Annotated in this window: 51 protein-coding genes; 22 read left to right on the forward strand and 29 right to left on the reverse strand. The window is 40.6% G+C overall.

The features are described 5' to 3' along the window. Positions 1 to 119 precede the first annotated feature (119 nt). From floA to proS, 3 genes are all read right to left on the reverse strand, one after another. Positions 120 to 1139: a flotillin-like protein FloA gene (gene floA, locus SYJ56_RS21915; protein WP_323837941.1), complete on the reverse strand. Its 1020-nt coding sequence runs from the start codon at positions 1137 to 1139 to the stop codon at positions 120 to 122. Between the two features lies 1 nt (position 1140). Then, on the reverse strand, positions 1141 to 1599 hold the full coding sequence (locus SYJ56_RS21920; protein ID WP_323837943.1) for an NfeD family protein: 459 nt from the start codon (positions 1597 to 1599) through the stop codon (positions 1141 to 1143). Positions 1600 to 1697: 98 nt separating this feature from the next. Continuing rightward, positions 1698 to 3179, reverse strand: coding sequence for a proline--tRNA ligase (gene proS, locus SYJ56_RS21925; protein ID WP_323837945.1), 1482 nt, complete (start codon positions 3177 to 3179; stop codon positions 1698 to 1700). Between the two features lie 122 nt (positions 3180 to 3301). Here proS and SYJ56_RS21930 point away from each other — a divergent pair, with 122 nt between their 5' ends. Together SYJ56_RS21930 and SYJ56_RS21935 are read left to right on the forward strand one after the other, a co-directional pair. Further along, complete coding sequence (locus SYJ56_RS21930) at positions 3302 to 4636, forward strand: DUF5320 domain-containing protein (RefSeq protein ID WP_323837947.1); 1335 nt, start codon at positions 3302 to 3304, stop codon at positions 4634 to 4636. 182 nt (positions 4637 to 4818) lie between these two features. Further along, a complete protein-coding gene (locus SYJ56_RS21935) occupies positions 4819 to 6348 on the forward strand; it encodes an OmpP1/FadL family transporter (RefSeq protein ID WP_323837949.1) in 1530 nt (509 codons plus the stop codon). On the opposite strand, the gene SYJ56_RS21940 is transcribed toward SYJ56_RS21935, so the two are convergent. Genes SYJ56_RS21940 through SYJ56_RS21950 form a run of 3 tightly spaced genes read right to left on the reverse strand, consistent with a single transcriptional unit; the run spans position 6338 to position 8510 of the window. Next, positions 6338 to 6868, reverse strand: a complete 531-nt coding sequence (locus SYJ56_RS21940; RefSeq protein ID WP_323837951.1) for a shikimate kinase — start codon at positions 6866 to 6868, stop codon at positions 6338 to 6340. The two genes, SYJ56_RS21935 and SYJ56_RS21940, sit on opposite strands and share 11 nt — an antisense overlap. Before the next feature lie 3 nt (positions 6869 to 6871). Beyond that, positions 6872 to 7972: a BT_3928 family protein gene (locus SYJ56_RS21945; RefSeq protein ID WP_323837953.1), complete on the reverse strand. Its 1101-nt coding sequence runs from the start codon at positions 7970 to 7972 to the stop codon at positions 6872 to 6874. Further along, entirely contained in the window at positions 7965 to 8510 is a 546-nt protein-coding gene (locus SYJ56_RS21950; RefSeq protein ID WP_323837955.1) for a DUF1599 domain-containing protein, read from the reverse strand. Before SYJ56_RS21950 ends, SYJ56_RS21945 begins: the two co-directional genes overlap by 8 nt. A gap of 14 nt (positions 8511 to 8524) precedes the next feature. On the opposite strand from SYJ56_RS21950, the gene folP reads away from it, so the two are divergent. From folP to SYJ56_RS21965, 3 genes are all read left to right on the forward strand, one after another. After that, positions 8525 to 9409, forward strand: coding sequence for a dihydropteroate synthase (gene folP / locus SYJ56_RS21955; protein WP_323837956.1), 885 nt, complete (start codon positions 8525 to 8527; stop codon positions 9407 to 9409). Next, positions 9406 to 10284 (forward strand): diadenylate cyclase CdaA, encoded by an 879-nt coding sequence (gene cdaA, locus SYJ56_RS21960; RefSeq protein ID WP_323837958.1) that lies wholly within the window; start codon positions 9406 to 9408, stop codon positions 10282 to 10284. Before folP ends, cdaA begins: the two co-directional genes overlap by 4 nt. Before the next feature lie 345 nt (positions 10285 to 10629). Beyond that, on the forward strand, positions 10630 to 11352 hold the full coding sequence (locus SYJ56_RS21965) for a DUF5715 family protein (protein ID WP_323837960.1): 723 nt from the start codon (positions 10630 to 10632) through the stop codon (positions 11350 to 11352). Positions 11353 to 11932: 580 nt separating this feature from the next. Here the strand turns inward: SYJ56_RS21965 and kbl are convergent. Then, the gene (gene kbl / locus SYJ56_RS21970; protein ID WP_323837962.1) at positions 11933 to 13129 is read right to left on the reverse strand and encodes a glycine C-acetyltransferase; all 1197 of its coding nucleotides are present in this window, start codon (positions 13127 to 13129) and stop codon (positions 11933 to 11935) included. Between the two features lie 154 nt (positions 13130 to 13283). Here kbl and SYJ56_RS21975 point away from each other — a divergent pair, with 154 nt between their 5' ends. The 4 genes from SYJ56_RS21975 to SYJ56_RS21990 all read left to right on the forward strand — a co-directional run bounded on the left by SYJ56_RS21975 (position 13284) and on the right by SYJ56_RS21990 (position 20098). After that, positions 13284 to 14231 (forward strand): NAD-dependent epimerase/dehydratase family protein, encoded by a 948-nt coding sequence (locus SYJ56_RS21975; protein WP_323837964.1) that lies wholly within the window; start codon positions 13284 to 13286, stop codon positions 14229 to 14231. A gap of 188 nt (positions 14232 to 14419) precedes the next feature. Then, complete coding sequence (locus SYJ56_RS21980; protein WP_323837966.1) at positions 14420 to 17161, forward strand: DUF1553 domain-containing protein; 2742 nt, start codon at positions 14420 to 14422, stop codon at positions 17159 to 17161. Between the two features lies 1 nt (position 17162). Continuing rightward, a complete protein-coding gene (locus SYJ56_RS21985) occupies positions 17163 to 18668 on the forward strand; it encodes a DUF1501 domain-containing protein (protein ID WP_323837968.1) in 1506 nt (501 codons plus the stop codon). A gap of 50 nt (positions 18669 to 18718) precedes the next feature. Continuing rightward, a complete protein-coding gene (locus SYJ56_RS21990; RefSeq protein ID WP_323837970.1) occupies positions 18719 to 20098 on the forward strand; it encodes a c-type cytochrome domain-containing protein in 1380 nt (459 codons plus the stop codon). Positions 20099 to 20252: 154 nt separating this feature from the next. Here SYJ56_RS21990 and SYJ56_RS21995 read toward each other — a convergent pair whose 3' ends face one another. From SYJ56_RS21995 to guaA, 4 genes are all read right to left on the reverse strand, one after another. Next, a complete protein-coding gene (locus tag SYJ56_RS21995; protein WP_323837972.1) occupies positions 20253 to 20606 on the reverse strand; it encodes a Spx/MgsR family RNA polymerase-binding regulatory protein in 354 nt (117 codons plus the stop codon). Between the two features lie 9 nt (positions 20607 to 20615). After that, complete coding sequence (hemL, locus tag SYJ56_RS22000; RefSeq protein ID WP_323837974.1) at positions 20616 to 21920, reverse strand: glutamate-1-semialdehyde 2,1-aminomutase; 1305 nt, start codon at positions 21918 to 21920, stop codon at positions 20616 to 20618. Positions 21921 to 21923: 3 nt separating this feature from the next. Continuing rightward, a complete protein-coding gene (locus SYJ56_RS22005) occupies positions 21924 to 23573 on the reverse strand; it encodes an amino acid ABC transporter substrate-binding protein (protein ID WP_323837976.1) in 1650 nt (549 codons plus the stop codon). Between the two features lie 144 nt (positions 23574 to 23717). Continuing rightward, positions 23718 to 25247 carry a glutamine-hydrolyzing GMP synthase gene (gene guaA / locus SYJ56_RS22010; protein ID WP_323837978.1) on the reverse strand — a complete coding sequence of 510 codons (1530 nt, stop codon included), beginning with the start codon at positions 25245 to 25247 and terminating at the stop codon, positions 23718 to 23720. A gap of 215 nt (positions 25248 to 25462) precedes the next feature. Here guaA and SYJ56_RS22015 point away from each other — a divergent pair, with 215 nt between their 5' ends. Together SYJ56_RS22015 and SYJ56_RS22020 are read left to right on the forward strand one after the other, a co-directional pair. Then, a complete protein-coding gene (locus SYJ56_RS22015; protein WP_323837980.1) occupies positions 25463 to 26065 on the forward strand; it encodes a hypothetical protein in 603 nt (200 codons plus the stop codon). 51 nt (positions 26066 to 26116) lie between these two features. Continuing rightward, complete coding sequence (locus SYJ56_RS22020; RefSeq protein ID WP_323837982.1) at positions 26117 to 27826, forward strand: M28 family peptidase; 1710 nt, start codon at positions 26117 to 26119, stop codon at positions 27824 to 27826. Positions 27827 to 27910: 84 nt separating this feature from the next. On the opposite strand, the gene SYJ56_RS22025 is transcribed toward SYJ56_RS22020, so the two are convergent. From SYJ56_RS22025 to SYJ56_RS22040, 4 genes are all read right to left on the reverse strand, one after another. Next, complete coding sequence (locus SYJ56_RS22025) at positions 27911 to 28906, reverse strand: phosphotriesterase family protein (RefSeq protein WP_323837984.1); 996 nt, start codon at positions 28904 to 28906, stop codon at positions 27911 to 27913. Between the two features lie 73 nt (positions 28907 to 28979). Next, on the reverse strand, positions 28980 to 30113 hold the full coding sequence (locus SYJ56_RS22030; RefSeq protein WP_323837986.1) for a hypothetical protein: 1134 nt from the start codon (positions 30111 to 30113) through the stop codon (positions 28980 to 28982). A gap of 87 nt (positions 30114 to 30200) precedes the next feature. Continuing rightward, a complete protein-coding gene (locus tag SYJ56_RS22035) occupies positions 30201 to 30557 on the reverse strand; it encodes a helix-turn-helix domain-containing protein (protein ID WP_323837988.1) in 357 nt (118 codons plus the stop codon). A gap of 14 nt (positions 30558 to 30571) precedes the next feature. Further along, positions 30572 to 30889: a type II toxin-antitoxin system HigB family toxin gene (locus SYJ56_RS22040; RefSeq protein ID WP_323837990.1), complete on the reverse strand. Its 318-nt coding sequence runs from the start codon at positions 30887 to 30889 to the stop codon at positions 30572 to 30574. A gap of 238 nt (positions 30890 to 31127) precedes the next feature. Between SYJ56_RS22040 and SYJ56_RS22045 the strand changes: the two genes are divergently transcribed. Then, complete coding sequence (locus SYJ56_RS22045; RefSeq protein WP_323837992.1) at positions 31128 to 31847, forward strand: CPBP family intramembrane glutamic endopeptidase; 720 nt, start codon at positions 31128 to 31130, stop codon at positions 31845 to 31847. Between the two features lie 106 nt (positions 31848 to 31953). Here the strand turns inward: SYJ56_RS22045 and folE are convergent, their stop codons facing one another. Next, a complete protein-coding gene (folE, locus tag SYJ56_RS22050; RefSeq protein ID WP_323837994.1) occupies positions 31954 to 32658 on the reverse strand; it encodes a GTP cyclohydrolase I FolE in 705 nt (234 codons plus the stop codon). Further along, on the reverse strand, positions 32618 to 33028 hold the full coding sequence (locus SYJ56_RS22055; RefSeq protein WP_323837995.1) for a 6-pyruvoyl trahydropterin synthase family protein: 411 nt from the start codon (positions 33026 to 33028) through the stop codon (positions 32618 to 32620). The genes folE and SYJ56_RS22055 overlap by 41 nt, the downstream gene beginning before the upstream one ends. Before the next feature lie 295 nt (positions 33029 to 33323). On the opposite strand from SYJ56_RS22055, the gene SYJ56_RS22060 reads away from it, so the two are divergent. Beyond that, positions 33324 to 34013 (forward strand): murein L,D-transpeptidase catalytic domain family protein, encoded by a 690-nt coding sequence (locus tag SYJ56_RS22060; protein ID WP_323837997.1) that lies wholly within the window; start codon positions 33324 to 33326, stop codon positions 34011 to 34013. Here SYJ56_RS22060 and SYJ56_RS22065 read toward each other — a convergent pair. The 5 genes from SYJ56_RS22065 to SYJ56_RS22085 all read right to left on the reverse strand — a co-directional run bounded on the left by SYJ56_RS22065 (position 33993) and on the right by SYJ56_RS22085 (position 40454). Beyond that, entirely contained in the window at positions 33993 to 35657 is a 1665-nt protein-coding gene (locus SYJ56_RS22065; protein WP_323837999.1) for a L,D-transpeptidase family protein, read from the reverse strand. The two genes, SYJ56_RS22060 and SYJ56_RS22065, sit on opposite strands and share 21 nt — an antisense overlap. A gap of 200 nt (positions 35658 to 35857) precedes the next feature. Beyond that, complete coding sequence (locus tag SYJ56_RS22070; protein ID WP_323838001.1) at positions 35858 to 37498, reverse strand: L,D-transpeptidase family protein; 1641 nt, start codon at positions 37496 to 37498, stop codon at positions 35858 to 35860. A 13-nt stretch (positions 37499 to 37511) separates the two neighbouring features. After that, positions 37512 to 38360 carry a 3-deoxy-8-phosphooctulonate synthase gene (gene kdsA, locus SYJ56_RS22075; protein ID WP_323838003.1) on the reverse strand — a complete coding sequence of 283 codons (849 nt, stop codon included), beginning with the start codon at positions 38358 to 38360 and terminating at the stop codon, positions 37512 to 37514. Continuing rightward, positions 38347 to 38931 carry a KdsC family phosphatase gene (locus SYJ56_RS22080; protein WP_323838005.1) on the reverse strand — a complete coding sequence of 195 codons (585 nt, stop codon included), beginning with the start codon at positions 38929 to 38931 and terminating at the stop codon, positions 38347 to 38349. Before SYJ56_RS22080 ends, kdsA begins: the two co-directional genes overlap by 14 nt. Continuing rightward, positions 38913 to 40454, reverse strand: coding sequence for a carbon-nitrogen hydrolase family protein (locus tag SYJ56_RS22085; RefSeq protein ID WP_323838007.1), 1542 nt, complete (start codon positions 40452 to 40454; stop codon positions 38913 to 38915). Before SYJ56_RS22085 ends, SYJ56_RS22080 begins: the two co-directional genes overlap by 19 nt. Before the next feature lie 163 nt (positions 40455 to 40617). On the opposite strand from SYJ56_RS22085, the gene SYJ56_RS22090 reads away from it, so the two are divergent. Both SYJ56_RS22090 and SYJ56_RS22095 read left to right on the forward strand, forming a co-directional pair. Then, the gene (locus SYJ56_RS22090) at positions 40618 to 41520 is read left to right on the forward strand and encodes a mechanosensitive ion channel family protein (RefSeq protein ID WP_323838008.1); all 903 of its coding nucleotides are present in this window, start codon (positions 40618 to 40620) and stop codon (positions 41518 to 41520) included. 50 nt (positions 41521 to 41570) lie between these two features. Continuing rightward, complete coding sequence (locus SYJ56_RS22095; protein ID WP_323838010.1) at positions 41571 to 42494, forward strand: hypothetical protein; 924 nt, start codon at positions 41571 to 41573, stop codon at positions 42492 to 42494. A 32-nt stretch (positions 42495 to 42526) separates the two neighbouring features. On the opposite strand, the gene SYJ56_RS22100 is transcribed toward SYJ56_RS22095, so the two are convergent. Next, entirely contained in the window at positions 42527 to 42988 is a 462-nt protein-coding gene (locus SYJ56_RS22100; protein WP_323838011.1) for a GNAT family N-acetyltransferase, read from the reverse strand. Between the two features lie 169 nt (positions 42989 to 43157). On the opposite strand from SYJ56_RS22100, the gene SYJ56_RS22105 reads away from it, so the two are divergent. Both SYJ56_RS22105 and SYJ56_RS22110 read left to right on the forward strand, forming a co-directional pair. Further along, positions 43158 to 43664, forward strand: coding sequence for a RidA family protein (locus SYJ56_RS22105; protein WP_323838013.1), 507 nt, complete (start codon positions 43158 to 43160; stop codon positions 43662 to 43664). A 223-nt stretch (positions 43665 to 43887) separates the two neighbouring features. After that, positions 43888 to 44478 (forward strand): HPP family protein, encoded by a 591-nt coding sequence (locus SYJ56_RS22110; RefSeq protein WP_323838014.1) that lies wholly within the window; start codon positions 43888 to 43890, stop codon positions 44476 to 44478. Positions 44479 to 44513: 35 nt separating this feature from the next. On the opposite strand, the gene SYJ56_RS22115 is transcribed toward SYJ56_RS22110, so the two are convergent. The 4 genes from SYJ56_RS22115 to SYJ56_RS22130 are packed head-to-tail and all read right to left on the reverse strand — an operon-like array spanning position 44514 to position 47205. Continuing rightward, on the reverse strand, positions 44514 to 45203 hold the full coding sequence (locus tag SYJ56_RS22115) for a hypothetical protein (RefSeq protein WP_323838015.1): 690 nt from the start codon (positions 45201 to 45203) through the stop codon (positions 44514 to 44516). Beyond that, positions 45190 to 45567, reverse strand: a complete 378-nt coding sequence (locus tag SYJ56_RS22120; RefSeq protein ID WP_323838017.1) for a GntR family transcriptional regulator — start codon at positions 45565 to 45567, stop codon at positions 45190 to 45192. Before SYJ56_RS22120 ends, SYJ56_RS22115 begins: the two co-directional genes overlap by 14 nt. 1 nt (position 45568) lies before the next feature. Continuing rightward, positions 45569 to 46399, reverse strand: a complete 831-nt coding sequence (locus tag SYJ56_RS22125) for a hypothetical protein (protein WP_323838019.1) — start codon at positions 46397 to 46399, stop codon at positions 45569 to 45571. Beyond that, complete coding sequence (locus SYJ56_RS22130; RefSeq protein WP_323838021.1) at positions 46396 to 47205, reverse strand: ABC transporter ATP-binding protein; 810 nt, start codon at positions 47203 to 47205, stop codon at positions 46396 to 46398. The genes SYJ56_RS22125 and SYJ56_RS22130 overlap by 4 nt, the downstream gene beginning before the upstream one ends. Positions 47206 to 47352: 147 nt before the next feature. On the opposite strand from SYJ56_RS22130, the gene SYJ56_RS22135 reads away from it, so the two are divergent. Then, positions 47353 to 47889: a GNAT family N-acetyltransferase gene (locus tag SYJ56_RS22135; RefSeq protein ID WP_323838023.1), complete on the forward strand. Its 537-nt coding sequence runs from the start codon at positions 47353 to 47355 to the stop codon at positions 47887 to 47889. A gap of 186 nt (positions 47890 to 48075) precedes the next feature. Here SYJ56_RS22135 and SYJ56_RS22140 read toward each other — a convergent pair whose 3' ends face one another. After that, the gene (locus SYJ56_RS22140; protein ID WP_323838025.1) at positions 48076 to 49581 is read right to left on the reverse strand and encodes a hypothetical protein; all 1506 of its coding nucleotides are present in this window, start codon (positions 49579 to 49581) and stop codon (positions 48076 to 48078) included. 265 nt (positions 49582 to 49846) lie between these two features. Then, positions 49847 to 51115 carry a fumarylacetoacetase gene (gene fahA, locus SYJ56_RS22145; protein ID WP_323838027.1) on the reverse strand — a complete coding sequence of 423 codons (1269 nt, stop codon included), beginning with the start codon at positions 51113 to 51115 and terminating at the stop codon, positions 49847 to 49849. Between the two features lie 486 nt (positions 51116 to 51601). Between fahA and SYJ56_RS26085 the strand changes: the two genes are divergently transcribed. The 4 genes from SYJ56_RS26085 to SYJ56_RS22165 all read left to right on the forward strand — a co-directional run bounded on the left by SYJ56_RS26085 (position 51602) and on the right by SYJ56_RS22165 (position 57492). Beyond that, a complete protein-coding gene (locus SYJ56_RS26085; protein ID WP_465038400.1) occupies positions 51602 to 51784 on the forward strand; it encodes a CocE/NonD family hydrolase in 183 nt (60 codons plus the stop codon). Continuing rightward, positions 51736 to 53466: a CocE/NonD family hydrolase gene (locus SYJ56_RS22155; RefSeq protein WP_323838031.1), complete on the forward strand. Its 1731-nt coding sequence runs from the start codon at positions 51736 to 51738 to the stop codon at positions 53464 to 53466. Before SYJ56_RS26085 ends, SYJ56_RS22155 begins: the two co-directional genes overlap by 49 nt. Positions 53467 to 54066: 600 nt before the next feature. After that, positions 54067 to 54567, forward strand: a complete 501-nt coding sequence (locus SYJ56_RS22160; RefSeq protein WP_323838033.1) for a GreA/GreB family elongation factor — start codon at positions 54067 to 54069, stop codon at positions 54565 to 54567. A gap of 291 nt (positions 54568 to 54858) precedes the next feature. Then, complete coding sequence (locus SYJ56_RS22165) at positions 54859 to 57492, forward strand: valine--tRNA ligase (RefSeq protein WP_323838035.1); 2634 nt, start codon at positions 54859 to 54861, stop codon at positions 57490 to 57492. Positions 57493 to 57671 lie beyond the last annotated feature (179 nt).

Consider the following 57671-nt stretch of genomic DNA (forward strand, 5'->3'; position numbering starts at 1 on the left):
ACTGGTCTAATACTTTCTTCTTGAATGTCGATTCTTGTTCTTTCATACTGCTCTATCTTATAAACTTTAACTTAAATTCAAAGTCTTAGACAGAGTTTAGATTACAGTCTCCCCTTTTCCTATTTTTTCTCGTTTTTCCCCTTTGAGGAATCTTTGGAGTCTGTATCGGAATTAGCAATTGATTCCCGCATTGAAGTATCCGATTGGATATTTTCCATTCTGTAGTAATCCATCACACCAAGTTTTCCACTACGAAAAGCTTCAGCCAATGCTTTTGGAACTTCCGCCTCAGCTTCAATTACTTTGGCTCTCATTTCTACATTTCTAGCTTTCATCTCTTGCTCTAGAGCTACCGCCATCGCACGTCTCTCTTCCGCTCTTGCCTCAGCTACTTTCAAATCTGCTGATGCCTGATCGATTTGTAATTTCGCTCCAATGTTAGTTCCCACATCGATATCAGCAATATCAATTGAGAGAATCTCGAAAGCTGTTCCTGCATCCAATCCTCTTTGAAGAACTAGTTTGGAAATCTTGTCAGGATTTTCCAGCACACTCTTATGTGTAGCTGCCGAACCTATAGAAGTTACGATTCCCTCACCTACTCTAGCCAGAATAGTTTCTTCGCCAGCACCACCGACCAACTGTGCTATATTCGCTCGTACGGTAACTCTCGCTTTTGCGATCAACTGAATACCATCCGCTGCTACAGCGGCTACATTTGGAGTATTGATCACCTTTGGATTCACCGAAATTTGAACTGCCTCAAACACGTCTCTCCCTGCCAGATCAATTGCAGTCGCTTGCTTGAATGTCAGGTTAATATTCGCCTTATCAGCAGAAATCAATGCCCTGATTACATTGGGAATATTTCCTCCGGCCATGTAGTGCGTTTCCAAGTCATTTGTCGTCAATTCAAGCCCTGCTTTGGTAGCTGTAATCAGTGAATTTACGATGATACTTGGTGGCACTTTTCTAATTCTCATTCCAATAAGTTCTCCTATTCCAACTTTCACATTTGAAAATTGGGCAGTGATCCAGAGATTAACCGGAACAAAGTACAAGAAGATGAAAAGTAGTACAATTCCTGCGACCGCAGCCACTAGGATAAACATTGAACTGCTCGGATCTAGATTCTCCATATTATTTTACTAAAATTTTATTGTTTTCAATTTTGATAATCGTGATGTCAGTTTCTACTGGAATAAAGCCATTCTCTGATTTCACCTCATATATCACATCACCAAAGCTAGCCTTTCCAATTGGCTTAAGATCTGAAATTGTTTTTCCTGGCATCCCTATTTGCAATGCATCAGTACGGCCATCAAAAGCGCCTCCCTGCATGGCTGATTTAAGAGAAAAGCGATCCCATACTCCAGAATTGAAACCATAAACTATGGCTACAAGATTAAGAATTACTGCAACTGAAGTTATCCACCAAGCTATTTCTGGTTCAAAGCTAAGAAATGCATAGGCTACTCCAGCCAAACTTACGGCAAGTCCAAAGATACCAACGACCGTAGTCCCAGGGACAAACAGCACCTCGGCAAGCAAAAGGACAAGACCAATAATTAGAAGACTGGATAGGACTAGGATCGTCATTGGCTTTCAGAAAAAGAATAGATGTCTAAAATACAGGTTTCCTCGTTACCCCTCGTCAATAAGAACAAAAAAAACCCGGATATTTCCGGGCTTGTTGATTAATAGGCTTTTGCAAATAGAACTCTGCCAGTGGAAGGTTTGCCTGAAAAGACACAAACCCCACTTTCTTCTTTCCGATCTAAAGGAATACATCGTATCGTTGCTTTTGTGAGATCCTTGATCTTTTCTTCAGTCTCTGCAGTTCCATCCCAATGAGCTGACAAAAATCCGCCTTTCTCTTCCAAAACTTCTTTAAACTCATCCCATGAATTTACTTCAGTGGTCATTTTACCTCTGAAATCGAATGCCTTAGAGTAAATACTAGACTGGATTTCATCTAACATAGAGGTGATTTTCTCAGAAATAGGCTGAGAATTCAATTCAAATTGCTCTTTAGTCAAAGTATCTCTTCTGGCAATCTCGACTGTACCATTTTCAAGATCTCTTGGACCAATGGCAATTCTCAGTGGCACACCCTTCAATTCATGCTCTGCGAATTTCCATCCTGGTTTGTGGGTATCACGATTGTCGTATTTAACTGAAACTCCAGCTTTGCGAAGCTCAGCAATGATTTCATTTGCTTTTTCGGTAATGGCATCCAGTTCTTCGTCTTTTCTATAAATCGGGATAATGACAACTTGAATCGGAGCCAGTTTTGGAGGTAATACCAATCCATTATCATCTGAGTGAGCCATAATCAGAGCACCCATCAAACGTGTGCTGACTCCCCAAGAAGTACCCCAAACGTATTCAAGTCCTCCTTCTTTAGTAGCGAATTTTACATCGAATGCTTTGGCAAAATTCTGTCCTAAAAAGTGGGATGTACCAGCTTGAAGAGCTTTTCCATCTTGCATCATAGCCTCTATACATAAAGTATCATCAGCTCCTGCAAAGCGCTCACTTTCAGTTTTTCTTCCTCTGACAACCGGCAAAGCCATAAAATCTTCAGCAAACTGTGCATATACATTCATCATTTGCAATGTCTCTGCTTCAGCTTCCCTTTGTGTAGCGTGCGCTGTATGTCCTTCCTGCCAAAGGAATTCTGTAGTACGAAGGAATAGTCTGGTTCTCATTTCCCAGCGAACTACATTTGCCCATTGATTGACTAAAAGAGGGAGGTCACGATAGGATTGAATCCAATTTTTATAAGTGCTCCAAATCACAGTTTCTGAAGTGGGACGAACAATCAACTCCTCATCCAACTTTGCTTCAGGGTCTACGATCACCCCACTCCCATCTTCTGCATTTTTAAGTCTATAATGAGTAACTACTGCGCATTCTTTGGCGAATCCTTCCACATGACTGGCTTCCTTGCTTAAGTAAGATTTTGGGATAAAAAGTGGAAAATATGCGTTAGAATGACCAGTCTCTTTAAACATTCGGTCCAGTTCGGCTTGCATTTTCTCCCAAATAGAATAGCCATAAGGCTTGATGACCATGCAGCCACGAACTGCTGAATTCTCTGCCAGATCGGCTTTTTTAACTAATTCATTATACCAAAGCGAATAATCCTCGCTTCTCTTAGGTAGTCCTTTACTCATTGTGGTTGTTTGAGATACAGATTAAAGTTATTTTTGCTAACTTATGCGTGGCAAATATAAACCAAAAAGTATAACCCTTCACCTATGCTCTCGTATAAGAAAGTAACTATTAAACTTCACCTATGAAGAACTCTGCAATCATAACATCATCATTTATCCTTGGATCTCTCGTCTTAGTATCATGTAGCACGAACAAATTAGCAACTACGGATACTAGGGATAATCTGTATTTCATGGCGTCAGATGCTAAAGTAGCAACTGAATATGCGGTGCAAAACAATAATCCGGAGCAGTTCCAAACACTCTCATCCCCAGCTACAGAGGCTATTCCTCAGGAAAGTTTTAGCTCAAGGAATGTGAATCCAGACTACATCGCCAGGTATCAGTCTGATCAGGATAGCTCCGAAAGTGATATTGTTTATTTTGATGAAGGTGTAGCTGAAGAAAGCAATCCAGACATCAATGCTTACAATAATTATAGAGTAGGCAATTCAGGCAATAATTCCAACTTCAATTCTTCCATGGCTTTTAATATGGGCATGAACATGGGAATGGGAATGATGTATGGAATGAATCCTTGGGGAATGGGTAGATTTTATGATCCTTTCTGGGGCCCGGGCTTTGGGTATAGACCAGGTTTTAATTTTAATATAGGATTTGGTTTTGGCAGTCCATTCATGAGACCTGGCTTTGGTTATGGTGGATTTTATGATCCATGGGGCATGCCGATGTATGGTTGGGGAGGATATCCAGGCTATGGATATGGTTACCCTGGAATGGGATTTTTTCCAAGGAATCCTATCTACGTACTTCCTGGAGGAGAATATGGAGACCGTAGAGTTGTAAGAGGAGCGAGAAGTTCAAGAGGTTCTACTTTAGCTGGTACAAGAGGAGGAAGTGTTTCTAATGCAGCACTTCAACCTTCGACAGCGAGAGCTCAAGCAAGAAGAGATGTTTTGAATAATGGTAATAGTGCTACATCTAGAAGGCTAACATCTAATTCTGATAACTCAAGAATTTCCGCGAGAGACTTTAGTTCTTCCCAAAATGATTATTATAATTCAAGAGTAAGGGAAGGAAGCAGTAGGAATGTGAGTTCTGCAGCCATGGACCGACCTGTTTCTAGAACAAGAAGTGCAATGCCTTCTGCTAGGCCAAGTGTTAATCCTTCAAATACTAGGACAATCAATTCAGGAAGACAGGGAACAGTAAGATCTTCATACCCAACAAATACTAGATCGTCTAGTCCATCTTATAATAGAAGTAATGTTCCTAGCAGAACAGCATCACCTTCATACAATAGAGGTGGTACTAATACTAGAACAGTTACTCCATCAAGAACTACCACACCTACTAGGAGTACTCCAACTTACAGCACGCCAAGTAGAAGCAGTGGATCTACCGGAGGAGCTACAAGAAGCAGCTCAGGTACATCTAGAGGAGGTCGAGGAAATTAACTTTTGATTACAACATATACTTACATAAGGCAGTGGAATCACTGCCTTATTTATTGCTGTCTATTAGCCCATTAAGCCCTTTTGCTCTAAATTATTAACTGTTTTTGGCGAAAGTTTTATGAGAATAAGTAACAATACTCCCCAATCTTTACGTTTATCTATAACACCCAAATCAAATCTAAATGAGAATACCCATTCTGGTTTTATCACTTTGTTTTATTTCATCTTCATTCAGCTTAGCCCAAAGTGGTTATTATGAAGATGCCTTCCGCTTCAGTCAAGTAAAACCTGCTGGCTCAGCCCGAATAATGGGTGTAGGCGGGACACAATGGTCACTTGGTGGTGATGTGTCTAATATAGCTGGAAATCCAGCTGGCCTAGGTTTCTTCAGGTCCTCAGAAGCAAGTGCTACTTTAGGTTATACTGACTGGGGAGTGGAAACAAACTACTTAGGGCAAATCGATAGTTACAATACGACAAATTTTTCCTTGCCAAACCTGGGTTTTGTGATGGCTAATCCTAAAGGCGAATTTGACAGAGGAACTTTTAAAGGTGGTTCATTTGGGATTAGTATTCAAAGAATTGCCAATTTTAATACTGAATATGGAAATACTTCCGACCAGCCAGGAAGCACCTCAATTATTGATTTTTATCTTCAGAGTGCAAATGAAGCAAACAATGGAAGCGGTATTCCTGAAAGTCAAATCGAGTCCTATGGACTTACAGGTCTGGCATACCTTACTTATCAAATTAATCCTATTAGTTTTGATGAAAACGGAGCTCCTATTTCAGATCCTAGATATTATGATTCTTTCGTTTTGGGAAATCCTGCTCAGCGAGAAAATATCACTCAAGAAGGAAGTTCAAGCCAAATAACTTTTGCTTATGGAGCCAATTTTAACCATAAATTATTTGTAGGTGGATCCGTTGGTATTAGAACACTTAATTTCACTTCCAGAAAGATTTTGATTGAAGAGTTTCTAGAAGGCCCACTAATTGATTCTAACCTTCAAGAAAATTTATTTATCAATGGAGGGGGTGTAAATCTTAATCTGGGATTGATTTATAAGCCCGTAGATTACTTGAATTTAGGTTTCACACTTCAAACTCCTACTTGGTATGCTTTGAATGACGAATACACCGCGAGTATGATCGCTAATTACGATAAATACGATTATGAACCAGAAGGTATCATATTGGGTCAGGTTGAGGATCTTACAGATATTATAATTAGCTCTTATAACTTAAATACTCCTTTTAAAATTGGTGGAGGCGCCACAGTATTTTTAGGGAAAAATGGATTTATTTCTGCAGATGTAGATTGGGTGGATTACAGTGCTGCCAGAATCAACTCAAGAGACTTCGACGAAGGACCGGATAATTTGGAAATCCAAAATCTTTACACCAGCACCATAAATTTTAGATTCGGAGCAGAATACAAGCTAAGCAACTTTAGAATTAGAGGAGGATACGGCTATTACGGTGATCCAATTGCAGATTCAGATTTTGATAGAAGTACTCAACAAATCAGTGGTGGCCTAGGTATGAAAATCAATAAATTCTCAGTGGACTTTGCGCTAGTGAATCAAAAATTCAATACACTTTACAGCAGCTATCAGGTGTTGGATAATCAAGGGAGAAATATTGGACCAGTTACTGAAATTAAAAACAATCAGATCAATGGAGTATTAACGCTTGGTCTTAGTTTTTAAGCAAACGGATTAATTCTGATACTAATAACTCAGCGGAAAAGTCTTCACCGCTGAGTTTTAATTTTGCCTGGCGATAAAAGTAATCTCTTTCGACCAGCAAACTTTTTAATTTTAAGGTGATTTCTCCCTGATCAAGCCCTGAAAACATGGGTCTATTTTGAGCTTTAGCCAAACCCAATCGGATAGAAATCTCTTCTAAAGGAACATCCAGGTATACAGAAACTGATTTTTCATTGATCAATTTCATGTTGTCATTAAAACAAGGACAGCCACCCCCAGAAGCAAGAACATAAGAATCATCCCTGTCCAACAAATCCCGAAGCACCTCAGTCTCCCAAGTACGAAATTTACCTTCTCCATATTGTGAGAATATATCGGAGATTTTCATTTGAAACCGTGATTCAATAAGGCTATCTAGGTCATAATATGGGAATTGTAAAACAGAAGCAAGCTGCTTTCCAAAAGTACTTTTTCCAGAACCGGGAAGTCCCACCAAAACAATTTTCAAGTCCTTTCCCATTTTCTACTTCATGTAAAGATCTAACACTTCACTTGCTTCAGGAGTGTTATTATTGTGGTATTTAGCCAATACCTCTCCATCCTTCAAAACCATTATTCCCGGATTAGCACGGATCATAGTTTTCACTACAGTGGCATCAGCTTGAAGAGAAAGCACGTCCCATCCTCTTGATTTGGTGAAATTCTGAATTTCTTCCTGAGTGGCAGCAGCGACAAAAACCGGTTGAACTGGTGAATCGGAAAGCGAGGTTACTAATTGGTCAATTAGATCAAGATTTGAATCACTCCTTTTAGCCATGTTGCTGACTAAAATCAACACTTTATTCCCAGTGAAAACCTCTTCTGAAAAATCCCCTTCATCATTCCAAACTGCGAAATCAGAAATTTTAGGTAAGGCCTCAGGATTCTTCAAATTCATTTCTACAAATTCAAGACTTTCATCGGAAGGATATTGATCAAAAGTCACCAGTTCACCATTCTTTTTCATCACATAGGAATACTGCAACGGAGAAGATGGCTGCATATTTTGAGGAATATTCACACCTACTTTGTATGCTCTAAAGTCAATAAATGGGAGGTTTCGAATAGCTACAATAGCCAATGTAAATGATAATATAAGTGAAGTACTTGCTACTATCTTTGCCCATCTAGGAGAGCTCTTTGGAAGATCTGCCTGAAATAAGAAAAGAATGGAAATCAATACCAGAAGGATAAGGTCTTTATAAAATGATTCCCAAGGTGTCAATTTGATAGCATCACCAAAACAACCACAATCGGTCACTTTATTAAAGTAGGCAGAGTAAAAAGTAAGGAAGGTGAAAAACAAGATCATTAGACTAAGTGCCCAAACCGTAAACTTGCTCCGAACTCCTAAAATCAACATAACTCCCAATACTACTTCAACGACCACAAGCACAATCCCTAATTCCAATGCAAAAGGCTTCAGGTAATAAAAGAACCCCGCGATGTCATTAGAAAAAACATCGAAATATTCCTCCAATTTAATTGCGGTTCCTACAGGATCATTAACCTTGATCAATCCAGAAAAAATAAACAGGCCACCGACAATAAATCGAATGACCCATAAAAAGCCTTGCTTAAACATGATATCTTAATTTAATTAAACAAAATACAGCATAATTGATCATATCCTGATAATTAGCCTCAATACCTTCAGAAACCAAAGTCTGACCTTGATTATCTTCTATTTGTTTGGTACGAAGTAATTTCATCAAAATAATATCGGTCATAGAACTAACCCGCATATCACGCCAAGCTTCTCCATAATCGTGGTTTTTATTTTCTAAAAGACCTCGTGTTTCATTTACCCAATGGTCATAAGCTGGCTCAAGCTCCTCAAAAGGAATTTCCATTCGCTCATCTTTCGAATAACTGATTTGCAGTAAAGCAATCAGGCAATAATTAATAATCCCTACGAAATCATCCTCAATGGGATCATTGACTTTTTGACTTCCCTTCTCCTGAATTGAGCGAATCCGCTGAGCTTTGATGAAAATCTGGTCTGTGATCGAAGAAAGTCGAAAAATTCTCCACGCTGTACCATAATCTATAGTCTTCTTACGAAATAGTTCTTTACAACGGCTGATAACTTCCTTATATTCGATACTCGTTTGTGTCTCCAAAGTCTCTTAATTTAATGTTTCCTCTTCCTGGCAAGTCTTCTAAAATCGAAGATAAATCATTTCCCCAAAAAAACACCCTCCAAATCGATGGGCGGCTAATCAACTGGGACAAACCTCAGCTGATGGGAATAGTTAATTTGACACCAGATTCATTTTTCGAAGGAAGTAGAGCGGAGAAATCAATGAACAAAGTTGCGGCATTAGTCACATCACACATTTCTAATGGTGCTAGTATTCTGGATCTTGGGGGGTACAGTTCCAGACCCGGTGCTGCTGAAGTAAGTTTACAAGAAGAAATAGACCGGGTAATTCCAGCTGTGAATTGGATCGCTTCCAACCATCCTGACATCTTAATTTCCGTTGATACTTTTCGTGCGAAAGTTGCTGAAGAAGCAATACGATCTGGCGCTCATATCGTAAATGATATTTCGGCTGGGGATCTAGATGATGAAATGATTCAAACAGTGGCAAAGCTCCAAGTTCCCTATATCGCCATGCATATGAGGGGAAATCCTCAAAACATGCAGAAAAAAACGAATTATTCAGATATTTTAGGAGAAATATTGTATTATTTCGCTGAAAAACTGGAACAATTCAGAAAGTTTGGCATCAAAGATGTAATAATTGATCCTGGGTTTGGATTTGCAAAAACCCTCGAACAGAATTATTTCTTACTCAAGAACCTTCACCAGTTTCAGATGCTTTCATCACCAGTACTAATTGGTATTTCGAGAAAATCTATGATATCAAAAGCATTGGAATTAGAGGCTGGAGATGCACTAAACGGCACTACAGCATTAAATATGTTTGCTTTATGTCAGGGAGCAAACATCCTTCGAGTTCATGACGTAAAAGAAGCTAACGAAACATTAAAATTATATAACACTATATACCCTTGACATTACTTTTCAGAATAGGATTTTTAGATATCTCCATAGTCAATATAATCGATATTGCTTTGGTTGCTGCCCTATTGTATCAAGTGTATAAACTGCTAAAAGGCAGTGTAGCAATAAAAATATTTCTTGGATTCCTATCCATCTACTTAATCTACTTAATGGTTAGGGCACTTAGAATGGAGCTCCTTACCGCCATTTTGGGTCAGTTTATGGGCGTAGGTGTGATAGCAGCTATCATTATTTTTGCCCCGGAAATCAGAAAATTTCTTCTTTTAATCGGACGATCTTCCTTGCTTTCAGATGATAATGTTTGGAGAGAAATGCTTTTCTTCTGGAGGAAAAAAGACAATGCTATTTTCAATATCAGTCCTATCATAGATGCATCAAAAACTCTTGCAGGGAGTAATACTGGTGCTTTGATGGTAATTTCGAAAAGCACAGAACTTAAATTTTATGCTGAAAGTGGAGATATTCTAGATGCAGAATTATCTAAAAGACTGCTTATCTCAATCTTCAATAAATATAGTCCGCTTCATGATGGAGCTGTAATCATCCATAACGGTAAAATAAAGGCTGCTCGCTGTATTTTACCAGTTACAGAGCGAGAAGTGCCTGCGCAATTTGGACTTCGCCACCGTGCCGCTATAGGCATGTCAGAGACGACAGATGCAATTGTGTTGATAGTTTCAGAGGAAACAGGCCAATTATCCATGTCCAAAAATGGTAAGATTCTCCATAATATGTCCTTCCAAGAAATCAGGGAAATGATCAATGATTACCTTAATAATCTTGACGTGGATACACGCTTCGAAGATCTCGAAGAATATGAGATGAAGAAGCGAAGGAAACTCGCAATGACTTCTAAAACATCATAAAAAACGGCAAGATCTAACTTGCCGTATTTTGTTATCCATTTTCTTGTTCTTTTGTAGAATTCAAAAATAGTTTGATAACACCATAATATTTGCGACCAGGATACGTCATTCTTACGACATCTTTGCCATCATGCCTTATCTCGGTCGAAAATGCCTTATATAAAAACATTTTACCCTAGGGGAAATTTGTGTTGGGATTTGAATCCAAAAAAAGACAGGTTGGTACTTTATCCAAATAAGGCAACTCACCCAGTCACCGAAAACTAGTTTACTGGAAGGTTATGGTTTAATCTTTGCTTCGCACCATCATCCTCACAAAAATTAAAAAAAAGCACTTATCCATCTATGAAAAAACTTCCTTTAATCCAACTTGCCGCTATTTTCATACTTTTTTCGGCAGGAGCTTGGGCAACACAGGCATACATACCTGATTTGAAAAAGCAATTAAAAGACACCTATTCTACCTTAACAAAGTCCTCCGAACCACCCATGCACTCTAAAGAAAATGAGCCTATTGCGGTAGAATTGCCTGTGCCTAGAGTTGTCCCTCCTGTTCCTGATGAACTGATTACTAAAGAATATGACAAGCACCTATTTGCAGCAGAACACAATGGATTTGGCTTGATTGAGAGTGAAAATCATTTTAAAAAACTAATTGATGAGCAAAAGTTAGTGCTGGTAAATGAGGGAACTGGATACGAAGTAATGCCCTTAACCCATAGCCACCCCTACATTACTCCCTATTCAAAAATCATTCTTGAGGAGCTAGGAATAGCCTTCCAAACACTTACAGATACAGATAGTTTCTTTACAATTACATCAGTCACCCGTACCCCCGAACAGCAAAAAAGTTTACGGAAGAGGAATAGAAATGCAACTTCTGGAATCAGCTCCCACTCCTATGGAGCCTCTTTTGATATCTCTTACATTAGATTTAATGGCAAGAGACGCTTCAGCAGGAGCACCCAGAAAAAGCTTGAAGAGATTCTGGATGAATTTCAGAAAGCCGACAAAATTTTCTATATCAAAGAAAGGAAACAGAGTTGCTATCACGTCACCGTCAGGTGATTGTTTTAGTGTCCCAAGAAGCTTTTAAAGTCTCAGGATCAATATTCCAACCTGATTTTCAAAAAGGAAACAACCGCGAACTTTGTGCTTTCTAAGTGTACTTTGTGGTTTAATAAACTATTTTTTTTGTCAAAATTCAGTGGTATAAACCTGCTAAGTCTTTCTTTTGGGATCGTAAATCTTTGTGATCAGGATTCTAGCGAGCTTTTAGTATCCCACTCTTTCATAGATTTTTGTGAGTTTCCCTCTTTGGGATTGCTTCGGTCGCCTCGGTCTTTGTCACGCAGACCACGGTGATAAGTCATTCCGTCATTGCGAGCGACGCAGGAGCGCGGCAATCTATTGGAGTTCATAATTACGAGCTACGAAGTACACATTTACAATAGCTGAGATTGCTTCGTCATTCTTCCTCGCAATGACGAGCTGCGATGGCTATTCTGTGTACTCCGCATAAATCTCTATGCTCTCTGCGGTTTAAAAAAAACCGGGAATCTAAATTAGAAACCCGGCTTTGAAGCATCGGACACCTAGCACACGACATCCAACCATTACATCGGAGTTAATAAGCTTAAATCTTGGGCTACTCTATCACTCCCAGCTCTTTGCCAACCTCAGTGAAAGCCGCAATCGCCTGATCCAGATGTACTCGATCATGACCGGCAGAGATCTGAACACGGATTCTAGCCTGGCCTTTTGGCACTACCGGATAATAAAAACCAATTACATAAACCCCTTTCTCCAGCACCTTTTCAGCCATTTGCTGCGAAAGAGCCGCATCATACAGCATAATCGGTACGATGGCGTGCTCGCCAGGCTTGATATCAAAACCGGCAGCAGTCATTTTCTCACGGAAGTACTTGGTATTTTCTTCAAGTTTGTCTCTCAACTCGGTCGTCTCAGAAAGCAAATCAAACACCGCTATCGAAGCACCCGTGATCGATGGTGCCAATGTATTGGAAAATAGATAAGGTCTAGAGCGCTGACGAAGCAATTCGACAATCTCCTTCCTCCCTGAAGTAAAACCGCCGGAAGCTCCGCCCAAAGCTTTTCCAAGCGTTCCTGTGATAATATCTATTTTGCCCATCACACCGCAATGCTCATGAACGCCCCGACCCGTCTTGCCCATGAATCCAGTTGAGTGACACTCGTCAGTCATCACCAAAGCTTCATATTTTTCTGCCAGTTCCACGATCTTATCCAACTGTGCAATTGTACCGTCCATAGAGAAAACTCCGTCGGTCACGATAATTTTTTGCTTCGCTCCTTTTGCAATAGCATCCTTCAGCTGAGCTTCCAGATCTTCCATATTATTGTGCTCGTATCTGAATCGCATGGCTTTACAAAGACGAACACCATCAATGATGGAAGCATGATTCAACGCATCCGAGATAATAGCATCTTCCGGACCTAAAATAGGTTCAAACACTCCCCCATTTGCATCGAAAGCCGCTGCGTAAAGAATAGTGTCCTCCGTACCCAGAAAGTCAGAAATCTTCTTTTCCAGCTCCTTGTGAATATCCTGCGTACCGCAAATAAAGCGAACAGAGGACATTCCAAAACCATGGGAGTCAATGGCATCTTTGGCTGCTTCGATTACTTTCGGATGGGAAGAAAGCCCCAAGTAATTGTTGGCGCAAAAATTCAAAACCTTTTGTCCGCCTGCAATGGTAATTTCTGCTGATTGTGGAGATGTGATAACGCGCTCTTTCTTGAAAAGGCCTGCTTCTTCTATTCCCTTAAGTTCTTCTTGTAATTTGGGTTTGAACTGATCGTACATGATAGCTAGTTGATTTTATGTTATTCAAAAACGTCTGATTCCTTTAGTTAAAATCCTACTCAGAAAGCAGTTTTTTCTTACTTTTGCAGTCGCAAACCCAAATATAAACAAAAACCAAGAGCTCGGCTTTAGGTAGATTTTGAAAGAAATATCAATGGAAAAAATCCTAGTAATAGGCGCTGCAGGGCAATTGGGTTCAGAACTCACAAAGTCACTGGCAGATCAGTTTGGAGCAGAGCAAGTAATTGCTACAGATCTCAACGAATCAGCACGGTCAAAATTTGAGTTTTGTCGCTTTCAAGTCCTAGATGTGATGGACAAGGAAGGTTTGAGAAACCTAGTCAAACAAGAAAAAATCACCCAAATCTATCATTTAGCAGCAGTGCTATCCGCAGTGGGCGAGAAAAAACCTCTTTTCGCTTGGGAGCTCAATATGGAAAGTCTGCTTCATGTATTGGAGCTAGCCAAAGAATTTAATCTTAACAAAATCTATTGGCCATCGTCCATCGCCGTTTTTGGACCAAATACACCAAAAATCAATACGCCTCAATATTGCGTGAAAGAGCCGAATACAATTTATGGCATTTCGAAGCAAGCTGGAGAAAGATGGTGTGAATACTATTTTCAGAAATACAATGTGGACGTTCGCAGTCTTCGCTACCCAGGTTTGATTGGCTATAAGTCTCTTCCAGGTGGCGGCACGACCGATTACGCCGTGGATATTTATCATAAAGCATTGGCAGGAGAAAAATTCGATTGTTTCCTCCGTGAGGATAGTTCTCTTCCCATGATGTACATGCCTGATGCGATCAAAGCTACCTTGGATCTAATGAATGCTCCTCGTGAATCGGTAAAAACCCGCTCCAGTTACAACCTAGCAGCGATGAATTTCACTCCAAAAGAAATTTATCAAAGCATATTAAAGCATATTCCTGACTTCAAAATCGAATACAATCCTGATTTTCGGCAAGCAATCGCAGACAGTTGGCCTGATAGTATTGATGATTCCTGTGCAAGGAAAGATTGGGGATGGACGCATGATTATGATCTAGATGCCATGACAAAAGACATTTTGGAAAATCTTCCAAACTTTAAATTCTAACACCACTACCTCGCTATATTAAGCGGGGTATTTTTTTATCTAACCGCAGTAACCACTAAACCGTTAATCCACGCTGGCCACATCAAAATTCCAGAATATTAGCATATCATATTCCAAAATTGCCCTAATGATATACAGGCTTTCGAAGTAGCGCAGAATTCTTTACTTTGAGGTTCATTCAATAACCCATGAATAATCTTAAAATAGCAGGCTTTCTTACCCTTGCCGTAATCATAGGCATTGCTGGCTTTATTATTTTTGGTCGGGAAAAAGAAGTAGACTTCAGCACACAGATCAAACCTATCTTGAATAAAAACTGCATTTCCTGCCATGGAGGTGTAAAAAAGAATGCTGGATTCTCTGTGCTTTTCGAGGATGAAGCTTTTGCAAATACAGAATCTGGCCACCCCGCAATTATTCCCGGTGACCCTAACGGCAGCGAATTAATCAAGCGTTTGACTGCTTCAGATCCTGAATTAAGAATGCCTTATGAGCGAACACCACTTTCCGAGGAAGAGATCAGTCTACTGAAAACTTGGATCAAACAAGGTGCTAAATGGGGTGAGCACTGGGCTTATCAGCCTGTAGAAGCTCCTGAAATTACAGAACAAAAAACTACCGCTGGATTTACTTCTGATCGTAATCCAACTGAAATAAATCCCATAGATTTTTATGTGGGCAGAAAACTCGAAGAGAATGAACTGACATTTTCACAAGAGGAAAATCCGCTTAAACTTCTTCGAAGAGCTGCGCTTGACATCACAGGCCTACCTCCTACTAGCGACCTTGTATCGCAATTATCCTCCAAAAAAATCAGCTATGAGCAAGCCGTAGATCAGCTACTATCCTCTCCTACCTATGGCGAAAAATGGGCAACTTGGTGGCTAGATCTTGCGCGATATGCTGACACCAAGGGCTACGAACGGGATGTCTCTCGTACCATGTGGCCTTATCGAGATTACGTGATCCGTGCGTTCAATGCTGACAAACCATTTGATGATTTTACCATAGAGCAATTAGCTGGAGACTTACTTCCAAATCCTACTGAAGAACAATTGGCTGCAACAGCTTTTCACCGCAATACCATGAACAATGATGAAGGTGGGACGAATGACGAGGAATTTCGAGTAGCCGCAGTTTTAGATAGAGTAGGTACAACTTATGAGGTTTGGCAAAGTACCACCATGGCTTGCGTGCAATGCCATAGTCATCCATACGATCCCATTCGTCATGAGGAGTTCTACCAATCAGCAGCATTTTTTAATAATTCAAGAGATGAGGACACTCATGATGAAGAGCCTAGATTGAGGTTTTATTCACCTGAAGAGAAAAATGAAATTGAGTCTGTTCTTGCCTGGGTCAAAGAAAATGAAAGTGCTAAAGCTGCAACTGATCGCAAAAACTTCCTGACTTACCTTGAACCAAAGTATCCTTCACACAATGCTGTTGACTTTAACAATGCAGAACTTATCGACACCAAATGGCTGGGAATCCAAGCAAACGGCTCTGCTTATTTGAGAAAAATAGACACACGAGGCTCTGATCAAATCCTGATTCAATATGGCTCAGGCTTAGATGGAAGCAAAATGACCATCCGACATGGTGGACCGGAAGGAGAAATCTTGGCCGCCTTTCCAATCAACAAAACCAATGGAGATATTATCCGAGCTATTACCCTAAAACCCACACAAGGTTTCGTAGACTTATTTTTAGAAGTTAAGAATCCAAGTGTAAAGTCAGAGCAAAACGCTGCCAAATTTGTATGGTTTGCCTTTGTTCCGACTCTAGCGGGAAAGGATAAACCGGGTTTCAAGGATATTCAAAATTCCTGGGAAACAGCCTTGAACTTTAGAGGAACAAAGCTTCCAATCATGATCGAAAATCCATACTATATGGCTCGGGAAACACATGTTTTTGATCGGGGAAACTGGATGAGTCTGGGAGAAAAGGTAAAGCCAGAAACACCAAAAACCCTTAATAACTGGAACCCAGAATGGCCTGATAACCGCTTGGGTTTCGCCTATTGGCTAACTGACAAGGAAAATCCACTTACTTCGAGAACATTGGTGAACAGAGTTTGGGATCAGCTTTTTGGCAGGGGAATCGTGAGTTCACTAGAAGATATGGGAACGCAATCTGACCCTCCTTCGCATCCAAAATTGCTCGATTATTTGGCTTGGAAAACTATGAATGAGTACGACTGGAGTATGAAAAACCTGATTCGGGAGATCGTTACCTCGGCTACTTACAAGCAATCTTCTGCCGTATCTGCAGAGCTTTATAAAAAAGATCCCCAAAATAAATGGTATGCCCGTGGCCCCAGATTCAGGCTAAGTGCAGAGCAAGTTCGGGATCAGGCTTTGGCAGTTGCTGGATTGCTTAGCGATAAAATGTATGGTCCGGGAGTCAAACCTCACCAGCCAGATGGCATTTGGCAGACAGTATATAACGGAGAATCATGGACAGAGAGCCAAGGAGAAGACGCACATAGAAGAGGGATTTACACTTTTCTGAAGCGAACCAGCCCCTACCCTTCCTTCATATCCTTTGATGCAGCCAGTGGAGAGGTTTGTCTGAGTAGAAGAATTGTCACAAACACACCATTGCAGGCTCTGGTCACACTGAATGATCCTGTCTACCTAGAAGCTGCTTATTATTTGGCAGAAGATATGATCAAGCAGGACGTGGTCCAACCGGAAAAAGGCATCGCCTACGGCTATCAAAAACTAGTCTTACATCCTATTTCAGAAACTAAGCTTGAGACTCTTTCATCGCTTTATAACGAAGCTCTAGCCGAATACAATAGCAATCCTGAATCACTGGAAGCATTCTTTACAGTGAAAGATAAATCAACAAACCCTGAGCAAGCGGCGATGTCAGTGGTGGCAAATGCACTGCTGAATATGGACGAATTCCTAACCAAACCTTGATATGCAAAGTCTCGATAAAATGCTCGTTGAGTTTGCCCAGCAAAAGCTGGAGAAACAAACAAGAAGACATTTCCTGATGGATTGTGTCTCTAAAGTTGGCGGTCTGGCGATGGCTCCACTCTTGTTTGGATGTGGTACAGATTCAACCATAGGATCCACGGGATTAAATCTAAGTCAGCGGGATCTAAATCCACTTTCTCCTCTGCCTCCACCTTTTGGAGCAAAAGCAAAATCAATCATTTACCTCCACATGGCTGGCGCACCTTCACAATTGGAGTTATTTGACTTTAAGCCTGAATTGGCAAAATATCATAATCAACCATGCCCTCAGTCATTATTGGAGGGCAAGAAATTTGCTTTCATCCGTGGAGTTCCCAATCTTCTTGGCCCTCAAGCAAATTTTTCCCAACACGGAGAGTCTGGTGCATGGATCTCCGATTACATGCCACATTTCCAAAAATTAGCTGATGAAGTTTCCTTTTTGAAAGCCGTGCATACTGATCAATTTAACCATGGCCCTGCTCAACTTTTGATGCAGACAGGAAGCGCAAGACTTGGTCGTCCTAGTTTAGGAAGTTGGGTGACTTATGGATTGGGCACAGAAAATCAAAATCTCCCGGGCTTTGTCGTACTAACTTCTGGAGGGAAAACTCCCGATGCAGGCAAAAGCGTTTGGGGAAGTGGCTTTTTGCCTTCCGTCTATCAAGGTGTGCAGTGTAGATCCAAAGGAGACCCGGTACTGTACCTGGATGATCCTGAAGGAATGTCCCGAAATCTGAAGAAAAACGTCATCGACGCGATTAACACTGCGAATAAAGAGGAGTTTGATGCTTATGGCGATCCTGAGATTCTCGCTAGAATCAACCAGTATGAAATGGCCTATCGCATGCAGATCGAAGTGCCGGAGGTCATGAATATCAATGATGAACCGGAATCGGTTCACCAGCTATATGGCACCAAACCAGGCACAGAATCCCTTGCAAACAATTGCCTACTCGCCAGGAAACTAGTGGAAAAAGGTGTCCGCTTTGTCCAGTTGTATGATTGGGGCTGGGATACTCATGGTACAGATCATGATGGTTCAATTGACATGGGTCTAAGAAATAAATGCCGTGAAATGGATCGGCCAGTTTCTGCGTTGCTTCTCGATTTGAAACAAAGAGGATTGCTAGAAGACACATTAGTGGTCTGGGGAGGAGAATTTGGCAGAACGCCTATGCAGGAAAACAGAGAAGGCAAAACACAAAGTTTCCTTGGCAGAGATCATCATGGGGATGCCTTTACCATGTGGATGGCAGGTGGTGGCATCAAACCTGGAGTGACCTATGGAAGGACAGATGACTTTGGGTTTTCCGGAATTGAGGATAAAGTTTCGGTTCATGATATTCATGCCACTATTCTTCACTTGATGGGCTTTGATCACGAGCAGTTCACTTATGATTTCCAAGGCCGTCCTTTCCGATTAACTGATGTGGAAGGTGAATTGATCAATAAAATATTAGCTTAATAACATGAAAATCTATGAGCGCAGGAATTTTAAAAAGACAATCAGACTAAATGATTGATTTTGTATTACCATTATTCGGTCGATTTCATCCGATTTTGGTTCACTTGCCGATTGGATTTTTAGTGTTTGGTGTGATATTGATTTTTTGGTCTGGAAAGAACTATTCAGTCTATTCACCTATTATCCAATTAGCCTTTCTACTAGGTGGAATTTCCGCACTTTTAGCGAGTATTAGCGGTCTTCTTCACTATCAGAATGAAGGGTACAGTTGGGATACGGTTAATTTTCACCTGATTCTTGGCATCTTCACCACCATTCTTTCGGTTGGATTATGGTATCACCTGAAAAAAGTGTCAAATCCTACATATGTAAAAATCAAAGGAGCTGGTTTATTGCTAGTTTTAACCTTGACAGGACATCTTGGAGGAAATATTACCCATGGTGATGATTACTTCACAGAAGTTTTACCGCCAGGGCTACAAGCATTTCTTGGGGGCGAAATAGGCATAGTCGAACCTCTTGAACTCCCCGCTGATAACTGGGAAGAAGTGGGATTCTACACAGGCGCGATACAGCCTATTTTGGATCAGAATTGTAAAAGCTGCCATAATCCCAAGAAGCTTAAAGGAGAATTAGATCTGAGTTCTTTCAAAGGTATCCAAAAAGGTGGTGAGGATGGATCGATTATGGAAACTGGAAATCCAGAAGAAAGCCCACTAGTTACTAGATTGGTTTTACCAGAAGATCATGACGACCATATGCCTCCCAAGGACAAGCGCCAGCCCAGAAAAGAAGAAATAGAATTAATCAAAGCCTGGATCGAATCAGGTTCTCCTGAAAAAGCAAAACTTGGTGAATCAGCAATAAGCGTGAGTTTGGTGGAGCCATTCTTCAAAAAGAATGAGAAACCATTTTATCCTGTCGTAGAGGTACCAAAGCTTTCACAGGATTCCATTTCCAAACTCAGAGATCAAGGTTTCTTTGCCGAAATAGTGAAGATGGACTCTCCTTTCTTGAAGATCAGTTGCATTAATTTCCCCACATTCTCTGATTCAGATTGGCATTTGCTACAGTCAGCAAAAGACCAGATTGTTTACTTAGATCTGACGGGGACGGCAATTTCTGATGAAGTTTTAACGCAAATTGCAACACTTCCAAACTTGACTGTTTTGAAACTCAATCAGACTTCTATCGAAGGTTCGAGTTTGGGAAAATTAAGTGAAAACAAAAACTTAAAGCTACTTTATATCAATAATACAGAGGTCGCTTTTGACAAATTAGCCTCTCTTGGAGCCCACCCCACACTGGAAAAAGTATTTGCTTTTGAAACACCCGTAGCTGATTCAGGTAGTTCCTCGCAATTTAGCTTTCACTTGGAAACCGGTAATCTTACACTGCCACCTTTGCCGACTGATACGATTGTGTATTAGAATATTTTCTCGCAACGGCGCGGCGGCGCAACGTATAAAATGCTTTCCTTTATTATAAAATTGTATGGTTGAAAACCATTGGATAAAACTTCAAAATTACAAACTCCGAAGAAATAAAATAAAACTTTGCGCTGCTGCGCCGTTGCGAGAATTTCTACTTCAAATGTTCCTCAATTTCCACCGGATCAAAACCCAAAGACATACTTCCATCTTTATAAACAATCACCGGTCGCTTGATCATGCTTGAGTTTTCTTCCAAAATCGGGATGGCCGTTTCTTCATTCTCAAGGGCTAATTTCTGATCACCCGTCATCTTTCGATAGGTTGTGCCCTTTTTATTTACCAATGCAGAAAGATCAGTTTTCTTCAAAAAACCTTCTAAAAGTGCTGCATCTGGCTTTTCTCGTTTGTAATCGATAAAGTCATATGCTACTCCCTTTTCCGTCAGGAAATCGAAAGTCTTCTTCATCGTATTGCAGTTCTTGATTCCGTAAACTTTGATAGACATAATTTGTATTTATATTACTTTCAAACCCATTACCTCTACCATCGCGTCCTTATGGGCAACTAGGATCTCATCGATGAGTTCATCTTTCAGAGCTGTAGATAAGAACAAGCTTTCAAACTGGCTTGGTGCCAAGTATACTCCCTGCTTCAACATCGCTTGAAAATATTTCCCAAACAACACAGTGTCCGCCGTCTTTGCACTTTCAAAGTCAAAAACAGGCTTATCAGTAAAAAACAGGGAATACATGCTTCCCAAGCTATTCACAGTATAGTCCAATCCTAATTCCTGATTGATGCTTTTTATGCCATCTGTTAATTTCGTCCCTATATGATTTAACTCCGCATAGACCTCCGAATCTTCGTTAAGATACTTAAGCATTGTCAATCCAGCTGCCATAGCGATTGGATTTCCAGAAAGTGTACCTGCCTGATAAACAGGTCCTGCTGGAGAAACAAATTCCATGATTTCTCTCTTTCCACCATAGGCTCCTACAGGCATTCCTCCACCGATGATTTTGCCCAAGGTGGTCATATCAGGTGTCACTCTGAAAACTTCCTGAGCGCCACCTTTTGCCAGACGAAAACCTGTCATCACCTCATCGAAGATCAATAAAATTCCTTCTCTTGTACAGATATCCCGTAATCCTTGGAGATAACCTTCCTTAGGAAGACAAAGTCCCATATTTCCCGGAACAGGCTCTAATATCAATGCAGCAATTTCACCCGGATTTGCAGCAATCAGTTGCTCTATAGCTTCAAGATCATTGTATGGGGCAATCAAGGTGTCTTTTGCTGTTCCTTTGGTCACTCCTGGAGAATCAGGATCACCCATTGTCATAGCTCCGGAACCAGCAGCGATTAAAAAAGAATCACCATGTCCATGGTAATGCCCTTCCATTTTGATAAACTTATCACGACCAGTATACCCTCTTGCCACGCGAATGGCAGACATGGTCGCTTCTGTCCCGGAATTAACCATACGAACTTTCTCGATGGATGGCACCATACTTACAATGAGCTCCGCTATCTCTACTTCTCTTGCTGTCGGAGCGCCGAAGGACGTACCATCTTCCATTGCCTTGATCACCGCTTCTTTGACTTTCGGATGATTATGACCCAAAAGCATCGGACCCCAGCTATTGATTAGTTCGATAAATTTATTTCCATCCTCATCGTACAAATAAGCTCCATCAGCTTTTTTGATAAAAAGTGGCTCTCCGCCTACAGCTCTAAAGGCACGAACAGGTGAATTCACACCGCCTGGAATGAAATTTTGGGCTTTTACAAAAAGCTCTTTACTCTTGGAAATATTCATTGGTTAATCTAAAGGTTTCAATTCCCCTGCTTCTAAGGTAAACAAAGGCACATATTGATTATTATGGGTGCTTTGGAAGTTAAATCCCCAAGTTAAATTACCTGCTTGAAATGCTTTCTGATTCAGATTTCTTCTCAAATCAAAGCCCTTTGTATCGGACATATTAGACGACACCCAACTGACCAATTCAGCTCCAAGGACCGTATTCATACTTGGAAAACTCAGATACTTATCATAAAATTTATTTCGGAATTGCTGCATAGGCTCTCCATAAAAATTCAAGGTGTTATTTCCGATAAAATAAAAATTTGGAAACTCCAGCATTTCATAATTAGCAAAATTGAAACCCAACCAAGAATCCATAACCAATGTCGGAATAGATGCTGTAATTGATTCCATCAATGAAAATGCTGGTTGTGCAATAGCTGGATCATCTGACAGTAAAATAATCTGATCTACAGACATGCTAGCATCTCCTCTTCTTATGCCCAAACCCTGCAAGAAGTCACTCGTGTTTCGTGGGTTTATCTGCTGGAATTTAATCAATTGAAACCCTGCTCTCCCTAATTGATCTTGAAGCATATTCGCGAGCATTTCATCACGGGAGCTAATGCTATATCCTATTGCCACTCTTTTACCCCAATTCTGCTGTCTAAGACCATCCACAATTCCATTAGCAATAGAACTAACCGAAGGTCTAAACAGATAACTGTAATCCAATTCCTCAAATCTATCACCCAAATTAGAAAGTGGATGAACAAATGGGACTTTTGCTGTCTCCGCAAAATTGCTAACCATATCAGCTTCCTCCGGATAAATCGGTCCTATGATGATGTCAGCCGAGGCAATAGCTGGCTCTGACAATAGATTTTGCAAATGTGCGACATCTCTCTTCGAGTCAAAAGTCAACATATTGACCTGAGTCCCTTGTAGCTTCAATTGCTCTACTCCGTATTCCAATCCTTGGTATAACTCGAAAACAAAATCATTTTGGGAAATGCTAGACACATTTGCACGGGAGGAACTGGTAAATGGTAAAATCACAACGATATCCAACACCTGATCTTTCACTACGTTTTTACTTTCATTTGCCTTACCCTGCAACTCATAGTAAGCAGCTCGCTCAGTGGCAGAAAGTATACTCTGACTTTCCAAAACTCGCTTTAACGCCTCTCCATAGCCCTTATTTTCTTTGAATTCAGAAAGATTGGCAATCATAAAGCTTACACTCACCTGCTTTAAATTTTCGTATGTGGCATTTTCAGCCATCTCCATTATCGACTTATCTTTGATTTTTTTGATGAGCTGAAGAGCTTCTATATTCTGTTGGTTTTTAAAATATGCAATTGCTAAGAGATATTTTGACTCATCAGATTTAGCCCAATTACCAGTCACTACAGGTTCCAATGCGGCTATCGCCTGTGCAGGTTGATTGGCTCCAAGTGCTGCCTCGCCCAAGTGAAATGCTGCGTAGTTAGCCAGATTCCCATACTCTTTTGGATCTGTAAATTTCTTGAAAAGCGGAATGGCTTCCCAATAATTTTTGGCGGCAAGCTCGGACTGAGCCTTGCGATAATCATCCGGGGTAGGAATTTGAGCGAAGGCGAAGCTCAAGATGAAAAATACCGGAATTACTAAAAGAAATTTTTTCATTTTATCGAGGTGAATCAAACATCAAACAGGTGTGCAAATTTAACCCAATATTTTCAAACCCAAAGTTCAGGCCGAAAAGCATGGAAAGGTAAAAACCCGAAGACTTTTCTTCGGGTTTCTATAAATTTAAAATTTGAAATTCTTCTATTCCCACTCAATAGTTGCGGGTGGCTTGGAAGAAATATCGTAAACAACCCGATTCACTCCTTTCACTTTATTGATGATATCATTAGATATTTTTCCCAAAAACTCATATGGAAGATGAATCCAATCTGCTGTCATTCCATCTACAGAACCTACAGCTCTTAGCGCAACTACTTTCTCATAGGTACGCTCGTCCCCCATTACTCCTACTGACTGGATTGGAAGGAGCATCGCTCCTGCCTGCCAAACCTGATCGTAAAGACCTGAATCTTTCAAGCCTTTGATAAAAATATGATCCACCTCCTGAAGAGTCTTCACTTTTTCAGCGGTGACATCTCCCAAAATTCGGATTCCAAGCCCCGGACCCGGGAATGGATGTCTTCCTATAATAGTTTCCACAATCTCCAACGCTCTACCCACTTCACGTACCTCATCTTTGAATAGTGTATTCAATGGCTCCACTACTGAAAGATTCATAAAGTCTGGTAATCCGCCCACATTATGGTGAGATTTGATCGTAGCAGAAGGTCCTTTTACAGAGATCGACTCAATTACATCTGGATAGATTGTTCCTTGTCCGAGCCATTTTACGCCTTCGAGTTTGTTTGATTCTTCATCAAAAACCTCAATAAATGCGTTTCCAATAGCTTTTCTCTTAGCTTCAGGATCTGTCACACCTGCCAAGGCATCATAGAATTTCTGCTTGGCATCTACTCCAATGACATTCAATCCCATATGCTTGTACGATTCCAGAACTTCTTCGAATTCATTTTTGCGAAGCAATCCATTGTCCACAAACACACAGATCAGTTGATCTCCAATAGCTCGGTGAATCAGTGTAGCAGCTACTGAAGAGTCTACTCCGCCTGAAAGCCCCATTACCACTTTATCCAAGCCAATTTTAGCTTTCAGGTCAGCTATACTTGCGTCGATAAATACATCGGAAGTCCAATCTTGGGCACAGCCGCAAATTCCTACGACAAAATTTCTAAGGAGATTTTTTCCCTCTGTAGAATGGGTTACTTCAGGATGGAATTGAATTCCGTAAGTTTCTTCATGCTGTATTTTAAAAGCAGCCACACGAACAGAATCGGTGCTGGCGATCACTTCGAAATTTTCTGGCAGATTCTTGATTGTATCTCCATGGGACATCCACACTTGGGAACCATGATTCATTTCTTTCAACAAATCATAGTGATTGTCAATATGGGTCAAATTGGCACGTCCGTACTCTCTGATCTCAGACGGAAGCACTTCTCCGCCATATTTCTGAGCCAATAGCTGTGAACCGTAACACACGCCTAAAAGTGGAAGTTTGCCTCTCAAAACATCCAAGTCCAAATCAGGTGAACCCTCATCTCTAACTGAGCAAGGGGAACCTGAAAGTATCACTCCTTTAATATCGGAGGTGATCTCTGGAACTTTGTTATAAGGGTGAATTTCGCAATATACATTCAGCTCTCTAACTCTTCGGGCGATGAGTTGTGTGTACTGAGAACCGAAATCAAGGATCAAGATTTGTTCTGCCATGCGCAAAGGTAAGCAGGTAAGATGGCTTACTAAAATCCGACAAAGAAAATTTGGTGAGGGATTTTGGATGAAAAACAGAAATCAGTCATAGGAAACAACCTAAGAATTTGAATTCTAATTATTTAACAACTTTTTAGTTAAATGTAACTAAAGAATATTTTATAGTGAAAAGATTATTAGATGTTTGCTGAAACATCTTTAAAATCCTTTTTAGCATGAAAACAAATCTACTATCTCTCGTCCTTTTCTTCGCCTGTTTATTTCCCATCGCATCTTATGCTCAGGAAGAGCCCAAATTACAATACAGTGTAGGATTCGGTTCATCCATTGACGGAATGAATTTGCTATGGGGACTAAACTTCACAAACGAATTGAATGTGAGGCTAGGAAAAAGAACCTCCTTTAATGCCGGACTCTCATTTTATCAATCCCTGGGTAGTTTGGAGGAAGAAACATTACCTATTTATTCCAGTGGAAAAAATAATGAACAGTCTTCTGGCATCTTCATTACCCCATCATTCAAATACGACATTATACTGCGACCTTCTGGATTCAACTTAGCTTTTTCAGCTGGACCTTCCCTACAGCTTGGAGGAGAATCTTTCATCCGTTCTTTTTATTCAGGACAGCCCGTCTCAAACTACATAGTCAACAAATATCAACGCGTTGGTTTAATGATAGAATTAGAAGCTGAATGGAACTCTAAGAATCCAAATCGTAAAAATGCAGTCAGTCTTTCAGCATTCGGAGCTGATAATGCCATTCCATGGTATCTAAACGCTACCTATAAATTGAGATTTAAACTCGGAAAGAAATAAACTCAAAATTCTAACTTGCGTCCTTACTTCGAAAGAACTCAAGTCTTCCATATGAATATAAAACCTATTCTCTCCCTGTTTTTACTAGCTTTTAGCATCAGTTCTTTTGCTCAAAAAGCTCCCCTTCAGAAAGTTACCAGCCCTTACTTTAAGCTCGTAAGACCAGAATTCGACGGTGACTTAGCCTACGAGACAGTAGCTTTTGTGGAGCAATATTGGAGGATTGCTGGAAATACTGGATTTAATAACACTGTATTTCTTATTGCTGAGAAGCTGGAAGCAGCTGGTTATGTATTGGAAGAAAAAGCAACCGACGCAGATCGATTCACCTATAGAATCGAAACTCGGGATATGAGACAACCAACTTGGGAGCCGGTTTCTGCTTCTTTGAAAATAGTTGACTCCAATGAAAATCTACTTTCATCGGAGACCAACCGCAACATGATTTATCAATACTCCTCCTCCACTCCATCTGAGGGGATTAGTGCAGAAGTGATTTATATAAAAAGCAAGGAAGCTCTTTCTTCACTTGATTTAACCGGAAAAATTCTCTTCTCGGATCAGGTAGGCTACAGGACTTTACAGGCTGTGGTGAACGAGAAAGGTGCATTGGGCGTGCTGACTTATGATATGCCAGCCTATCTGCAACCTGAGAAAAACACTACTTCCATTCAGTTTCGAGGCTTGAGATACGATGCAGCTAATCCTGCCTGGGCGATTGCACTATCTTTCGAAGCCAAAGAAAAACTGAAAGCAGAATTAGCAAAAGGCAAAGTAAAACTGCTAGTGAAGGCAGAAACCAAGATTTATGAATCAGAGGAACTCACTGTAGTAGCTAATGTGAAAGGAAGCGAATTACCTTTGGAAAGTCTGGTATTCTCAGCGCATATCCAAGAGCCTGGCGCAAATGACAATGCTACAGGAGTGGGCACGCAACTGGAAATGGCAAGCATTACAACAGATTTGATCCAACAAGGAAAGCTGGATCTGAAGCGCACGCTGACCTTTCTCTGGGGAGATGAGATAATTTCTACAAGAAGATACATCGAGGAAAAGGATAAGCGGGAAGCCGATATCAACTGGGGAATTTCTTTGGATATGGTTGGTGAAAATACTGACATCACGGGCGGGACATTCCTAATTGAAAAAATGCCTGATCCAAGTGCAATCTGGACTCGCGGTGAGGACAAGCATAGTGAATGGGGAGGCTCACCAATGACCGTAGAGCAAATGAAACCGCACTATTTAAATGACTTTATCCTGACCAATTTTGAGGCGCAAGGAGAATATGCTGACTGGGTGGTGAAAACCAATCCATTCGAAGGAGGATCTGATCATACCCCATTCCTTCAGGCTGATATTCCGGGACTTTTGCTTTGGCACTTTACCGATCAGTTTTATCACACAGATAATGACCGCTTGGATAAAGTCTCCCAAAAAACCATGCAAAATGTAGGGACGGCAGCTTTGGTTTCTGCTTTTACTTTATTGAATGCGGATGCGAAAACTGTTGATCACATGATTGCAATGATCATAGCAAAAGCATCTGTACGGTTAATAACAGAAAACCAACTCAGCAAAAAGGCTATTGCAGCTGGTGGATCAAAGGAGGAAGAGCAAAAGATCCTAGATACCTGGACGGATTATTATGAACGTACTATGGATTCTATTAAGGATTTGGTGCCTGCCGATGATGAAAAAACCTTAAGAAAAATAACGCTGGCAAAAGCAGCGATTAAGGCTCAGGTGCCTCAACTTTAGTAAAATCTCGCGGCGTCGCAGCGGCGCAGCGATTTTATTTATTTGTAGACTTCTTCACATTTCCAAACCTGATCATTGATTTTGTTAATTTCCAAAAGCTCGTTTTGGATTTTCCACCAACAGCATTTCCCAATCTGATGCCGTAAATCCCTTGGCGTTTAATGCTGGCATTAGTTTTTCGAAAATATTGGTAAAAGGCACAAAATCTCCGCCATTGGGTTTGGCGGGGTCATACCAACCTGCATCGTGGGAAATCAGCACTTGATCCAAGAATCCATTTTCCTTAGCAAAAAATAAGCGATCCACGTATTCATCTACACTCCATCCTATTCCATCTAAACTGACCCAAACTCCCATTTTTGTAGCAGTGGCATAATTCTGAAAATCCTGTTCGGCCTGTGCATGAACCCAAACGAATGATGTTGGAGAAATTCCCATTTCCTGCAAAATTGCCACTTCCTGCTTGGCTATATTCCAAGTTCCGGTGTGGGAATAGATTTTCAAACCGGTTTTCTCATAAGTCATTCCTGCTGCTCTGACTAATTTTGAATCCATTTCCCCCAAAGAATCATCCTCATTAACAGAAATTTTGATAAATCCCGGCTTGATACCAGTTCCTTCTATCCCATTTTCGTATTCATTAATCCACCGCTCTGACAACTTATCCGCTGTTTCTGTAAATGCATAATCAGGTAAAAACCTTCCCTTTTGCGTACCATAAAGTCCAGTATTTGTGATAAGTTGAATTCCAGATTGCTCACTCAGTTTTTTAAGTAGCATTGGATCTTTGGCTAAATAAGAAGGTGTACAATCAAAAATCGTCTTCACACCATGCTTCTTCACTTCCAGCAAATACGGTAAAACTTTAGTAATTACTTCTTCTTGATTATAACGCTCTGGAGAGACTGAATCCGCACCTATAAAATCCACCAGCATATGCTCATGAATTAATGTCAAACCCAAGGAATCTGTGGAAATGGGGCCATTTACAGTGTGGATATAATTGCTTCTCTCTTCCGACTGGGCAGTCGCAAAATCAATGATCAGAAAACTTAATGTTACTAGCAGTAAAAATCTCATACATAAAGCTACTTAACTCCCAGGGTCAATTCCAATTTTGAGCCTAGTTTAGAAAAGTCTTCAGAAGTCTTAGCTATTTTAGCTCATAAAAGTAGATGGTCTGCACATCCTTTTCGACCGCATCAGGATCTTCACCCGGCTTGGCGTTTGAATATAGTATATCACGAACTGACCAAAGGTTCACATCCCAATTGCCTTGCCATATTTTTTCTTCGCTTTTAAAAATCTGGTAATTGGGGATTGACTTATATTTATCTGCCAATTCCATAAATTCTGGCCCACCCACATTCTCTTTTGGAAGCTTATCTACGTCCTCTTGTGGCGCAAAGCCATCAAATTGCGTTAACAAATAATCATTTGAGATCACAAAATTCGTGTATTCTGAACTGGCCAAAGCATTTAAAAATCCTTCAAATGATGCTTCATCCCTAGTTGGCGAAATCTGTTTGTAGCTTTTACCAGGGTTCAAATCCCATTTTCTTTTCAACTTTAATTCAGGAAACTCATAGACATACATTTCAGGGGAATTTGGAAAAAGCACAAACAGCTCATCCTCAAAAAATTTTACAATCGGATCTAAATTATTGTATTGTCCGGGATTGATAGCCACTTGGCTTTCAGCAGGAATGAACGCTGAACTAAGGGTTTTCATGGAACTGAGATCTCTTATTGTAATAAACGGGTAAGCAATATTAAAATCATCTGATTGATTAACCTCATGTGACTCAGACTTGTCGAGTGAAAATGTATAAAAGAAATTCTTATGCGTAAGAGCAGCTCGACTACCTACAATTCTTCTAGTGATCAATTCAAAATCCAACTCACGTTCCTCAATTAGATTAAATTCCAGATCAAAAATAAAAGCTCCAGTATGTGAGAGTATTAGTATCTTATCTTCACCCATATAGGTGGCTGTGCTAAAATACCTTGATTTGAAACTGTCCTTGCCATCTTCACTCCTATTTGCTTTGGTAAGTATGTGTCCCTCGGGATTAATCCTAAGAAGTTCACTAGTAGCCCAATCATAAAAAAGATATTCAGAGTGATCCTCTTTGACATCTATTAGTGCAAGTTCGGTCAAGTTATCAATCACTAGACTATCGGTAATCACTAACTCAGGAATATAAGCCGTTGCCTTAGTTTCATCAGTCTTTTCCCCGCAGGAAATGAGGACTAGAATAATTGAAATCAATAAAAAATTCTTCATTTTATTATTTTTTCCTAATAAGATAGGTGTGATGATCAGGAATTCAAAATTGAACGATGGATTTTCTGATTTATCACCTGTCAAAGATCAGGAACTGTGGAGAAATACTTCCGCAGGAATACTGAAGAAATTTTTAAGTTTTTGGGCCATCTTCAGCGTGATATCACGCTTGCCTGACAATACTGCCGACACATGTCCTTTACTGCCAATTATTGGTTCAAGATCTTTTGCCTTGATTCCCATTTCTTGCATTTTGTACTTAATGACTTCTAGCGGATCAAGCTCTGGAAGCTGATAATGTTTGTCATCATAATCTTTAACCAGCACCAATAGAAGTTCAAGCTCATCACTTTCTGACGTATTTGGCTCAGCATGGAATATTTCCATCAATCTTTTCGAAGCTTTATTATAGTCTTTTTCGCTTTTTAAAACTTTCCAATTCATATCCATAATTTGAGTCAATTTAAGATTGTCGGGTCAAAATCAATTTTCCGTACGTCTATTTTGTCATATTCTTTGTGAGTTCCAAACCACAATACATAGCAAGCTTTCTGCGAAAAATTCAGTGAAACTACGAGTCGGAAATCATTGCCTTTTATATTGAAAACAACTCTATTATTACTAACGATGCTGGCATTTCCATAAACTTGTTTCAGCTCATTGAAATTTGAAAATTCTCTTTTTAAAAATTCATTATACCAAATCAAAAGTTGAGTCGAAGCCATAGGATACTTTTGAGTGTAATATAAGATAGTCTTCTTAATAAGAATTCTCATTGATCAAAGGTATTGAAAAGTTGTCAAATTGCAAACATTTTGTATTATGGTGATTTACTTTGTATACCGCGCTAGTCGTGTTACCTCCTTTGACTTAGCAGCTGATATGCTGTTAAAAAAAATTCGGCTTGAAACTCAAAAATATTTTACTCATCCTAAATCATCATGAGAGGTATATTAATTTGGCTCCGGCATAATTCGTTGTGCTTAAAAATATGGAGAAACTATTAAAAGAACGATGATTAGAGTTATAGCAGAAAATTTACTTCAACTGGCTGTTGTGCTTCCAATTATTCTACTCACGCTGAGAAAAAGGGATTCGGAAACGCTGAAGATCCTGATAGCATTTGTAGCCTATCGTTTATTGAATGAGGTATTGTTATTTCTTTCCATAGAATATCCGGAAATACGGATTGGGGTTTCGAACTGGAATTGGTCTGGTAAACTATATGCCGTAATAGGTGCCTTAGTTTTCTTGTCGCTATACAGAAAATTCCCCTTATCTGATTACTTTTTGACTTTTAGACAGAATAAGAAATTCGCTACTAAGGGAATTTTCATTCTATGCTCTATTTTATTAATCAATATTATAGTGGCTTTCTTCTCCCCCGATAAGACATTCAATTTAGAAACACTCTTATTTCAATTTTCAATGCCGGGAATTAACGAGGAAATTGCATACCGGGGAATAATGCTTGGCCTTTTACTTAAGATCATGAAAGGTAAAAATCTTATTCTCCACTCAGCTGTCTGGATCACAGCGCTATTATTTGGAATGGCACATGGACTTTTTCTTACCGAAAAACTTAAGATAGTATTTGAATTCTCACCATTTCTCTGGTCTGTAATTTATGGTTTGATCTGGGGCTGGATTACAATCAAAAGTGGAAGCATTCTACTTGCTTTGATTTCTCATAACTTAGCAAATGGGGTAGTCAATCTAATAAGGATGAGGTGAAATTTCCCTTCGCGCCATCCTCCTTGCCCTTTGCGGTAAAATTACTAAACCACAAAAAAACCGAGCCTCGCAGCCCGGTTTATAATGTTGGTCTAGTATTTCAAAATTATCTTTCTAAACTTATATACTTCAGAAATTCATTTCGGGTTTGCTCGTCTTTTTCAAACTTACCTGAATAAAACGATGTCAAGGTAGAACTTGTTGTATCCTTCACTCCTCTGGAACTCACACACATATGATCCGCATCCATGATCACAGCCACATCGTCCGTACCTAGAGCCTCCACTAGTTCATTCCCGATTTGCATTGTCAGTCGCTCCTGTACTTGAGGACGCTGAGCAAAATATTGGACTATCCTGTTGATTTTGGATAAACCGATCACACTTCCATTGGAAATGTAGGCAACATGAGCCTTGCCATGAATCGGAACGAAGTGATGTTCGCAGTGCGAAAAGAACGTGATATTCTTCTCCACAAGCATCTCGTTGTATTTGTATTTGTTTTCAAAAAGTTTTGCTACAGGCTTATTCTTTGGATTCAATCCACTAAAAACCTCCTTCACATACATCTTTGCTACACGATGCGGGGTGCCTTTCAGACTATCGTCTGTCAGATCCAAGCCCATGATATGCATGATTTCTCTGAAGTGTTTCTCGATCAACTCTACTTTCAGCTCATCATCCATTTCGAAAGCATCTGCTCGTAATGGAGTCTCCAGGGAAGTCCCCACATGTTCATCTCCGATGTCCTCAAATGACGCGCGGGCAATTTTAATTCCCATCGTATTCAACAAAGTTTCTTTCTGTTTCATAAAGTCGAATCGTTAACTCGAATTTTCGATCAATTTCTTCCCTTAAAATATTCCAAATAACCACTGCAATGTTCTCAGCGGTTGGATTAAGTTTCTTGAATTCATCGGTATCCAGGTTTAAATTTTTGTGATCTAATTTTCTCAATACATGCTCCTTGATCAAATCACTGAGCACTTTCATATCGTAAACATAGCCAGTTCGAGGATCCACTTCCCCTCTCAGCTTTACGACCAATTCATAGTTATGACCATGAAAATGGGGGTTATTGCACTTCCCAAAAACGGCTTGATTCTGCTCATCCGACCACTCTGGGTTATGTAGGCGATGCGCCGCATTAAAATGTTCTTTTCTATAAACTGATACTTTCATTGAATGCTGAAACAGCCACTTTTCTGATTTTGTTTGAATTATTTTCCTTTTTGTCTGTTAGAGTACTTGAAGTATCCTGATAGACAGTGAAATAATTTTGGGAACGCAAAATTACAGAATAATAATTGGTACCAAAATAACTGCATCATCTCATCAAGCCAAGAACGGAGAAACTTAGTGAGAAGGTTCCCAGAAAAATTTCACAAGTTTTATGACCAAAATCATAAGAGACTGACTTTAACTTCGTTAAACTCACAGGATTTCATCCTAACTTTACATAATCACCCAAATGCTTATGCTTTCACAAACTCTTGCGATTACCTTCCTATTATTCATAGGGATTTTCCCTAATCCAGATTTCAAAGAAAACAAATCAAGTACCATCACAGCCATCGATCCAGTCTCAGTGACTTACGATGGATTACATACTAAAGATGGAGCACTTCCATCCAAAGAAGTCTTCACCTTGGCTATTCAAGGTTGGACAAAAATGAGAGATAATCTTAGCTCTAAAGTCCTAACTGTAATTGATTTCAGCCTCCCTTCCACCGCCAAAAGAATGTGGATTATCGATCCAGAAAAGGGAGAAATCCTCCTAAATTCTGTGGTTTCCCATGGTAGAAATTCCGGTGATTTGATGGCAAATAACTTTTCCAACACACCCGAATCCTTCAAAAGTAGTTTAGGCTTTTATAAAACCGCTGAAACTTACTCCGGAAAACACGGCTATTCTCTTCGTTTGGATGGTCTGGAAAAAGGTTTTAATGATCAGGCTAGAAACCGTGCGATAGTAATCCATGGAGCGGATTATGCCAAAGAGGAATTTGCTAAGTCTGTAGGAAGATTAGGCAGAAGCCTTGGCTGTCCTGCTCTACCGAGTGAGCTTTCTGCCAAAGCAATTGATCTAATCAAAGAGGGTTCTTTGCTTTTCATCTTCGGAAAAGACGATAACTACCTGACAAAATCAAGCCTGATCCAGGCTTGATTTTTTAGTTCTTAGCGCTTTCAAAAGTGCCTGATCCCTTTCATAGACATCAGATCGGAAATTAGCTTTCCCATTTTTATCAGCCCAGAAAGTCATATAAAGTAGCACTACTGGTATATCTCGATCCAGTTCTACTACCTCTTCCTCATCCTGATTCATTGCCTCTTTGATTTTTTCGTCATCCCAAGATTTATCATTCAGAAGGATTTTAGCAAATTGATCTGGATTCTGAATCCGGATACATCCATGACTCAACGCTCTTGTTTCCCGCTCAAATAAACTTCTGGCTGGCGTATCGTGAATGTAAATATTGTATTCATTCGGGAACATGAATTTTACAAGTCCCAAGGAATTGTCTCCCCCTGGCTTTTGCCTAACCCTATATGGAAAATCCTCTCCAGTATTAGTCCAGTCAACATTCTTCGCATTGACAGTCTCACCAGAACTAGAAACTACTTCCATATTTTTCTCTTCCAGATAGCCATTGTTTTCCTGTATAGACGGAATAATCTCGTCCTTCGTAATAGACTCTGGAATATTCCAATAAGGACTGAAAACGATATAGCTCATCGGGGCCGTAAAAGTCGGCGACTCATTGTATTCTTCTCCCACGATCACTTTAGCTGTGAAGGCAGTGTCGGACTTATTCATATAGTCCAGTTGATAGTTGGCAATATTCACGAGCACCATCTCTTGATCCCAATCCATTTTAGGCATCCATCGAAGTCGTTCCATATTAATGGAAGCTATATCGATTAGATTTTGAGGAGAATTATTAAGGGATTCAGCAACTAAGGAGCCGATCACCCCATCTGGATTCATGCCATTTGATTCTTGATATTTCTGTAATCCAACAAACATTGTAGAGTCAAAGAGCGTAGGATCTCCCATTTCGTAAGGGTTCAAAAAATCCCAAAATATTAAACGCTTGCGCAATACGGGAATAGCAGAATGCTTCTCTCCCACTTTTATTGCTCCTTCCACGGGTTCGAATTCCCAAGTGAGCGTATCATTCTTTTGAATTTCATACAACTCTTCAATAGCATCTCTACCCTGTGCATACAAATCCGAACTAGGATATAAACTTGCAAAAGCCTTGTCAACGGAACTTCCATTTGCAACTTCTTCAAGCAATGCAGTGTAATTCACTTCAGTTTCTTTCTCTTCAAATTTCCAGTTTGGGTCAAGATCAGAAGGGTTTACTTTCCCTTTTTCCAAGTCATGGGCTAGTTGGTAAAAACTAGCTGTAAGCATAAGTTCCAGCTGGACTTTTTCTTCTGAGGATAAGTTTCTGAACTTCTTCTTTTCCTTTTCAGAATCAGTGGAAAGTTCATAAATCTGGTTTAGATGATAATCCTCAGGCTGGAGGCCATCATATTTTGAATTTTCTATCTGAGTGAGTAATTCCTCACCCGTCTTGGAAAGCGAACCATTGAAAAGCCACACTTCCAGGTACTCTCTCGAAGCATAAAACTCCCTGATTTCATCTCCATAAGCAGATTGGGCTAAGATCCCGGTCTCTTCTCCACTTAGGCTTTGCTCCAATTCATCTGCCAAATCAGATCTACGCTGATTGAAAAACCATATCAATCCTAAGGCTAGGACTAAAATTGCTGCAATGGATAAAATTAATTTCTTGTTCATAAAAGGCGATTTGTATCACTTTATTTTTGTCAAAGTTCGTACGCTTAAAACTATCAAAAAAGAAACCCTAATGAATTAAACTTAGCTTATTCACTGTCAGCGCCTTAAGATAAACTGGGATTATATAGGTATAATTAGTTATGCTTTTTTATTGAGTCTAGCATTACCCAATTTGGGGAGAATGCGATTCGTTAAACTAGCTATTTGCGAAGCGCTTCTAGTACTTCTTCGTCTCTGTCATAGATATCTTGACGAAAGTGTCCCTGCCCCTTCGAATCAGCCCAAAAGGTGAGGTAAAGCAGGACTACGGGAATTTTGCGGTTGAGGGTAACGATTTGCTCCCTGTTTTGATGCATAGCCTGATCGATTTTCTCAGTAGTCCAAGTAGGGTCATCCTTCAGAAGTAATGCAGCAAAATCTGCAGGATTCTGAATTCGGATACAGCCATGGCTCAGCGCTCGGTCTTCTCTGGTAAACAGGCTCCTGCTAGGTGTATCGTGAATGTAAACACTATACTCATTGGGAAACATAAATTTCACCAAACCCAGAGAATTATGAGCTCCAGGTTTTTGGCGGATCATATATGGAATAGATTTCCCGCTCCAATTAACAGACGTGGGATCCACAGCTTTGCCGGAGAAAGTCACTACTTCCATGTTTTTTTGCGCTAGGTAATTTGGGTTTTTGCGAACCGCCGGCATCACTTCATTCCGCACGATGGAAGTAGGCAAATTCCAGTAAGGGCTAAATACTATGTAACTCATCGCAGAAGAAAAAATCGGGGATGCATGGTATTTCATACCCACAATCACCCTAGCCGTAAATAACGTGTCTCGATTACTCAGGTAATCCAATTGATAGTTGGCAATATTAACCAGAATCATCTCAGCACCCCGTAAGGTGTCAGGTAGCCAGCGGAGGCGCTCCATATTCACCGCAGCTCTATCCATCAGGTCAGCAGGAGATTGGTTTAAAGCGTTGACCGTGTTTTTACCCAAAGCCCCATCTGGTTCTAAGCCATTTCTTTGTTGGAAATTTTGAACCGCTGAGAACATAGTAGAATCATATTCCTTCTCGTCTGCATAAGCATAAGGCTGAAGGTATTTCCAAAATCCCAGACGCTCCCGCAAATTGGGGATCCCCCCATTTTTTTCACCAACTTTGATGGTTTTCGAGATTTTGACCGCCTTCCAGTTGAGTGTGTCCTGTTTACGGATTTCATCCATTGCCCGGATTACCTCACGTCCTTTTTTATAAATTGATATAGACGGATATAACGTCTCTAAAGATTGTCTGATCTGTTGACTATCAAGAGCTACTTCGAGCAAATCATTGTAAGAAACCTTTGTCTTTTTAGCCGTGATATGCCAATTCCCCGCTAGATTGTTGGGATTCACTTTACCTATTTCCAAGTGTGAAGCCAAATGGAAAAATGCATCAGATAGCAACAGGTCCACATCCGCCAGATCATCCAACGCATTTGGAATAGACTGCTTCTTGTTGGACTCGAATTGATTAAAAAATTCATTGATCAGATCCAAGTGATAATTCTCTGGCTTAAGTCCATCAAACTCGCTTTGGATTATCTCAAACCGCAACTCGTATGCTAACTCAGAGAGTACACCATCATGAGTCCATGCTGGATTAAAAGTGCGATTGGTGTAAAACTGGTGAATTTCGCCTTTGGCAAAAAGCTCGTTACTGCGGACATTCAAAGGGACATCAGGCTGATCTAGCTCTAGCCGTATCCTAATATTATCGGAAAGATCATTGCTTTGGGCAAAACAAAAAAGCCCCGGAGCAAGACTCAGGAGCATTAATACCAGCAAGTGTTTGTTCATAAATGTGGATTGATTATTCAACTTCAAAATCCTGATACTTTCTACCCAATGTCCAGGCCTCTTTCAGCATCTCTAAAAACTGACCCATTTTATGGAGTGGGATCAGATTTGGCCCATCGCTAAGTGCCTTGGCTGGCTCTGGATGAGTTTCTATAAAGAATCCGTCAATTCCTGTTGCCGCAGCTGCTCTAGCCAAAATAGGGGCAAATTCACGCTGACCTCCACTACTTCCTCCCTGTCCGCCTGGCTGCTGTACTGAATGAGTAATATCAAACACAACCGGTGCAAACTGGCGCATTATCGGAAGTCCTCGCATGTCCACTACCAGATTATGATATCCTAGCGAAAAGCCTCTTTCTGTAAGACATACATTTTCATTTCCTGTGGATCTCACCTTGGACACCGCATATTGCATATCTTCAGGTGCCATGAACTGGCCACGCTTGATTTTGACGGCTTTTCCACTTTCGCCTGCGGCTAAAAGCAAATCTGTCTGCCGACAAAGAAACGCAGGAATTTGCAAGACATCTACCACTTCCGCTACATCCTTTACTTGATAGCTTTCGTGGATATCTGTCACTAAAGGGACATTCAAAGCATTTCCTACCCGCTGTAAAACTTCCAAGGATTTGTCCATCCCTATACTTCGAAATGATCCAGAGGAGGTTCGATTGGCTTTGTCAAAAGACGCCTTGAAAACATAAGAAAAACCATGTTCATCAGCCCAAGCTTTCACTTTGGTTCCGATTTCCAGACAAATATCATAGCTTTCTACAGCACATGGTCCAGCGAATAAAACAGGTTTTTCTTGACCCAAAATCACTGAATCCGTGATTCGCATGGGCTTGTTATTTTTTATCATTTTCCTGAAGGGATAAAGTGTCAATTATGGTGGATAGGCTACCGCTAGAATGAAGAAGCAAATCTCCAACTTCCCGAAAAGCTCCTTTACCTCCATCAAATCTGGAAACATAATGGGCAATCGGCTTGATGTACTCCAGCGCATCCTTGGGAACAACAGCTAGACCAACGCGAGACAAGATAGGAAGATCGATCAGGTCATCCCCGATAAAGGCAACTTCTTCAGCTTGCAGTTCCAGTGTTTCTAAGACTTCGCCAAACTTTTTACCCTTGTTCTTAACCCCATGGTAATGAAAATCAAACTTGAGTTCCTCACAGCGGTTTTGAACAACGTAGGATTCTCTACCCGTAATCGCTCCGACCATCAAACCATTTTTTCTCAGATGATAAACGATCAAACCGTCCTTCACATTAAATTTTTTAAATTCTAAGCCATTATCATCATAGATAATGTCCCCATCAGTCATCACACCGTCTATATCGGTGATGACAAGTTTTATTTTGGCTGCTCTTTCCCAAATATCTTCTGAGATATGAGCGAAGTAATCAGCTACTATTTTTTCTGCTTCCATTGGATTGAATAAAGGTCGAGCCTTCTCTGCTCAAGATTACGTACACTTCCTGCTTTTCTCTGCTTGGTCAAAAGATCCAAATCCACATCGGCCACGATGATAGTTTCTTCATTTTCTGAAGCCATAGCAACTACCGCATCATGGGGGAAAGAGAAATCTGAAGGCGAATAAATTGCAGCTTGGGAATACTGAATATCCATATTCTCCACTTTAGGCAGATTACCGACCGAACCCGTAATCGCTACGTAGCACTCGTTTTCGATCGCACGTGATTTAGCGCAGGTGTTTACCCGAAGGAAAGCATTCTTGGTATCAGTCCAAAAAGGAACAAACAAAATATCCATTTCCTGCTCTGCGAGGATTCTCCCAAGTTCTGGAAATTCTACATCGTAGCATATCAAAATCCCTATTCTTCCTGCATCGGTGTCAAAGACATTGATTCCATTTCCACCTTGAAGTCCCCAGTAAGAAGCCTCATCTGGAGTAATATGGAGCTTGTATTGTTTATCTTGGGTACCATCTCTCCTGCAGAGGTAACTTACATTTCTAAGCTTTTTACCATCGTACTCAGGCATAGATCCAGCGACAATGTTCAGGTTATAAGAAACCGCCAGATCGCTCATTCTGCTTATAATTTCATCTGTATAATCTGCCAGATTTCGGATCGCTTCTGAAGCATCCATATCATTGAATTCTGCCAAAAGTGGTGCGTTGAAGAATTCGGGAAGTAGGCAGAAATCTGATTTATAACCAGAAACTGTATCCACGAAGAATTCCACTTGCTGCATAAGGTCATCCACGTTCGAGAATCTACGCATCTTCCACTGTACCAATCCAAGACGGACAATTGACTTCTTGTTACCAATAAGCTTCTCGTCCTTTTCATAGTAGATATTGATCCATTCGAGGAGTGTAGCGTAAGCTCTGGAATCAGTATCGGAAGGTAAATACTTGGTAATTACTTTTCGGACGTGAAATTCATTTGCCAGTTGGAAAGACAAAACCGAGTCAAAAATCTCCTTGTTTTTGACCAGATCAATGTATTTCCTTGGTGTCATTTCATCCGCGTAATTCGTATAGCCTGGAATCCTGCCTCCGGCGATGATCGAGCGAAGGTTGAGATTCTCACAAAGCTCTTTTCGTACATCATACAACCTACGCCCCAATCGCATTCCCCGATAATCTATGTGTACAAAGACATCTGTGCCATATAGCGTATCTCCTTCCATGTCATGGGTGTCGAACTTGCCATAGCCGGTGATTTGATCATACGTATGATTATCTCCAAACTTATTATAATCGACCACTAAACTCATAGCAGCCGCTACGACTTTCCCATTATCCTCGATTGCAATTTGACCCTCAGGAAAGGCTCTAAGTTGATTTTTTAGTTCTTCTTTCGTCCATGCTCCACCTTGATTTTTATAAATAGAAACCATGATTTCCCGGATATCTTCATAATCCGAGAGTTTAATATTTCTAAGCTTTAGCCTATGCTCCAGCTCTTCTTTTTGCTTGCTCATGGTTCAAAATTAGCCAAATTCAATTAAATATCTCCATAGCCTCCATCCCAAGGAAAAAATGAGAACAATCCTTAAATCAGCATGGTTTAATAGAATTATATTACATTAAAAGCAATTTTGAATAACTCGAAATTGAAGAATGCAACAAACAAGTACTAACTAAATGCAGCAGGAAATAAAAGAAGTAGCCAAAGAGAAGGCTCAAGGATTTATTGAATGGATACAGGAACTATTCAGTTATAGCCTAATCAACTTAGGAGATTCTAAGCTGACTGTAGGCCTAATCCTCACCTTGATTATATCCTTCGTAGTCCTTTTTATTATTACCGAATGGATAAGGAGACTACTGGTTCACAAGGTATTAACTCGATATCAGATCGACTCTGGAACAAGATCCTCTATCGGCATGATAGTAAAGTATGTGCTGATTATGGCAGGTGTATTTTCTATCCTGCAAACAAATGGAGTTGATCTGAGTGCTTTTGGAATCCTGGCTGGTGCGTTGGGTGTAGGTATTGGTTTTGGTCTGCAAAACATTACCAACAACTTCATTTCCGGACTTATCATCCTATTTGAGCAGCCTATAAAAGTGGGTGATCGAATCGAAGTGGGTGATGTTTCTGGCGATGTGATCAGGATTTCAGCCCGATCTACTACCATTGTCACTAATGACAATATTACGATAATTGTACCTAACAGTCAGTTTATCGATAGTCCGGTGATCAATTGGTCACATAATGATAGAAATATACGCTTCAATTTTCCTGTAGGAGTAGCTTATAAAGAAGATCCGGAAAAAGTGAAAAAGATCCTTATTGAAGTGGCAAAAGAAAATGACGGCGTGCTGAATATCCCTGCTCCGGATGTGCTTTTTGATAGCTATGGTGACAACAGCATCAATTTCATTCTCCGTGTATGGTCCTCAGAATACATTAATCGACCAAAAGTGCTGAAAAGCCAGTTGTATTATGTGATCTTCAAGAAATTTAGAGAGCAAGGAGTTGAGATACCATTCCCGCAGCGAGATCTTCATCTCAAATCTGGATTTGATAAGTTCGAAAATTAGCCTAATTTTCACTTGAAATCCCGTGACGGAAAATCAGGTAAAGGCCGACTATGAAAAAAATACTCTTCTTTTTTCTTTTTCTTTCCTCTACCCTGGCGTATTCCCAGAGTTTTTACAGATACAGGTTTGAAGAGCCCTTCTCAATATCTGCCAGTGCGGGAGTAACTCAATACTTTGGAGAGCTCTATTCATTTTGGAAATATAACGAAGGAGTCCAGCCTGACTGGAATGCCAATATTGCCTTTCATTATACTATAGGTACAAACTTAAGAGCACGGGGTGAATTTACCTACTATCAAATGTCCGGATCAGATCCCCCTTCAGATCCTAGGGCTTACAGGACTCCTAGAAATTTGGATTTCAGAGCACGAAACTGGGAAGTTTCCGGTATTGTAGAATACTATTGGTATCCTGTAAAAGTCCCTAATATCCATCGTCCACTTTGGAATCCATATATTTTCTTCGGACTCGGAATGTCAACCAATAATCCTCAAACCCAACTCGATGGAGAATGGATAGATTTACGCCCATTACAGTTGGAAAATAATCCCTATGAACGCTACGTCATGGTCTTTCCTATGGGACTTGGTATGAAATACAAATTAAATGTATACGTAGACTTAATATTTGAAGGGAATTATCGATTCACACTAACAGACTACATGGATGATATTTCATCTTATAATATCAGTGAATTCTATCTTGACCTAGTAGATGATTATGTCAGTGGTAAGAATCCAGATAGGCTAAGACTTGCTATCAGAAATCCAAGCTTTATTGATGACAACGGTCTGCCAGATGTAGACAAAATCCTTAGAAACAATGGGAGAATTCGACGCGGATCTGGCCTGACTCATCGTTATGATGGGTACATGATGGTCTCTCTGGGATTGGAAATCCATTTGTCTCCTGATATCTGGGACAACCTCTTCTTACGAAACAGAGTGAACGAGAAAGCTTTCCGATTCTGGTAAATAATCAAATTTGAGATTTGAGTGTTTGAGATTTATAGCTCCAATTCCATCTTTATATCACACCTGCAATATTTCCCTTCCTCAAGTTCAGCTTCTGTAAAACCTAACTTACGGTAAATTCTCAGTGCAGGAGAAAGCTTGGAATGCGTATAGAGCACAACTTTCTTCCCTCCCATTTCTCTGGCTTTTTCTAAAATAGCCTGGCCAAGTAGCAATCCCACTCCTTTCCCCTGAGCCGAAGATGTTACTCCCATTTTGATGAGTTCAAACTCATCAGCTGAGATTTTATGAAGTCCTACTGTACCAACAATTTCCTCACCTAGCTTTGCATAAATTATGGTACCTCCAGGCTTCACTATCGTGTCTTCAGGACTATCGAACTGAGCCTGATCAAACGGTTCTATTGAAAAAAGATTCTCCACCCATGTTTGGTTGATTGATTTGAAAAAAGGGCTCAGCTCAGCTGAATAAGGCAATATCTCAACCTGGTCCATTAGAACAACTTTTTAGATTATGAAAACCAAAAGTAAAAAGAATCGCTTAGCTTAGAAATACGAAATCGAGCATTTAATAAGCGTCACTCACTGCAATGATTGCCAGCCTTGCGAGATTCCATATGACCTTTAAAAAATAAATTGTAATCATATGAAAACCACACTTCTTATGAAATTCAAAATCCTCATCCTTAGTTTACCACTGCTATTTCTCGCAATTCTTACGAACGCCCAAACTCCAGAGCAACAGTTGGAAAAACTTGGGTTAACTCTTCCAGAAGTCGGAACCCCAATTGCGAATTATGTGAAATGGAAACAAGTAGGTAATATGCTGTATTTGTCTGGCACTGGTCCGGATGTATTCGGAAAAGTCGGTGCGGAACTAACGACTGAAGAAGGGTATCAGGCAGCTCGGGAGACTGGACTTGAAGTGATTGCGGTGTTGAAGGCGGCGATAGGAGATCTTGGTAAGGTCAAGCAGTTTGTAAAAGTATTGGGAATGGTCAATTCGGATCCAAACTTCACAAAGCAGCCCGCCGTAATCAATGGATTTTCTGATTTGATGGTGGAAGTATTTGGAGAGAAAGGCAAGCATGCCCGATCTGCAGTAGGCGTCGCTGCACTGCCCAATAATATGGCTGTGGAGATCGAAGTGATAGTGGAATTGCATGATTAGCAGATCTCTTTCTTACCCATCAATTCAATTCGGAGAGTTAACTTTCATAAAAAAACCTCGAAATCACTAATCCAGTAACTCCTATAAATTCTTCGAAATAGTAGAGAAAACCGGAGATTTTTCCTGTATTTTTGGCGAAAACCACATCAAATCTGAATGATTTCGGATTAATGATGTGGTTTTTTCAATTTTAGTCAAAAATCAGTTTTTCGAGTTTATTCAGATGAAGAAGCAAATTCAGCGAGGGATTCGAGTGTCTCGTTACGTTTTTTATAAGGAAACCTTAATAGATGCCAAAGAACATTTTTGGTCCTTTTTAGGGGCCTTCGTAGGAATTGGATTGATTACTTTTTTTCATAGCAATGCCCTAAATAGTTATGAAAATCTATTTCTGATCGGGTCATTTGGAGCATCGAGTGTGCTGGTTTATGGTTTGATCGGAAGTCCATTGGCACAGCCAAGAAATCTTGTTGGTGGACATGTTGTTTCAGCGATAGTGGGAGTTACGGTGAATCTTATTTTTCCCAATATGCTATGGATCGCCGCTCCCTTGGCCGTTGCTTTATCTATTGTTATTATGCAGATGACACTCACCTTGCATCCTCCGGGCGGAGCAACTGCTTTGATCGCCGTCATCGGATCTGAGAAAGTGAAAGCCCTGGGTTATATGTATGTTATTTCACCCGTTTTGACAGGTTCTTTGATTTTGCTAGTGGTTGCTTTGGTTTTCAATAATATTACCTCGCACAGGAAGTATCCTTCTGATACACCATTTAGAAGGACTTTGAAAATGGTACGGAAGAAAAGGATTTAGTTAAAAGACTTTTCAGATGGAAAAAGTATAAGATCTTATTTCAAAGTGAGCTTCCCATTCTCAGAAGTATCAATATCCATTTTCCCAACCTTAGTTGGAAGGATCAGCTCAGCATAATTCCCTACTATCCCAGAGATCTGATTTACGCTACCTGATAGTTCACATAGTTCACCAGATAGTATCAAGTCCAATTCTTTTACTGAAGTAAGACTCAGGTCAAATTTTTGAGGAGATAAAATGTGCAAATATGAAAGCTCTGACTTTTTCGACATAAGCACTTTACTATTGCCATAAGTTATAACGAGAGAGTCCTGTCTAAAATCACCTAAATCTACCTCCCAAGTATTATAAACCATTAAATGCTTGAGATTCGACACTTCAAGCTTAAATCCTCCATTACTCCCCTGTCGTAGATTTTTAATGAATAATGTGTCATTCCTGACACTATAATCTTGAATCGCCTCGATCTCGGGTGGGGTAATACCATCACCAGTTAATTCCTCATAATGCAACTGATTACTATCTCCCTGAACTATCTTCAGGCGGGCTGCTTGCTCGATTTTTATAGCCGAAAATTCATCCAGAGGGTCTGTTTTTGTGGTAACTCTACGCATCCCGGGTATATTACCATAATCAGCGAATTGATGCGAGACCAACAGCGAAGCCATAATGCTTACCCAAGCAAAAGTCAAAAAGGAAACGATGATTTTATTACTGGTTTTCATGGTCGTTGGATTGGATGGTTTGAATAAGGATTTGCAGATCCCCGGAATTGAGTTTGAGTACTTCTATCTGGTGTAGAATAGCAGGAAGTTCATCTTGTAAAAAGGTCTGCTTTTGCATCTTGAGTAGATTTTGCTTTGCGTCAGAGGCTACGAAAAAACCAATCCCACGCTTGTTTTCGATGATTCCCTCCTCCTCCATCAGCGCATAACTTCGCATAACGGTATTGCGGTTTACTTCCATATCCATGGCAAGTTCCCGCACCGAAGGAATCTTCTCTCCAGTCTCCATTTTTCCCTGAAGAATCTGGTCTGCTACCCAATCCCGGATCTGAAGGAAGATGTTTTTTGTTTCGTTAAAATCCATCTTAAACCTCCCGCTCTTTGAGTTTGAGATAGGGCAGCAATAATGTCAAGAACAAGGCTGGCCAAACCAAAATCGATGAAATAAACACCAATAAAGGCACACCATCCATTACCTCCGGATTATCAATTCTGATAGAATAATTACCACCTGCGCCAAACGGGCTAGCATTTACTAGCCAGCTCAGGCCAAAGTGACTTCCAAAAAACAACGCAAGTATTATTGCAACAGCAAGTGGCATCATAATAAAATTCCATTTACCAAATACTATCCCACCCATAAACATCAATGTTGGAATTGAAAAGGTTAATCCAAAAATGGCCCAGTATACCATATTCATATCCATAGTTGTTCTAGGGATCCAATACAAATACAAAACCTCCACCTTGTGAATCTCAGGAAGGGCTGTTTTCTCTAAAAGTTGATGTTGGATAAAATAATAGACATCCACTGACAAATTGGCGCCAAGCCAAAAGACAATAGGATAAAGAATTAGGGGTAAAACCAATCGCGTACAAACCTGAATGAGATACTTTTCTACGGTGCTTGCTGGCAGGGTCAAGTGGCGTATGGATGTGTTTTTCTCCCTCAACTCAACAAAACTCTGACCTATTCCAAATACAGAAAGAAATATAAAACCATTAAAGAAGATTGAATTATAATCCACTGAACGCCATACAAATCCAGAATATTGATTAAACCAAACTGTTAAAAAAACTCCAAAGGATATTATGAAAATCCCAATCGTACCCATCAGATAAAACTTATTCTGAAATGCCCACTCATATCGCAAAAGGTTTTGAAGGCGATGATAATTTATTGAATTATTTCTCATAGGATTTCGGGGTTTTGAGTTTGAAGCATTGGATTCTCATCAAGACTATTGTTTAGAACTGCGTTGAAAAGCAATTCCAGATTTACAGGGGTTTGTGCTTCGTTGCCTTTTCTTGACCTGATGAATTGATAGCCAGTTCCAGATTTCTCAGCATGTAAAGTATCGTCTGGTAGATTTGAAGAAGTCCCGAAAAGCAGGCGATCAGACAATTCCAATAAATCAGCATCCAGTTCTATTTTTCCATTATTCAAAATGGCTACTCTATCAATCAACTTCTCCACATCAGCCACCAAGTGCGTGGAAATAATCAAGGTTTGTTCATCTCTTAGATTACCGGCCACTATTTTTCTAAAAACACTTTTGGAAGGAATATCCAAACCATTAGTCGGCTCATCGAAAAATAAAAACCTACAATTCGTACTGAGTCCGAAAGAAAGAAACACCTTCTTTCGCTCTCCCAGAGAAAGCTCTTTCAGTTTGACTTTCTTTTCCAAACCGAAATCAGCTAAAATCTGATCAAACTGAGATGAGTCAAACGCTGGATAAAATGCTCCCATTACCTTTTCGTATTCGCAAATGCTCATATTTCTAGGATAAGCGACATCATCTGTCAGCAAGAAGATCTGTTCTAGAAAAGCAGGCTTCCTCTCTTTTGGTATATGTGAAGCGAGGGTTATCGCACCACTTTTTGGGAAAAGTAAACCAGAGAGCAAATGCAGTAAGGTGGACTTACCAGCACCGTTTTTACCAAGTAGTCCAACGACCGAACCTTCGGGAACAGACCACTGAAGATCCTTGAATAGCATTGCCCTTTTGGGATAGGAAAAATTTAAATCTTTGAAGGAAATCATCATAGCATCATACTGTCATAGTGCATTATGACACTAAACTATAAATAAAAATTGAAATGCAAAAATTCAGTCAACTATTTTCTTTAGCCATTAAATTTGAACATGGATTCACCTTACCTATTCCAAAGCCAAAGACTGGGGTTCCGCACTTGGCTCCCTTCTGATTTGTCTGCTTTCAGTATAATGAACGCTGATATAGAGACGATGACTTTCTTTCAACATCCACTGTCGGAGAAGGAATCACAAGCGCTAATGGACAGAATGAATAAACTCTATGCCGTGCATGGTCATTGTTACTTCGCAGTTGAATTATTGGAAAACAGGGAATTCTTAGGTATGATTGGTTTGGGAACAAAATCATTTAAGGCAAGCTTCACCCCTTGCGTGGATATTGGCTGGCGGATTAGGAGAGAGTATTGGAATCAAGGATATGCCAGCGAAGGAGCAGAAATATGTCTTGACTACGCCAAAAAATTAGGAATTGAAGAAGTCTATTCCCTTGCATCCTCAAGAAACCTGTCTTCAATCCGTGTGATGCAGAAAATAGGAATGAAATACCAGCATGAGTTCGAGCACCCTGAACTACTGGAATACCCGAGATTACAGCCTTGTAGTTTATACAAAATTGAATTCAAATAATGCTAATATGGAAATCTTACTTAGGTAAAGCTTTTCTTCCATGAACTGAAAGCAAAATCAAGTCCAGCTGGATAAGTAGAATATCACTTTGCTACGAACCTCCTGCGAAATTCTCTATGACCTTTGCTGTAATAAAAAAACCACTCCTTAAGTAGAAGTGGCTTTCGATTATAGACCATTTGTTCTTTATCCTAATAACAATGTCAAATTTCGATGGGTAGTGTTATATCCTACCCATGAATAACCATTGGTAGTTCTAGCGCTGGCTGACAGCACAAAGCTGTAGGCACAGGATTGCGGTGGTCGCCAATTCCCTGATGCAGGGATCAGTTTATTGACAAATCCGGCCCAATTCCCTTTCGCAGGCGTATACCCTTCAGAATAAATTGATGTGGAAAGACCGGCACCGTAAGTAGCATAGAAACTTACCGAACGTAGATTTCCTTCGGGATCATTTACTGTGATGCGGAAATTCAACCCATCAGGTGCCGCGCCAATCGTTTCTATCGCACAGGCAGACACTTCACTGCTGCCATGCTTCACGCTTTCTATGATAGTAGATGGCACATGATTGTCAATGTATAATTTCAATACCTGAGAATCCAACTCAGTATAAGATGTACCAATGTAAAAGGTGACTTTAACACTGTACAAGCCTGGCAAAAGACCCGAAGTAGGGAACTGAATAAGCAGATCATCAATCGAGTAATCTAAACCAGGATTTGCCAACTGATAATAGCCAAATGTATTAGGTGCAAAAGACTCCAAAGCATACGTTGATCCTGTCCAGCGATAGTTTGACCAGTTGCTGATCAATTTGGAATATGACCCCCCACCTGGGCCAGCTATTTCAACTTTATACTTCCTATTTCCTGCGGTATAGAGTTGCTGAAGTTTTGTACGGTTTCCAATCAAATTCAACGTGCCACCAAATGCAGCATTCTCAACAAAGTGATAGTATCCCGAATCAGTCGTTGCCCGACCAGTGGTGGATGAGATTTTTGTAGTAGGAATTAACCCCACACTACCTACTAGTGGGCCCAAATCCTTAGAAGGGATAGTCGGTTTTCTACTTAGAATTAACTGACGGAGTTTGGTGAAGTCTTTATAGAAATTACCCGGAAAGTCAGTTGTAAACCCCGGATTACTGGATTTTACTCTAAAACCAAAATATGTGTACGGAGTACTTAATGGCCAGGAAAGCGCCACATTGATTTCGCTGAGTTCTATTCTGAACTTCCAGATTCTGTGAGACACTTCTGAATTAGGGCTAGCTCCAAACTCCTGCACTACTGCAGAGTGTGAAGGATCTGCTAGCAGTCCAGTCCACTGTCCCGGACCAAGGTATTTCTGTCTTCCGAGTTTATTGGGTTGACCTGGGTAAAGGCCATAATTCACATCAACTCCCGAAGTAATTGCACGATCACGATTATTATCGAAAGTCAACCAAAAGTAATCGTTGGTACTAGGATCATTTCCAGTATCTGACACTACATCGAGTGTGAGGTAAAGGAAATTAGCGTCATTCTTGGCCATGACATAGCCTCTGGAGAATTTGAGACTACCCGCACCTTCCCAGTCACCAGCCATAATAGGCTTGTTGATGTCAACTGGATTTACTGCCCACTCACTCCGAAGAGGGAAAGCAAAAAGTAAAGGGGTTGTAATAGATAAATTTCTAAGTTTAGCCATTGTTTTTAAATAATTAAGAAGTTGAAAAGAAGTAATTGTCTCCTAAAAAATGAGACATGTGTGATGATACAATCCCGGTCTTTATGTGAAAAAATCATACAGCAAACGGGAACCAAAGAATATCGAAAAAGGAAAATAAATTCAATCTACTGATATTCAAACGCTTAGCAAATTTAAGGATTAAGAAGAAAAATGACAGAAAAAAGGACACAAAAAAAACCTGACTTGTACTAAGCCAGGGTTTTAAATTATTATTTTTTGCAAATTATTTTGCTGGAAGAACTTTAGCTTTCACTTCACCAAACCCCACTCTGATACCATCCTTCTCCGCAAATCCCTTCATAATCACAGTATCTCCATCCTCCACAAACTTCCTTTCTGTTCCTGAATCCAGCTTTACAGCTTCTTTTCCATTCCAAGAAAGCTCCAACATAGAGCCAAAAGAATCTGCATCCGGGCCAGAGATAGTCCCTGATGCCATCATATCTCCAACATTAATATTGCAACCATTTACTGTATGATGCGCCAATTGCTGTGCTACATTCCAGTACATATTTTTGAAATTGGAAGTGCTAACCTTACTGATCTTCTCATCTCCAGGCTGAATATAGGCTTCTAATTGAATATCGAAACTATGTGATTTATCACATTTCAAATAGTCCAAAACTTCAGGTTCCTGTACAGGGCTTTCTACTTTGAACCGCTCCAATGCCTCCAAAGTCACAACCCAAGGTGAGATCGAAGAGGCGAAGCTTTTCCCCAAAAATGGACCTAATGGCACATATTCCCAAGCCTGAATATCACGGGCTGACCAATCATTGAAAAGCACAAATCCAAAAATGTAGTCTTCAGCATCAGCAGTAGATACAGAATCTCCAAGTTTGGTGGCTTTACCTGTTATAAACGCTATTTCCAATTCGAAATCTAGCTTCTTACATGGACCAAATACCGGTGATTCAGATTCTGGATCCTTTGTCTGACCTTTTGGCCGGGTAATCGGCACTCCAGAAGGAATGATAGAAGATGCTCTACCATGATAGGCTACCGGAAGATGCTTCCAGTTTGGTAAAAGTGCATTTTCTGGATCACGGAACATCTTACCTACATTGGTAGCATGCTCCTTGCTGCTATAGAAATCTGTGTAATCCCCAATCTTCACCGGCATTAGCATGGTAGCTTCCTTTCGGTTTACCATCACTTTCCCCCTTGCCGAATGATCTCTAAGCTTTTCATTATCCGCCAAAAGCAAATCCTGAACACGCTCTCTGATTTTTTTGGTAATCGCTTTACCCAATCCAATCAGATCATTCAGAGACTCTTTTAGAAAGATTCCCTCGGGCAAAAACATATCCGAAAAGAATCCTTCCTGATCCAGAACACTCAAATCCACAATCTTGTCTCCGATTGCAATTCCTATACGTGAACTAAGTCTTTTATTCTGAAAAACCCCAAATGGAAGATTGTAAATGGTGAAATCAGAATTGTTTGATACTTCCACCCAGGTAATCAGGGTGTTGGTTGGGCTGTCGCTCATGGGTAAAAATCGTTGTGACTGCAAATTTAGCCTTTATGAATGAAATGAAAAGACCAAAACCACAAGTCTAAAAATTTCATTTTTCCGACAAGTGTATAAGTCATTGGTCACTTGATCTTTAACACAGTAGATCTAAATTGTAATTAATTCTCAATATTAAATATCAACCAATCATCAATTTCCATACTTCCAAAGCGATCTCTTTATTAACTTAGATTGAAACTGAAATCCTATCTAATGAAATCGAGCATGACACGCGTCACACGGAGGGATGATTATCTGTAAAGCGAGATTCCATCCCGTTTCCTTCGTCACGGGACAGGTTATGACCATTAAAAATCAAATTATAAACAGATGAAAAATCTATATCACATCTTCCTGACTCTCCTGCTGGTCATGGTCGTTTCTGTTACTTTTTCGCAAGAAAAAAGTATCATCGATCAGCTGGATGAAGTCGCTATTGTCGATCAGAAAGTCATGATGCCCATGCGGGATGGCGTACGCTTGGCTACAGATATTTACCGTCCCAAAGGCGAAGGAAAATATCCAGTAGTATTTTCCAGAACTCCCTACAACTTCAATACCTGGGGAAATGGAGAAATNTGCGGGATGGCGTACGCTTGGCTACAGATATTTACCGTCCCAAAGGCGAAGGAAAATATCCAGTAGTATTTTCCAGAACTCCCTACAACTTCAATACCTGGGGAAATGGAGAAATGAACACCCGCACCATGCAGACTGCGCTTTCTTGGGTGGAGAAAGGCTATGCCTATGTTGTCCAAAATGAACGCGGAAGATATTTCTCTGAAGGAGATTGGGACATTCTAGGTGTACCACTGACAGATGGATACGATGCATTCGAATGGATGTCCAAGCAAGATTGGAGCAATGGCAAAATAGGAACCCTAGGCTGCTCATCCACTGCTGAGTGGCAAATGGCTGTTGCCTCTCTGGATCATCCAGCCTTGACTGCTCTGGTTCCTCAGGGCTTTGGAGCTGGAGTAGGTAAAGTCGGAGACTTTTGGGAGCAAGGCAACTGGTACCGAGGAGGTGCCGGACAGATGCTTTTCACCAACTGGCTTTACAGTGTACAGCATGATCCAATGGCGCCAAAACTTCCAGAAGGCATCAGTCAAGCCGATTTGCTTAGACTTCAGCGTTTCTATGACATGTCTCCAGAGTATCCAAGAATTGATTCCAAAGAGGCTTTGAGCCATCTGCCAATTCAGGATATTATCAAAAATCAAAATGGCCCAATGGGAATCTATGAGGAGATGATCACCCGAAAGCCAAACGATCCCAAGTGGTTTAATGGTGGATTGTATCATGACGAAATGCCTTTTGATACGCCAAGTTTCTGGTTTGTGTCGTGGTTTGATGTGTCAGCTGGGCCAAACATTGCCCTATTCAATCATGCCAGAGAAAATGCAGTTTCTCAAATCGCCAGAGATAATCAGTACCTGGTAATTGCTCCGGTGATGCACTGCTCCTATACCCGCGCCACTGAAAACACGATGATAGGTGACTTGAATGTTGGAGATGCACGATTGAATTATGATGAGATTATCACAGCATGGTTTGACCTCTGGCTGAAAGGCGAAAAATCTGAAACCATGGAGGAAATGCCAAGAGTACAATATTACACCATGGGTGCCAACAAATGGCAAACTTCAGATGTCTGGCCTCCTGCCAATGCGGTGATGACTGAGATGTACCTGGATTCTGAAGGAAGTGCAAACACCCTGAATGGCGATGGTAAACTCACCTACAAAAAACCTAGAAAAGACAATCCTGACACCTTCCAATACGATCCGATGAATCCGGTGACTTCTTACGGGGGAAATGTCTGCTGCACGGGAAATGCCGTGGTAGGAGGTTCTTTTGACCAATCTGAGATGGAAAAGCGGGATGATATTTTGGTATATACTTCCGATGTATTGGAGGAAGGAATCGAGGTCTCTGGTTTTATCGAGTCCTACCTCTACCTTTCCTCAGATGCCAAAGATACCGATGTCACCATCAAGCTGATTGATGTACATCCTGACGGAAAAGCCTTCAATTTGGATGAAACCATTCAGCGTGTACGCTACCGAGAAGGCTATGACAAAGAAGTCTGGATGGAAGACGGCGAAGTGTATGAAGTAAAAATGACTCCAATGAGCACATCCAATTACTTCGACAAAGGGCACCGTATCCGCATCGAAGTCAGCAGCTCCAATTTCCCGCGATTTGACAGAAACCTAAATACAGGTGGTAATATCTACGATGAAACCGCAAGTGTTATTGCCACCAACTCAATTCACCATGGAGGAAAAAGTTTGAGTAGAATTGTATTGCCGATAGTGAAATAAGAACCATAAAAAAGAGATATTCTTAAAACTCGAAAACAAGGAGTTGAAATTAGCCTACTCCCCCTTTTTTAAAGGGGGCAAGGGGGATTTTTCCCGCCACTGTTCGTGGGGACACGAACAGGAAAAACACCACACCTCTGGATTGTGTCAGCACAAACAGGCTAAATCACATCGCCCTTGTTTGTGTCATCACAAACAAGCAAAACTAACTCGCCACAACCAACTTTTTTGCTCTTCAACCTAAAAAATTCACAGAATATTATACGGCAGGTTTGTGTGATCCAGAATTTAAAACTATTTCAACCTAGTTTTTTGGAAGATTCCGAGCTTAGAGATTATGTTTTATTTTTAAAGACTGCTCGTGTTAGCATTTTTGAGTATGATATCCCCCACTGAGCGTAGAATAAAGCTTTGATGCTGCTATGTGCAATTTGTAATTACACCTTACTATCAACATGAATTTGTAACTCTGATAGGTCTGGCTTCTGGAGAAGCAGCACAACTGAAAATCTGCGACCTCGCGGTTAAGAACCTTCTCAAGCTTTTGAAACTTAATTCCCATTCTCTTCCTTATTCAGTTTAGACAATAAGACACCAATCATGAGCAGAGGATTTGTAAAAGAAGATGATCAGGAAGAAACTCCTCTTGTACCGCCAAGAGCGGATTTACCGGATGGTGTCACCAACTATGTCACCGAAAATGGAATGGCGAAATTGCTCGCTGAAAAACAAGCGCTGATCGATGAGAAGTCTGATATAGATGCTGCCACCGAACAGGAAAAACGCATCGCTTCTAATTTCATCAGTGCAAAAATCAACTTGCTGGATGAGCGGATCTCCACTGCCAAAATTGTAGATCTGGACGAACAACCCAAAGAGGAAGTCCGCTTTGGGGCAACTGTCACACTCAAAATCGGAAATAGCTCAAAGTATCAAAGCTATCAGATTGTGGGTGTGGACGAAGCTGATATCTCCAAAAACAAAATATCCTTTATCTCTCCCATTGCCAAGATATTGATCGGGAAGAAAGTAGGTGAACAGGCAATCTTAAAGTTGGCTAAAGAAGATAGAGTTTTTAAAGTGATGGAAATCAGGTATTGATAGTTTACCAAAGATGGTTTTGATTTTTCCCAATCAGACACTAAGGATGGAAATTGGATTTCGGGATTACAAATCCCGAAAAGCACAATCCCTCTCTATCTTTAATAAGTCCAGCTTCTGGAGAAGCAGGACAACTCTAAAACTGCTTCCTTTGCGTTTTCCTCGGTTGGTGAGCTCGTCGAACCACCGCGACCTTTGCGACAAAAAAAGAATCAATCCACAATTGATCCGCCAATCATGCCTCCAAAATTGGCTTTTTCGCTATTTTTGCGCCTCAATTAATATCCAATTATGTCTATTGCCAGCAAATACGATCCAGCAGCTACCGAAGCCAAGTGGTACGCCTACTGGATGGAGCACAAGCTTTTTTCTTCGAAAGTTGATCATTCGAAAGAGCCCTACACCATCGTAATCCCTCCGCCAAATGTCACAGGCGTCTTGCACATGGGACATATGCTGAACAATACCATTCAGGATGTATTGATCCGCCGCGCAAGAATGCAGGGCAAAAATGCATGCTGGGTTCCCGGAACAGATCACGCTTCGATCGCAACTGAAGCGAAAGTTGTAAACATGCTGAAAGAACATGGAATCGATAAAAAATCCATTTCCCGTCAAGAATTCCTGAAATATGCATGGGAATGGAAAGAAAAATACGGAGGGATTATCCTGGAGCAACTGAAAAAACTGGGCGCTTCCTGCGATTGGGACCGGACGGCTTTCACGATGGATCCGGGATTAATTGATGCTGTTTTAACTGTATTTGTTGACTTACACAAAAAAGGAAAAATCTACCGTGGAATCCGTATGGTCAACTGGGATCCAAAAGGAAAAACCGCCCTGTCTGATGACGAAGTGATCACGAAGGAAATTGCATCCAAACTATACTACATCAACTATAGGATCGAAGGATCGGAGAGTGAATTCCTTACCATTGCTACAACCCGACCGGAGACCATCATGGCCGATGTGGCGATCTGTGTGAATCCAAATGACCCTCGATTTACTCATTTAAAAGGCAAGAAGGCTGTAATCCCATTAATCGACCGCGCCATTCCGATTATCGAGGATGAGTATGTGGATATGGAGTTTGGTACAGGCTGCCTAAAAGTAACTCCTGCCCACGATATCAATGATTATGAACTTGGGCTGAAGCACAAGCTTGAAGTGATCGATATCCTGAATGATGACGGAACACTGAATGAAAAAGCTCAGATTCTGGTGGGAGAAGATCGTTTTGTAGCCAGAAAAATGATCGGAAAGCGCCTGAAGGAAATCGATCAGTTAGAGAAAGTCGAGGATTATAAATCCAATGTGGGTCATTCGGAAAGAACGGATGCGGTGATCGAGCCGAAACTTTCTTTGCAGTGGTTCCTGAAAATGGATGAAATCACCAAGCCTGCACTTAGCTCGGTGATGGATGATGTGATCCAGTTGTACCCACCGAAGTTCAAGAACATGTACCGCTCTTGGATGGAAAATGTGCGCGATTGGTGTATATCACGTCAGCTCTGGTGGGGACATAGAATTCCTGCTTATCACCTTCCAAACGGAGAATTTGTAGTTGCAAAAACTGCTGAGGAAGCCCTGATAATCGCCAATGAGAAATTTGACAACAAATTCACCTTGGCGGATTTACAGCAGGACGAGGATGTATTGGACACCTGGTTTAGCGCATGGCTTTGGCCGATATCGGTTTTTGATACGGATGTCTTTTCTACCGGCAAGCCGAATGAAGAATTGAAATATTACTACCCAACCAATGATCTTGTCACTGCTCCGGAAATTTTGTTCTTCTGGGTGGCAAGAATGATCATAGCAGGCTATGAATACACTGGCGAAAAGCCTTTCAAAAATGTCTACCTGACTGGAATTGTGCGGGATAAATTGGGCAGAAAGATGTCCAAATCTTTGGGCAACTCTCCCGATCCACTGGATCTGATTGCCCAAAACGGTGCTGATGGAGTCAGAACAGGAATGCTCTTCTCCTCTCCTGCGGGAAACGATTTGCCATACGACGATAAACTCGTGGAGCAGGGAAGAAACTTTGCCAACAAAATCTGGAATGCCTTCCGTCTGGTTAAAGGCTGGGAAATAGATCCAAATCTGGACGGTTCCGCCAATGCTTCAAGTATAGAGTGGTTTGAAAACCGATTCAATCAAGCGCTGGTAGAAATCAATGAGCACTTTGAGAAATTCAGAATTTCCGATGCGCTGATGACTACATACAAGCTGGTGTGGGGAGATTTCTGTTCTTGGTATTTGGAGATGATCAAGCCAGAATATCAACATCCAATTGATCAGGCGACTTACGATAAGACGATTATGCTTTTCGAAGATATCCTGAAGATTCTGCATCCATTTATGCCTTTTATCTCGGAAGAACTATGGCATCAGATCAAAGAAAGATCAGTGGAAGAATCTCTGATTTTAGCTTCATGGCCTGAATCAAAAGCTTTTGACACAAGGATCATCGAGGAAGCCAATCAAGTCTTTGAAGTCGTTTCTCAGGTAAGAAACCTACGTGCTTCCAAAGGAATGTCGCCAAAAGAATCGCTTGACCTAACCATCAATGCTAAAAGCGAAGAGTTATATGGTCGATTCGAAGTAGTCTTGAATAAGCTGGCAAATCTGTCTTCATTGAACTTTGGAGAGAAAGTAGCCAATTCGATCAGCTTTGTAGTAAAGTCTGATGAGTGCTTTGTTCCTATGGGCGACTCGATCAATATTGAAGAGGAAAAAGAGAATATCCAGAAGGAGATCGATTACACCAAAGGCTTCTTGAATTCGGTGATGAAAAAACTCGGTAACGAGCGATTTGTAGCTGGTGCTCCTGCCCAGGTCATAGAAATGGAGCGTAAAAAACAAGCTGACGCTGAAGCCAAGATCAAGGCGTTAGAGGAGAGTTTGGCGAAACTAGGCTAGCACTTTGTAAATCCCGCAAAGGAGGCGCGATGGCGCAAAAAAGGCAGATTCATTGCAAAGTAGTTTGATACACCGCCCGATAATCATAGCACTGCTGTTTGGATCCCGATTATTATCGTGGATGTAATCCAAAACCAATAATTAAAGGAATTTGCAATTCCACATAGTACTGACTTAAG

Origin of the sequence: Algoriphagus aurantiacus, from assembly GCF_035156405.1 — a bacterium.
GTDB classification, from domain to species: Bacteria; Bacteroidota; Bacteroidia; order Cytophagales; family Cyclobacteriaceae; genus Algoriphagus; species Algoriphagus aurantiacus.

What these genes read in the sequence shown, in the direction of transcription:
- SYJ56_RS22160 (WP_323838033.1), top strand. Translation starts at nt 54,067, where the DNA reads ATGAGCAGAGGATTTGTAAAAGAAGATGATCAGGAAGAAACTCCTCTT.
- SYJ56_RS21985 (WP_323837968.1), top strand. Translation starts at nt 17,163, where the DNA reads ATGCAAAGTCTCGATAAAATGCTCGTTGAGTTTGCCCAGCAAAAGCTG.
- SYJ56_RS22140 (WP_323838025.1), bottom strand. Translation starts at nt 49,581, where the DNA reads ATGGCTAAACTTAGAAATTTATCTATTACAACCCCTTTACTTTTTGCT.
- proS (WP_323837945.1), bottom strand. Translation starts at nt 3,179, where the DNA reads ATGAGTAAAGGACTACCTAAGAGAAGCGAGGATTATTCGCTTTGGTAT.
- SYJ56_RS22020 (WP_323837982.1), top strand. Translation starts at nt 26,117, where the DNA reads ATGAATATAAAACCTATTCTCTCCCTGTTTTTACTAGCTTTTAGCATC.
- SYJ56_RS21930 (WP_323837947.1), top strand. Translation starts at nt 3,302, where the DNA reads ATGAAGAACTCTGCAATCATAACATCATCATTTATCCTTGGATCTCTC.
- kbl (WP_323837962.1), bottom strand. Translation starts at nt 13,129, where the DNA reads ATGTACGATCAGTTCAAACCCAAATTACAAGAAGAACTTAAGGGAATA.
- SYJ56_RS21945 (WP_323837953.1), bottom strand. Translation starts at nt 7,972, where the DNA reads ATGTTTAAGCAAGGCTTTTTATGGGTCATTCGATTTATTGTCGGTGGC.
- SYJ56_RS22105 (WP_323838013.1), top strand. Translation starts at nt 43,158, where the DNA reads ATGAAATTCAAAATCCTCATCCTTAGTTTACCACTGCTATTTCTCGCA.
- SYJ56_RS21920 (WP_323837943.1), bottom strand. Translation starts at nt 1,599, where the DNA reads ATGACGATCCTAGTCCTATCCAGTCTTCTAATTATTGGTCTTGTCCTT.
- fahA (WP_323838027.1), bottom strand. Translation starts at nt 51,115, where the DNA reads ATGAGCGACAGCCCAACCAACACCCTGATTACCTGGGTGGAAGTATCA.
- SYJ56_RS22125 (WP_323838019.1), bottom strand. Translation starts at nt 46,399, where the DNA reads ATGAGAAATAATTCAATAAATTATCATCGCCTTCAAAACCTTTTGCGA.
- SYJ56_RS22045 (WP_323837992.1), top strand. Translation starts at nt 31,128, where the DNA reads ATGATTAGAGTTATAGCAGAAAATTTACTTCAACTGGCTGTTGTGCTT.
- SYJ56_RS21980 (WP_323837966.1), top strand. Translation starts at nt 14,420, where the DNA reads ATGAATAATCTTAAAATAGCAGGCTTTCTTACCCTTGCCGTAATCATA.
- folE (WP_323837994.1), bottom strand. Translation starts at nt 32,658, where the DNA reads ATGAAACAGAAAGAAACTTTGTTGAATACGATGGGAATTAAAATTGCC.
- SYJ56_RS21935 (WP_323837949.1), top strand. Translation starts at nt 4,819, where the DNA reads ATGAGAATACCCATTCTGGTTTTATCACTTTGTTTTATTTCATCTTCA.
- SYJ56_RS22040 (WP_323837990.1), bottom strand. Translation starts at nt 30,889, where the DNA reads ATGAGAATTCTTATTAAGAAGACTATCTTATATTACACTCAAAAGTAT.
- SYJ56_RS22035 (WP_323837988.1), bottom strand. Translation starts at nt 30,557, where the DNA reads ATGAATTGGAAAGTTTTAAAAAGCGAAAAAGACTATAATAAAGCTTCG.
- SYJ56_RS21990 (WP_323837970.1), top strand. Translation starts at nt 18,719, where the DNA reads ATGATTGATTTTGTATTACCATTATTCGGTCGATTTCATCCGATTTTG.
- SYJ56_RS22130 (WP_323838021.1), bottom strand. Translation starts at nt 47,205, where the DNA reads ATGCTATTCAAGGATCTTCAGTGGTCTGTTCCCGAAGGTTCGGTCGTT.
- guaA (WP_323837978.1), bottom strand. Translation starts at nt 25,247, where the DNA reads ATGGCAGAACAAATCTTGATCCTTGATTTCGGTTCTCAGTACACACAA.
- SYJ56_RS22070 (WP_323838001.1), bottom strand. Translation starts at nt 37,498, where the DNA reads ATGAACAAACACTTGCTGGTATTAATGCTCCTGAGTCTTGCTCCGGGG.
- SYJ56_RS22015 (WP_323837980.1), top strand. Translation starts at nt 25,463, where the DNA reads ATGAAAACAAATCTACTATCTCTCGTCCTTTTCTTCGCCTGTTTATTT.
- SYJ56_RS22090 (WP_323838008.1), top strand. Translation starts at nt 40,618, where the DNA reads ATGCAGCAGGAAATAAAAGAAGTAGCCAAAGAGAAGGCTCAAGGATTT.
- SYJ56_RS22080 (WP_323838005.1), bottom strand. Translation starts at nt 38,931, where the DNA reads ATGGAAGCAGAAAAAATAGTAGCTGATTACTTCGCTCATATCTCAGAA.
- SYJ56_RS22085 (WP_323838007.1), bottom strand. Translation starts at nt 40,454, where the DNA reads ATGAGCAAGCAAAAAGAAGAGCTGGAGCATAGGCTAAAGCTTAGAAAT.
- floA (WP_323837941.1), bottom strand. Translation starts at nt 1,139, where the DNA reads ATGGAGAATCTAGATCCGAGCAGTTCAATGTTTATCCTAGTGGCTGCG.
- SYJ56_RS22095 (WP_323838010.1), top strand. Translation starts at nt 41,571, where the DNA reads ATGAAAAAAATACTCTTCTTTTTTCTTTTTCTTTCCTCTACCCTGGCG.
- SYJ56_RS22115 (WP_323838015.1), bottom strand. Translation starts at nt 45,203, where the DNA reads ATGAAAACCAGTAATAAAATCATCGTTTCCTTTTTGACTTTTGCTTGG.
- SYJ56_RS21995 (WP_323837972.1), bottom strand. Translation starts at nt 20,606, where the DNA reads ATGTCTATCAAAGTTTACGGAATCAAGAACTGCAATACGATGAAGAAG.
- SYJ56_RS21940 (WP_323837951.1), bottom strand. Translation starts at nt 6,868, where the DNA reads ATGGGAAAGGACTTGAAAATTGTTTTGGTGGGACTTCCCGGTTCTGGA.
- hemL (WP_323837974.1), bottom strand. Translation starts at nt 21,920, where the DNA reads ATGAATATTTCCAAGAGTAAAGAGCTTTTTGTAAAAGCCCAAAATTTC.
- SYJ56_RS22030 (WP_323837986.1), bottom strand. Translation starts at nt 30,113, where the DNA reads ATGAAGAATTTTTTATTGATTTCAATTATTCTAGTCCTCATTTCCTGC.
- SYJ56_RS22055 (WP_323837995.1), bottom strand. Translation starts at nt 33,028, where the DNA reads ATGAAAGTATCAGTTTATAGAAAAGAACATTTTAATGCGGCGCATCGC.
- SYJ56_RS22065 (WP_323837999.1), bottom strand. Translation starts at nt 35,657, where the DNA reads ATGAACAAGAAATTAATTTTATCCATTGCAGCAATTTTAGTCCTAGCC.
- SYJ56_RS22135 (WP_323838023.1), top strand. Translation starts at nt 47,353, where the DNA reads ATGGATTCACCTTACCTATTCCAAAGCCAAAGACTGGGGTTCCGCACT.
- SYJ56_RS22165 (WP_323838035.1), top strand. Translation starts at nt 54,859, where the DNA reads ATGTCTATTGCCAGCAAATACGATCCAGCAGCTACCGAAGCCAAGTGG.
- SYJ56_RS22110 (WP_323838014.1), top strand. Translation starts at nt 43,888, where the DNA reads ATGAAGAAGCAAATTCAGCGAGGGATTCGAGTGTCTCGTTACGTTTTT.
- kdsA (WP_323838003.1), bottom strand. Translation starts at nt 38,360, where the DNA reads ATGATAAAAAATAACAAGCCCATGCGAATCACGGATTCAGTGATTTTG.
- SYJ56_RS21975 (WP_323837964.1), top strand. Translation starts at nt 13,284, where the DNA reads ATGGAAAAAATCCTAGTAATAGGCGCTGCAGGGCAATTGGGTTCAGAA.
- SYJ56_RS22005 (WP_323837976.1), bottom strand. Translation starts at nt 23,573, where the DNA reads ATGAAAAAATTTCTTTTAGTAATTCCGGTATTTTTCATCTTGAGCTTC.
- SYJ56_RS22025 (WP_323837984.1), bottom strand. Translation starts at nt 28,906, where the DNA reads ATGAGATTTTTACTGCTAGTAACATTAAGTTTTCTGATCATTGATTTT.
- SYJ56_RS22060 (WP_323837997.1), top strand. Translation starts at nt 33,324, where the DNA reads ATGCTTTCACAAACTCTTGCGATTACCTTCCTATTATTCATAGGGATT.
- SYJ56_RS21965 (WP_323837960.1), top strand. Translation starts at nt 10,630, where the DNA reads ATGAAAAAACTTCCTTTAATCCAACTTGCCGCTATTTTCATACTTTTT.
- folP (WP_323837956.1), top strand. Translation starts at nt 8,525, where the DNA reads ATGTTTCCTCTTCCTGGCAAGTCTTCTAAAATCGAAGATAAATCATTT.
- SYJ56_RS22120 (WP_323838017.1), bottom strand. Translation starts at nt 45,567, where the DNA reads ATGGATTTTAACGAAACAAAAAACATCTTCCTTCAGATCCGGGATTGG.
- SYJ56_RS22100 (WP_323838011.1), bottom strand. Translation starts at nt 42,988, where the DNA reads ATGGACCAGGTTGAGATATTGCCTTATTCAGCTGAGCTGAGCCCTTTT.